Origin of the sequence: Lysinibacillus piscis, assembly GCF_026012395.1 — a bacterium.
In the GTDB taxonomy this organism is placed as follows: Bacteria; Bacillota; Bacilli; order Bacillales_A; family Planococcaceae; genus Lysinibacillus; species Lysinibacillus piscis.
In genome coordinates this window covers 288,358-329,702 of sequence record NZ_BRZA01000003.1, presented here as the reverse complement: position 1 = coordinate 329,702, position 41,345 = coordinate 288,358, and the positions used below count along the sequence as shown (strand labels likewise).

Genomic DNA, 41,345 nt, shown 5'->3' with positions numbered 1-41,345 from the left:
AGATGAGATTTCCCATTACGCAAGTAAGTAAGATCCCTCAAAGACGATGAGGTAGATAGGTTCGAGGTGGAAGTGTGGTGACACATGGAGCTGACGAATACTAATCGATCGAGGACTTAACCAAAAATATGTGACAAAGACAATGAACCGTTTATCCAGTTTTGAAAGAATAATCCTTTCAAAAGGAACGTCTATTAAGGACGCAACATCGTGTTGCAACGTAGACGCCAGCACATCCATGTGCAAGTGAAGTGATGATGGCAAAGAGGTCACACCCGTTCCCATCCCGAACACGGAAGTTAAGCTCTTTAGCGCCGATGGTAGTTGGGGGATTCCCCCTGTGAGAGTAGGACATCGCTTCGCAATTAACCAGTCAACTGTTTACTAGTTGACTGGTTTTTATTTTTGCATTAAAATATTGATTTTCTTTGACTACGGGTTGTTTTTGTATGCAACTCATATAGAAATACAGCCTCTTTTTAAATGCAAGTAAGTATTATGAGAAACATCTCGAAAATGGATTTAAATTTTATATATGTCCATTTTCGAGATGTTTGAGAAAATATCACTTCATTTAATAATGAGTTGCTCGTAACTCTACACGTCGAATTTTACCTGATGTTGTTTTAGGTAGCTCATCAATAAAGGTAATACGACGTGGATATTTATATGGAGCAGTTAAAGATTTGACATGTTCTTGTAGTTCTTTTATTAATTCCTCTTGATCTAAATTTTTGAAACCTTCTCGTAAAACAATGAAAGCTTTCACAATATGCCCTCGAATTTCATCTGGTGCTGCAACTACAGCGCACTCTTGCACAGCTTTGTGTTTATTTAAAGCATCTTCTACTTCAAAAGGTCCGATTGTATAGCCTGATGAAATAATGATATCGTCTCCACGTCCCTCAAACCAAAAATAGCCGTCCTCATCACATTTAGCTTGATCACCTGTTATATACCATTCACCGCGAAATGCAGCTTGTGTACGTTCAGGTTCACGGTAGTATTCTTTAAATAATGCTGGTGATGATTTATGCACAGCAATATCACCTACTTGTCCTACTGGTGCTTGATTGCCTTCGGAATCAACAATGCGTATGATATTGCCAGGTGTAGGAATTCCCATAGATCCAGGACGTACTTCAGTATCTTCCAATGTGCCGATTAATAGTGTATTTTCCGTTTGACCATAACCATCCCTTACCATGAGGTTGAAATATTTCTTGAATGTTTCAATAACTGGTCGATTCAGTGGCTCCCCAGCAGATACAGCACTTCGTAAAGAGGCTAAATTGAGGCTTTCTAAACCATCAGTTTTCGCCATGATACGGTACTCAGTTGGCGTACAGCAAAGCACATTAATTTTTTCCTCTTGGATTAGCTGAAGATAGGTTTTGGCATCGAATCCACCATGGTAAACAAAGGCTGTGGCTCCCAACATAATTGTGGACAAAAAAGGACTCCAAATCCACTTTTGCCAGCCAGGCGCAGCTGTTGCCCATACTAAGTCACCTTCACGAACACAAAGCCATTGTAGAGCAGCTGTTCTAATATGAGCGTATCCCCAACTGTGTGAGTGAACAACACCTTTTGGTTTACCTGTTGTCCCAGAGGTATAAGAGAGAAATGCCATATCATCACGGTGTGTAGCGACTGCTGTAAAGGTGGATGATTGCGTAGCGGCTAGTTCATTTAATGAAATCCAACTACCTGTAGCGGTGCCGATAATTAATTTATTATTCAATGTATCAATAGCTGAGGAAATAAGGTCTACTTCACTAATGCAGGTTTCATGAGCAATAACAGCACTTGCTGAGGAATGCTCCATGCGATATTCTAAATCACTAGCTCGTAGCATTTCTGAACAAGAAATAGGAACGATGCCAGCTTTTAAACAACCAAGAAAAACATAATAAGCCTCTGGAAGACGTGGAATAATGACTAATACTCTGTCCCCTTTTTGAAGGCCTCTATTTGTAAAGGCTTGTGCATATTGATTCATTTTTTGAATGAGCTCTGGATAAGAAATTATTTGACGTTCTTGTTGTGCATTGAGCCATCGGATGGCCTGACGATTACTATCTTGAGAGAATTTCTCCAATTCCTCTGTTATATTGTATAATTCAGGCGCAATTAGGTTAGTTGTAACCATGTAAGTATCCTCCTAATGAAAATTAATAGAATATTCTTGAAACTATATTTATTTTAGCAATTACAATAATATACAGCAAGAATAATAACATATGCATATTATTAAAAAAAACGAACAAAAAGTATTGCATAATTTAGAATGCTTGCTATAATAAGAAATGTGCTTAACAGTTTTGTAACTATATATGAATAGTATCGTTCCGAAGTAGCTCAGTTGGTAGTAGCACCTGACTGTTAATCAGGTTGTCGCAGGTTCGAGTCCTGCCTTCGGAGCCATTTTTTTGCTTATTTTTAAGAATAAATTTTTAAAAGTATTGCATAATATGACTAATAGTGTTATTATAGGTAATGTCTTATTTAAGGCCCGTTGGTCAAGTGGTTAAGACACCGCCCTTTCACGGCGGTAACACGGGTTCGAATCCCGTACGGGTCACCATTTATATTAGAATATTTTGATGAAATAACATCTGTTTTCATGGAGGATTAGCTCAGCTGGGAGAGCATCTGCCTTACAAGCAGAGGGTCGGCGGTTCGAGCCCGTCATCCTCCACCATATCTGTTATTTCGGAGGGGTAGCGAAGTGGCTAAACGCGGCGGACTGTAAATCCGCTCCTTAGGGTTCGGCGGTTCGAATCCGTCCCCCTCCACCAGTTTTATAAATGTTTGGGGTATAGCCAAGCGGTAAGGCAACGGATTTTGATTCCGTCATGCCTAGGTTCGAATCCTAGTACCCCAGCCATTTTTTTCTTTTTTTATGAGCCATTAGCTCAGTTGGTAGAGCATCTGACTTTTAATCAGAGGGTCGAAGGTTCGAGTCCTTCATGGCTCACTTTATACAAATTCCATTAGATACTAATCTCTTACTAAAAATAGTAGGAGATTTTTTTATTGTGTTTTGGCAATACTATTGCATGTAGAAGTATGGAATTTTGGCGTGTATAAAAATTCATAAAAATGTTGAGTTGAGCCAACTAGTATCTAGGCTTTACAATAGTCCTATAACTTGAAGGAGGTATAAAAAAATGAATAAATTAAATATTTCTATTATTGGAGTACCAACTGATTATGGACAAACTCGTCGTGGTGTTGATATGGGACCAAGTGCTATTCGCTATGCGGGTGTTGTAGAACGATTAAAAGCGATTGGTCATACTGTAGAAGACCAAGGTGATATTCGTGTAAGTCAAAAGCATGAAGGCGCTGTTATTGACAAACAATTATTAAATTTAGAAGAAGTAGTGGATGTGAGTACATCTTTAGCAAATAGTGTACATGATGCTTTAGAACAAAAAAAATTCCCACTTGTATTTGGGGGAGATCATAGTATTGCTATTGGTACATTAGCTGGTCTTGGCAGTCACTATCAAAATTTAGGGGTTATTTGGTTTGATGCACATGCAGATTTAAATACGCCTGAAACGACACCATCTGGCAATATTCATGGAATGCCATTAGCTGTTAGTGTTGGTCTAGGTCATGAGCGTCTTGTGCAAATTCGCAACTATGCACCAAAAGTTAAACCTGAAAATGTTATTATCATTGGTGCACGTTCAGTGGATCCAGGTGAGCGCGAATTGATTCGTGAGCAAGGTATTAAAGTATATACAATGCATGAAATCGATAAACTTGGCATGACAACGGTAATGGAAGATGCAATCAATTACTTAAAAGAGCGTAATGTAGACGGTCTGCATTTATCACTTGATTTAGATGGATTAGACCCATTGTATACACCAGGAGTTGGAACGCCTGTGCCAGGTGGTATTTCTTACCGAGAAAGTCATCTAGCAATGGAAATGCTACAAGATTCAGGTTTGTTAACATCTGCTGAATTTGTTGAAGTAAATCCAATTTTAGATGAGAAAAATAAGACAGCCAATGTTGCTGTTGCATTAATGGGCTCTTTATTTGGAGAAACATTAGTATAAGCTACAAATTTAGATAGGTAACCGATTCTTTAGCAAGAAGAATCGGTTTTTTCGTTTCGGATTATCACCATGAACGAAATCTTTTGCTATAATGAAAGGTAAAATGAAACTTTTCTTATTGATGAACCGTATAGTATAAGACAGTTGTAAAGGTGGAGAAGAGGGCACAATGGATGCGTTAATAAATAAAAGAATAAAACAAGTGCTTAAGGGCGATCAAAACGCATTTGCCGATATTGTGAGTCTCTATCAGCACAAGCTGTATCAAGTATGCTATAGGATGCTAGGCAATAAACAGGAATCTGAGGATATTGCACAAGAGGCATTTGTTCGTGCGTATATGAACCTGCATACATTTGATCAAAAAAGAAAATTTTCAACATGGCTTTATCGAATTGCGACCAATCTTTGTATAGATCGTATACGGAAGAAGAAGCCTGATTATTACTTAGATGCAGAGGTGGCTGGTACAGAGGGACTTGATATGTATTCGCAAATTGCAGCGGATGATCGATTACCAGAAGAACAGATAGAGCAAATGGAATTGCAAGATCGTATTCAATATGAAATTGGACGCTTACCAGATAAGTATCGTTCTGTCATTGTTTTGAAATATATTGAAGAGCTTTCATTGCAGGAAATTAGTGAAATTTTGGATATGCCACTAGGAACGGTGAAAACAAGAATTCACCGCGGACGTGAAGCATTACGCAAACAATTAAACAATCTGTAGGAGGGGGAGCGTCATGAATACTTGTCCAGAGCATATTATAGAATATATGCATGATTATTTAGATGGTGACATTAGTCGTGAGCATGAACATGAGCTGAAACAGCATTTGCATACATGCACAGATTGTAAGCACTTGATGCAGGAGTTAAGTGAAACAATTGCCTTTGTGAAGAGTGCTTCCCATATTACAGCACCTCCGCACTTTGAAGCAGCCGTTATGGCACGTTTACCAAAACCAAAAAGTCGTGTAGGCGTGCAAAAGTGGATTCGTCGGCATCCATTTTTTGTGGCAGCCGCTGTATTTTGTTTATTCATGAGTGCCACATTACTGGGTAACTTTATGGATGACCAACATTTTTCTGTGACTAAACAGCCTAATTTAGTGGTAGACGGTCAAACAGTTATTGTTCCTAAAGGTCAAGTTGTGAAGGGCGATATTGTTGTAAAAAATGGCGATTTAATCGTTGAAGGGGAAGTAGATGGCAATATTACAGTGATTAATGGGCAATATATGGCATCTTCAGCTGTTGTTTCAGGGCAAATTGAGGAGATTGATGAGGCTTTTGAATGGTTATGGTACACAATTAAAAACTCAGTGAAATCTGTTATTACCTTTGATGAAAATGGGGAAACTAAATAATACTCTATACGTCCTAAAGATAGTGCACGTGAGAGGCTGAAAAGTCTACTCTTTTTGAGTAGACTTTTTCATTGAGGAAATTAACAACTTCAAAGAATATGCTATACTTAAAATGTGTATGGATTCGCAATGAAAAGTGGGGGATGCCACATGCAAATATTTGAACGATTTACAGATTTAACACCTATAAGTGTTGTTATTAACCTGATAGATGTGTTACTTGTTTGGTACGTTGTCTATAAAATTTTAACGCTTATTAAAGGAACAAAGGCAGTCCAATTATTAAAGGGAATTTTTGTTATCATCATTGCCCGCATTGCTACAGATCTTTTGGGATTAGAGACGTTGGGATGGATGATGCAAAAAGTGATTGATTATGGTTTTTTAGCCATTATTATTATATTCCAACCTGAAATACGACGGGGACTTGAACAAATCGGCAGAGGGAAACTATTCCAACGCTCCACTAGTCAAGTTGAAGAAGAGCAGGCAAGGCTAGTTGAGGCAATGAAAAAATCTGTTAGCTATATGGCCAAGCGTCGTATAGGGGCTTTAATTTCAATTGAAAAAGAAACAGGCCTAAATGAGTATATTGAGACAGGCATTGCGCTGAATTCAGAAGTATCATCGGAGCTATTAATCAATCTCTTTATACCAAATACGCCTTTACATGATGGAGCAGTTATTATGCAAAGAGATAAAATAGCAGCAGCAGCATGTTATTTACCTCTATCTGAAAGTCCGTTTATCTCCAAAGAATTGGGAACACGTCATCGTGCTGCACTTGGTTTAAGTGAAGTGACAGATGCCATTACAATTGTCGTATCTGAAGAGACAGGTGCTATTAGCATTACCGCTAATGGTAACCTACATCGCAACCTTTCTTTAGAAGAATTTGAGACAATATTACGAAAAATGTGGTTTGGTGCCAAGCAAGAAGTGAATGTAGCCTCTAAGCTAACTTGGAGGGGGAAACAAAATGGATAAAATGATGGATAGCCATTGGATTTTACGCATTGTTGCCTTAGCCTTAGCATGTTTGTTGTTTTTCACTGTTCATAATGAATTAGCCTCTAGTAGTAAAACAACTAATAATCAACAAACAGAAGTAATCCGTGATGTACCAGTAGATGTATTTTATGATGATAAAAATTTGATTGTTACTGGCATACCTAAAACGGTTGATGTGACGCTTACAGGTCCTATGGCACTTGTTTTAAATGCAAAATCGATAAGAGATTTCACAATATTTGTGGATTTGAGTAATTTAATATTAGGCGAGCATAATGTTCGTCTAAAGTATGAAAATATTTCAGATAAGATACAGGTTACATTAGACCCTGCTGTTGTTACAGTAAATATTGAAGAGAAAGTGACACAAGAATTTAGGGTTGACCCAGAAATGAATCGTCGTCTAATTGAGGATGGCTATATTTTAAAGGGTATGACAGCAACGCCGACCACTGTGTATGTAACAGGTGCTAAAAGTGCAATTGAAAACATTAGTTATGTAAAAGCAACGGTGACGGGTGAAAAAGGATTGAAAGAGCCGTTTTCACAAGAGGCTACTGTGAAGGTGCTAGACCGAGATTTAAATAAGTTAGATGTGACAATAGAACCTGAATCTGTAAAGGTTTTGACGGATATTGTAGAATACAGCAAGGAATTACCAGTTGTGTTGAACGAAGTAGGAAAAGCTGTGGATGGAGTAACCATTAATCAATTATCATTGAAGGCAACAAAAATAAAAGTGTATGGAAAACCATCGATTATTGATAATTTAAAGGAAATTGTTGTGGATGTTGATTTGTCTAAGCTTACGGAGGCCAAAACATACGAATATGATGTGCCTTTACCAGAAGGTGCGACGAAAATGAGTGAGAAAAAAGTCAAAATAGAGGTTGATTTGACGAAGAAGGAGCAAGAAACGTCAACAGTTCCTAATCCTTCTGAGGAAGAACCAGTGCCTACAGAAGATATTGATTCTTAAGCGATAACTGACTATAATGTTATTTTGATTCAATAAAATAACGATTTGATATTCTTATAAAACGTAAATAAACTTTTCCAAAAGTACGCAAAGAAGCAGCTAGCAAACAATTGCTGCTTTGCATTGAAGGAGCGAAAAATTATAATGGGTAAATATTTTGGTACAGATGGCGTCCGAGGTGTTGCAAACAGTGAGTTAACACCAGAACTTGCATTTAAACTGGGGCGTGCAGGTGGCTATATTTTAACAAAGGATGCAAAAGAGCGTCCGAAAGTGTTAATTGGCCGAGATACACGTATTTCAGGGGAAATGCTAGAGGGAGCGCTAGTAGCAGGCCTTTTATCAATCGGTGTAGAGGTAATGCGTCTTGGTGTCATTTCAACACCAGGAGTAGCTTATTTAACACGTATTATGAGCGCAGATGCAGGTGTGATGATTTCAGCTTCTCATAATCCTGTTGCTGATAATGGCATTAAATTTTTCGGCTCAGATGGCTTTAAGCTAACGGATGCACAAGAGGAAGAAATTGAAGCATTACTGGATGTACAGGCAGATACATTACCACGTCCAATCGGAGCAGATTTAGGGGCTGTAAGTGATTATTTTGAAGGTGGACAAAAGTATCTGCAATATTTAAAGCAAACAGTGGATGAGGAATTTGAAGGTATTCATGTGGCATTAGATTGTGCACATGGCGCTACATCTTCTCTTGCGACACATTTATTTGCTGATTTAGAGGCTGATATTTCAACAATGGGTGCTTCACCAACAGGCTTAAATATTAATGATGGTGTAGGTTCAACACATCCAGAAGGGTTAGCTAAATTTGTCACTGAAAAGGGTGCAGATGTTGGACTAGCTTTTGATGGTGATGGAGACCGTTTAATTGCTATAGATGAAACGGGTACAGTTGTGGATGGAGACCAAATTATGTTTATCGTTGGTAAGTATTTGAATGCTGTTGGTCGTTTAAAGAAACAAACGATTGTGTCGACTGTTATGAGTAATATGGGCTTTTATAAAGCAGTAGAGAGCAATGAAATGAAGAGTATCGCAACAGCAGTTGGAGATCGTTATGTGGTCGAGGAAATGCGTGCGAATGATTATAATTTAGGTGGCGAGCAATCAGGCCATATTGTATTTTTAGATTACAATACAACAGGTGATGGTTTATTAACAGGTATTCAGCTTGTCAACATTATGAAAGTAACAGGCAAGAAATTATCTGAATTGGCATCAGAAATGAAAATTTACCCACAACGTTTGGTGAATGTACGTGTCACTGACAAGCATGCCGTTACAGAAAATGCAAAGGTTGCGGCTGTAATTGCAGAGGTAGAAGCAGAAATGGCTGGCAATGGTCGAATTTTAGTACGCCCTTCTGGTACAGAGCCATTAGTGCGTGTCATGGTGGAAGCGGCAACTGAAGCGGATTGTGAGCGCTATGTTGAGCGTATTGCATCTGTTGTACGTGCAGAAATGGGTTTAGCTGAATAAACATAATGGAACTCGACTTCTTTTTACAGGAAGTCGAGTTTTTTAGAACAAGTATTTGACGAATAGCATATGATTGAGTATGATGGAGAAGTTGATGAAAAGGTCCGACCTTGTCATACAACGAGCGCAAAAGGAGGAAAGATAGCGCAAAATCGGAAAACAATTATAGCGCCTGAGCTGAAGAAATCGGACGACAGTATCTTCAGCAGACGAGGTGGAGGTTTATCGAAAATTCGGCGGATGCCTCCCAATCGACATACCCGATTGTCAGTTTTCATTTTGAAAGCATTTGAGTGATCGAATGTACAGAAAATGAAAAAGGTATTGTATAAACAATAGATAAATAGAGAGCTTCACATATCGAATCATGCTATTCAGAGGGCTGGATAAGCATTATGGCAATGAGTGTATTTTGTATGTCCCTTTTCTTATAAAATGGTCATTACTTTTTACTTTCATTGAAAAATTTCGATAGGCTGAGGTTTAGTTTGTCATTGTACAAAATAGACAATATCGGAGGAATTGAATACTATGTGTGGAATTGTAGGTTATATTGGAGAAGTAGATGCAAAGGAAATTTTATTAAAAGGCTTAGAGAAATTAGAGTATCGTGGTTATGATTCAGCGGGTATTGCTGTTCGCAATGCAGAAGGTGTTACGATTTTTAAGGAAAAAGGACGCATTGCTGATTTACGTGAGGCTGTGGACGAGGAAATCACTGCAAATATTGGCATTGGTCATACACGTTGGGCAACACATGGTGTACCGAATCGTTTAAATGCACACCCACATCAAAGTACGTCAGGCCGTTTTACATTAGTACACAATGGTGTAATTGAAAACTATCATTTATTGCAACAAACGTATTTAAAAGGTATCCAGATGAAGTCTGATACAGATACAGAGGTTATTGTGCAATTAGTAGAGTTGTTTGTGAAGGAAGGTTTAACTACGACAGAAGCCTTCCGTAAAACATTGTCTTTATTGCATGGCTCCTATGCAATTGCTTTATTGGATGCGGAAATGGCAGATACGATTTTCGTTGCTAAAAATAAATCGCCATTATTAGTTGGTGTCGGTGAAGGCTTCAACGTCGTAGCTTCAGATGCAATGGCTATGCTACAAGTAACAGATCAATTTGTTGAATTGCACGATAAAGAAGTCGTTATTGTGCATAAAGAAAGTGTTGAAATTACAGAGTTAGACGGCACTGTAGTAGAGCGTGCACCGTATACAGCTGAGTTGGATATGAGTGATATTGAAAAAGGCACATATCCACACTATATGCTAAAGGAAATGGATGAACAGCCAACAGTTATTCGTAAAATTATCCAAGCATATGAAGGCGATAACGGAGAATTAACAATTGACACTGCTATTTTACAGGCATTGCAAGCGGCTGACCGTTTATATATTATTGCAGCAGGCACAAGCTATCATGCAGGTTTAATTGGTAAGCAATATTTCGAGAAAATGACTGGTATTCCTGTAGAAGTGCATATTTCAAGTGAGTTTGGCTATAATATCCCACTATTATCTGAAAAGCCATTGTTTATCTTTATTACACAATCAGGTGAAACAGCAGACAGCCGTCAAGTGCTTGTGAAAATTAAAGAGCTAGGCTATCCAACGTTAACAGTAACGAATGTTCCAGGTTCAACATTATCACGTGAAGCGGATTACACATTATTGTTACATGCAGGTCCAGAAATTGCAGTAGCTTCTACAAAAGCCTATGTAGCACAAGTAGCAGTACTTGCATTAACAGCTTATGTGACAGCACAGGCAAGTGGCAAAGGCTTAGAATTTGATTTAAAACAAGAGCTAGCAATCGCAGCAAACGGTATCCAAACAATGATTGATTCAAAGGATGTTTTAGAGGATATTGCGGAGGATTACTTAAAAATTGCACGCAATGCTTTCTTCATCGGGCGTAATGTGGACTTTTATGTCAGCTTAGAAGGTGCTTTGAAGCTGAAGGAAATTTCCTATATCCAAGCAGAGGGCTTTGCAGGTGGTGAATTAAAGCATGGTACGATTGCTTTAATCGAGGAAGGCACGCCTGTCTTTGCACTTGTGACACAAGAAGCGGTAGCATTAAATATTCGTGGTAATGTGAAGGAAGTAGTAGCACGTGGAGCATATCCATGTATTATTGCAATGGCTGGCTTAGAGGAAGCAGGAGATCGTTTAGTAATCCCTCATGTGCATGAGCTATTAACGCCGCTTGTATCCGTTGTACCAATGCAATTAATCAGCTATTACGCAGCATTGCACCGTCGTTGTGATGTGGATAAACCACGTAATTTAGCGAAGAGTGTTACGGTGGAGTAGGGTTGAGATGAGTTTTGGGTTAATTGTAGATTTTAAATAAAGTTATACCGTTTTAAAAAAAGATGTACCGTTTTGAAAAAAGTCATACTGTTTTTAAAAAAGTTTCACCGTTTCACCCCTTTGGATTAAACTAATTCAAAGGGGTGTTTTTATGTCTAAAAGAACTAGAACATCTAAAATTGAAAAGTGGATTAAAGAAGGCCGAGGTTCAGGGATTGGTTCGGATTATAAACCATGGTTAAACATTCAAGACGTTTCTTCACTTGGAAGGTCTACTCGCTTGAAAGGGATTAAAACTAATCGACAACATGAATTTTTATCTGATTTAGAACGAAACTATTTTTATTTAACTGAATATTCCGACTTTGTTGTCGATATTCGAGAGCAATTTCCTTTACTACCGTTGGAAGAAACAATTGTCATTGCAGATGAATTGGGTATTAAGCATCCTACAGATCCAAAAACGCATGAGCCAGTTGTGATGACAACGGATTTTTTATTAACTGTAGATAAAGGAGAAGGATTTGTTGAGCTTGCCAGAACAATCAAAATGAAGGACGAGCTGTTAAAAGAGCGCGTTATTGAGAAGTTTGAGATTGAACGTGTTTATTGGGAAAGAAGACAAATTAATTGGGGCATTGTGACGGAGCTAGAGATCCCTAAAGAAATGGCACGGAATATTAGTTATATTCATGACTATTACGATATTCAACAATATGATGCTTTTCAACACTTAAGTTTGCAGCACATTGAAGATTTAGCAATGGCACTGTTGTGGCGAATTTTAGAAAATAGTCATAGTGTAAGAGAAATTACAAATGCATTCGATAAAGACACACATATGCCTTTAGGAAGTGGCATGACGTTATTTTATCATTTACTTGCACAGAAAATTGTTCGCGTAGATATGTTAGAGCCATTAAATATAGAGCAACCAATTATTCTTCAATCGATTGATGAAGGCAAGCTGAAGAATGTGAAATACGGATGATTTATATTAATCAAGTGCTTCAATTTATAAAAGACTCACTCCGTATTCGCATAGTTGAAATTGAGGAGTCGTATGTATATATCGTTAATATTGATGCTAATACGTCTATGCCTAAAAAAGAGCTCTATTCATCGTTAGTAACGGACATAGAGCAAAAAGAATGCCTTATAATTGCCGATCCATTCGCGCGTGCTATCGCTGAAGATGAATTGACTAAGATCCAGATTCAGAAGAGAGATACAGATTGGGAAATCATTCAAACATATTGCCTAAAGCATATGAACAGTTTACTAAAGAAGAATGGTAGAGAAATAAAAATTAAAGAGATAGCTGAAGAATTGAATGTGACCCCTACAAAGGTCAAGAAGTTACTTAGCCGATACTGGCAACGTGGAATGAATAAAAATGCTATGTTGCCAGACTATGCAAACTCAGGTGGTCGTGGGAAAACAAAAAAACTAAGCAATGATAAAGTAGGTCGTCCACGTAAAGTAACTGTAAATGGTGAATACCGAAGCGGCATCAATATAACAGATGAAATTAGAACTCAATTTGAACATGCTATTAATAAATATTATCGGAAAGCCAATAACTATTCGTTAAAAGATGTATATCATTTTGTCTTGCGTGATTTTTATTCAGACCGTTATAAGGAAAACGGGGAAATTCAATATCGAATTTGGGAATCCAGTCGTATTCCATCCTACCAACAGTTTTATTATTGGTTCAAGAAATTAGAAGATCCTAAGAAGGACATTCAGTTCCGAAAAAGTGCTAAAGAATATGAAATAAAACATCGACCATTATTAAGCAATTCAAAAGTAGAAACGAATGGACCGGGCACACGCTTTCAAGTTGACGCAACTATTGCAGATATTTATTTGGTGAGTTCTTTTGATGTAAATCGAATTATTGGTAGACCTGTGATTTACGCTATTGTCGATGTTTACTCACGCATCATTACAGGCATTTACGTGGGTTTAGAAGGACCTTCATGGCTTGGGGCGATGATGGCTTTAGATAATATGGTCGCTGATAAAGTAGAATTTTGTAAGCAGTATAGTATCGACATTACAGAAGAACAATGGCCGATCTATCACCTACCTGAAATCATCATTGCAGACCGAGGGGAATTTGAAGGCTATGCAGTAGAAGGACTTATTAATAATTTAAATATCAAGATTGAAAATACAACAGCGTACCGAGGCGATTTAAAAGGTATCGTCGAGCGCAAATTTCGTACAATTAATGGCAAAGTGAAACAAAAAGCACCTGGAGCTATTCAAAAAGAATATAGAGAACGTGGAGATAGAGACTATCGGCTTGATGCTACACTGAATTTAAAAGAATTTACGACATTAATCATTACATTAATATTACAGCATAATCATAAAATCATTGATAAATATCCTATGGAAAAAGAAATGATAACAGATGGAATTGTGCCAACACCTATTAATTTATGGAATTGGGGTATTCAAAATCGTAAAGGTCGTCTTCGCACAGTAGATAGAGATATTTTACGCCTAAATGTATTACCACGTGGTCGAGCAACTATTTCAAGAGTAGGAATTAAGTTTAAAAATCTATTATATGGTTCAAAGCGAGGAATTGAAGAACAATGGTATACCAAGCTTAAAAATAAAAGCATTAGTATTGTGTATGATCCACGCCATTTAGACAAAATTTATATCCCGAATGATAACGGAATGGATTATGAAACGTGCATTTTATTAGAGCCAAGCTGGCAATATAAACTGGACCTTTTAGAGGATATTGTTTTCCAACAACAACTCAGAAATGAACTAGAGGAAGAAGAACGCTCTAAGCAAGTGCAACTGACCATTAATACAGATACGATGATGGACCAAATTATTAAGGTAGCAGAACAAAAAAAGAGAAAAGCGCAACATCAACCAACCAGTAAAAAGGAGAAACTTGCTACGATTAGAAATAATAAGACTATTGAAAAAGAAGCCAATCGTGCAGAAGAAAAATTTGATTTAACATCTACTGTGATAGAGCAACCAACAGAAATTATAGATTTTGTATCGCGAATTAAATTGGAAGAACAATCCAAGAAGAAATCGCCTTCACGGCTGATGGAAAAATTGAGGAGGAAGCGAGATGAGGAATTTGGCAAGGATGAATAATGTCGTCTTACAGGGCGATGTGAAAAAGGCTAACTATAAGCCACAAATGCTTATCGAATACACTCAAAATCCTTTTATCGAAGCGCTACCACCTATTTTTAGTGAAGATGATGTACTAAATCGATTTATAGTGAAACCACGTATTAGTGAGCGAGATAAGCAAAGTGAAACAAATATTCGTTATCATGTGCTAAAGCGTGTGAAGAACTTTATTCAGCCATTGCCAATTCATTTTGAAGTGGAGCGTCGCTTATCGACATTAATTCGTCGAGGCTATTTAGCTAGGAATCCTTTAGATAAAACATTTTTTGAAAGGATTCGAATGTTACATGAACTGCGAGAGGATGAAGAACAAGCCCATAAGTATATTGATGAACGGTTAAATCATATTCGCTCCACAGCAGATAGTTTATCGATTATAGGTATCTCAGGGATTGGTAAAACAACAGCGATAGAACGTTTGCTATTAATGTACCCTCAAGTAATAGAACATGAGGTATATGAGCGACAGCCATTTAATCGTACGCAAATTGTTTGGCTTAAAATCGATTGTCCTTATGATGGTAGTCTTTCTACGTTATGTAAAAGCTTCTTTAAAGCCATTGATGATTTACTAGGTACACGTTATTTAGAGAAATTCGGCTATTTAAATCGTGTTACATCAACAATGCTTTTGCATATGACTTCATTGGCAAGTATGTACGGTATTGGTGTCCTTGTTATCGATGAAATCCAACATCTATTGCATGCCAAAAATGACCAAGAAGAAATGCTAAACTTTTTTGTTACACTGTCCAATACAGTAGGTATTCCAACTATATTGATTGGTACATCGAAAGCACAGCAATTATTTAAAGGTAACTTTCGACAAGCTCGTCGTGCAGCGAGTGATGGGGCAATTATATGGGATCGCATGGCCGAAGATAGTGAGGAGTGGGAGTTCTTCTTAGAAACATTATGGGAATTACAATGCCTTAAAACTCGTTCAGAGCTTACAGAAGATGTTAAAAGGACTTTTTATGAGGAATGCCAAGGAATAACGTCTGTAGCTGTAAACCTCTTTATACTGGCTCAAGAAAGGGCTTTGTTTGATGAAAATAATGAGCGAGAAATTATTACATCAAAAGTGCTGAAACAAACTGCTAAGAAGGATATGAAAATTATTCAGCCAATGCTAAATGCGATTCGAAATAACGACTTTACGGCAATGTATAAGTATGAAGATATTATGATTAATTTGGATGAATTGATGATGAATCATAAGCAAAATACGGCCTATGAGGGGCGGATTAAGGCTGCGATGAAAGAGAGGCAGAATACTCTAGAATTTAAAAGACAAGATTTGATAGAGAAATTGAGTGTTGAAGTTATGACGATGGGTATATTTGATGAATTAAGTGTGATTGAAGTACAAAAGTTAATAAGAAGAGTAGTTAATAATTATCCATTTGAAATAGATTACAGTGTATTAAAGCTAGAAGTAGTAAAGCAATTAATTTCTCTGAATTCGGAGAAAAAGGAAAATCAAGCAAAGAATATAAAGGTAGAGCCAAAACTATTGCCATTATTAACAATAAGAGAACAGGCACTTAAAAGACAAATGTCACCATATACTCTTTTTGAAGAAAACGGCTATGTGAAAAATGGATTGAACGAATTTTATAGTTTAGGGAGCGAGAACTAAATGGTTATTTTTGAACAAGAATTAAATTGGGACTTACAAGAGTACAACTTTTTAGAAGATTTAAAGGATATCAACCTTTTAGGTGGTAAATATTTTGTTAATTTAAATATTGAAAATGACAAAAAATCTGTATTTATTTCATTGCTAGCACCTATCCGAGGTATCGAAAGATCTATAACATTAGAATTAATATTCAATAATATAGAAGTACAATTAGTAAGGATAACCTCTGTTGAAGAGGATGAAAATTTTAATAAATATGACTTACAAAACTTTTACTTTGAATATATTCAAAATGAACTTTTTAATTTAAGGGCAAAGAAAAAAACTAAATTTACAATTCGAAATTATAGAACTCTATTAAATTCATCTAACATTAATAGTATATATAAAGTTAATGGTGGGAAAAAATTTATATTTGGTCCTTTGCATGAAAATTATTTAGAAGAACCTTTAACAGAACAGATTATATATTTTGATATAGAAGTTGAAGCTAATAGTGTTATTACAGCAAGGTCAATTGCTCATAATGAAGTATCTGATTATGCGTCTTATTTAGCAGTGATATTGGATGTGGGAATTGATGATGTACGCTCAGAATATCTTACATTTGTCGAAAAGAGTAGTGGAGGAGACATTTCTTCTAAACGCCGTAGAACAGGTTTTATAGATGATTATTTTAAATTTGTTGTTAAAGATAATTTAAATGGATTGAGAACGTTGAAAGATGTAAACGATAACAAATTATCGGGTTATTATAATATCAGTGCTTTATCCAGTGCTGGGCCTTTAAGTGTAGTAAGTGGATATATAGGAGATGAAAATTTAGTTAATCAACAATTTATTAAACATAGGCTTATGAAACCGCCAAAAAATAATAGACCAGAGGAGCATGTAGAAAAAGATTTAAAACAAATGCATCTTGCTGGAAATTCAATTAATATTCCTTCATGTATAGGGGAATATTTCAAGGGTATAGAAAATTTGAAAGATATTCACTTTAGAAAATATGAGTTATTTAGAAATGCTTGCCGTTTATATAATTTGGGTTGCATTTTTCATAAATACTCACCAACTGCACATATTGCATATTTAACTTCAGCTGTGGAAACTCTGGCTAAAACAGAAAATAATAAATTTACGCCATTTATTAGGGATAACGTGGATGAGTTCAACAATGATTTATTGAATTTTATATATGGTAATGTTCGATCAGGACATTACCATTCTGGGGAATTCCCGTTTATGGAATATAAAATTAATCTTAATAATGCGATACAAACGGAATTTTTCATTGCACAGTCCGATTTTTTTGAAGCAAGACAATTATTAAGGAGTGCTTTTATAAATTGGATAGAAAAGAATATTATTAAATCTAGTTAAGGAGACAGTTATGCTACCTTTCTTCACAAACCCGTACCCAGATGAATTGCTATATTCAGCTATCGCACGTTACCATTTTTATAGTGGAAATCTTGATTGTAAAGATACATTAGAAGAGTTATTTGGCAGTCGTTCTGTGATACCAAGTGTGGAGATTGGTAGCAATTTTACCATTTTAGCAGAGAAATTAGGTCATCAGTATTCTGTAGAATCATTATTAACTAATCACACTATCTATCCATACTATGCTTCGTTTTTATCAAAGCAACGTCAGCAAGAAATTTTAGAAAATGTAAAAGGCGATGGACAAGGACTCTATACAAGGTTAGGAATAGTTGCAGGGGGTATATGCCGAAAAGACGGCTTATACTATTGTTCGACCTGTGCTAAAGCTGATGCTGAGTGCTACGGTGAGCCATATATTCATCGAGAACATCAACTACAAGGAATAGATTACTGCTCACATCATGAAATACCACTTAGAAAATACCCCAAAACAAACGATAGTCGTATTGAATATATTCGCTTTGAATTAAAACATATGGATTTATCACCATTATACGAAATTGATTCACATAAAGAGCTAGCTATTCACTTAGCCAAGCAAGCATATAAATTATTAAATTTGCCGTTGCATTATCTTTCAAGAGAACAAATTAATTCTAAATATCGAACTTTATTGCGAGAGTATAATCTCATTACATCTTCTAATAGAGTTCGTCAGCAAGAAATGTACCAAGCAATAAAATCAACCCTTCCTAATTCTTTTTTACAACGCTATGAGAGTGCTGTAAATAATAATGATGAATATAACTGGCTTAGAATATTAACTCGTAATTTAAAGCGTCATGTGCATCCTTTTCGCCACTTATTGTTTTTATATTTTTTACAGTACAGTGTAGAGAAGTTAGTAGATATAGATGAGGATGATGGAGCTTTTGGCAGGGGACCATTCTCTTGTTTAAATAAAGCAGCCGCACATTATAAAAAGTTTATTATATCCAATGTTATTGTAACTAGAGATTTTAAAACAAAAAACTTAATTGGTACATTTACATGCTCCTGTGGCTTTATTTATTCAAGAAAGCATACAACAGATATGTTCGAAATAGGGAGAATTAAAGCATTTGGGGATGTGTGGTTGGAAAAATTACATGATCTTCAACAACAAAATTTAAGTATCCGAGCAATAGCGAGAGAATTAGGAGTAGATTTTAAAACAGTTAAGAGGTATTTAATTGGAAATGTCGAAATAAAACAAGTAAAAAGTCATAGGGATAATGACGATATATTAGGTATATATAAACAGGATTTATTAAAGGAAATTAAAAAACATCCAAATTTATCTCGAACAGCCCTGCGAAACAAATATAAAAAGCAGTATATGTATTTATATCGCTATGACAAAGTATGGCTAGATGAGGCCTTGCCTGAACGACGGTATGGACAAAATACAATAAAGAAAGTCAATTGGGCTAAACGGGATCAACAATATGTACAAGAGATTAACAGGCTACATCAAAAATTATTACAGTCAGAAAAGCCGATTCGTATTACAATATCGAAAATTGGTAAGAGCTTAGGCACACTTGCAAATTTAGAACAACATCTAAACAAGCTACCTAAAACGAATAAATTATTAAATGATATTGTAGAGTCTGTAAAAGACTTTCAACTGCGGCGTTGCTATAAAATTATTGATGACTTATTAGAGAATGACCAGGAAATTTTTTTATGGCAGATACAACGAAAAGCAGCGATTAAATCCCATCATTTTCATGCAATACAGCCTATGCTAGAGAGCTATATAGAAATGAAGCAGGAGGTGACAAACAATGAACGAACAACAAGTTAAATTGAAAAACTGGCCATTTAAAAATGGAGAGAAGGCACAATTAATTTGGATAAGCTCTCCTTTTCAATATGAAAAGAAAGTCATGATTCATGCCTATTTTAGAGCGAAAGGTAAGACAGAAAAACTATTAGTTGATTGGGGGACACTTCCTGCATTGGCAATCCAACATTTCTATTTGGATGGTGATATTAGAAAAAGCATTCCTCCAAATGAAACAGAGGGAGTTGAGATTACTATTTATCCAGATATGGTTAGCTTACATGAAAAAGAATGGGAGATCTTTGGAACAGACGATAAAGATATTTCAAGGAGCTTTATTGTTAAGCAAGGAAACCGAACCTATATCCTGCCATTAATTGAAGTTGTTCGTAGCATATTAGCACCCAATCGATTTCTACTATATAGGCTTTTTGAAGCGAATTCATTCCCTCAATATTTTATTGAGAACTATGAGTACAATAAGATTAATTTAAATTTTTCTTCACAATATCATCGAAAATATACACAATCCAGTTTTCTATATCAACTTGTCTGGCTTCTTACAAATCAAGATTTGCGAAATGTATTTGAAAATGTAGCATATATATTTAATAATACTGGCATTTTAAAGTTTGATTGGTCATTTAAACAACCCATTACAATTAAAGCTGTAGTGAAGCCAAATGCAAACGGTGGCACAGTATTAAGAGTTTCCAATGTGAAGAATAAACATATCCCTTATAGCGAGGTCTTCTTTAGTCATCCAGAAATAGTTCGAAGTGAAAAATCAAAAGAAGCTAAGAAATATACATTACATACAAAGAAAAAGAATCTAAATGGTCAACAAGAGGAGCTAATGCTAGATGAAGAAATAGAGGGAACAACAGACAACTTTGACATCATTGAAATGGACAATCAAAAACATGAATATATTGCGATGCCTAAAATAACTAAGGTCAGTAGAGGAACTAACAAAAAGCGAGATTTTGAAGATGAAAATACCAAAAGGCGATTTATTAACGATGAAGGTAAAAGATCGTCAGCAGATACAGGTGGCAATCATCTAACAAGAGGATTAGAGCAACAGTCATTAATGGATATTCAAATTGATGGTGAATTAGGTGAGTTTATAAAAGTGATGAGGGTGTTGCAAGATTTCCCAGAAGTGCAGTCAATAAATATTATTCAAGGGAGTTTGAAGGAGTTTTCTGATACGAAGCGTTTTGTTTATTTGAGTGATGGAGTGACTGAAAGGAAGTATGTGATTGCTGAAATTAAGTTATTGTTTGATAAGGAAGCTAGTGTGATTGAGATTGAGCGGAAGGGTAAAAGAATAGCGACTTTGATATGTTTTTTTAATAGTTATACAAATAGAATATATACTTACACAGAAGTGCTAAGTAGAGTAATTAATAATGCTGGAGTATGGGGAAAACAGCAACTAGAGAACAATAATATTAAATATACAACTTTAAGGCATGGTAAGAAAAACTATGAGCACAGAGCAAACTTATTGTGGAATAAATTCACAAGTACTATGTGAAAAACTGTATAGATACTTATAATCGAATACAGAAGTATATAATATGTTATAAAGTTTATAAGTATCAAAAAAGGAAGGTAGTGTTTATGTGGAGAGTCATATTTCAATAGATTCTAGAATAATCAGTCATCTTGGAGAAATGCTAATTTCAGACGAAAAAGTAGCCTTATTAGAATTGGTGAAAAATTCTTCAGATGCTGATGCTTTAAAATGCGAGATAGTGATTGATACAATTGCAGAAAATGAATACGGTAAAGGTCTAATGATTGTTGAAGACAATGGAAATGGGATGAATCGTCATATTATTGAAAGTGGGTTTTTAAGAATAGCGACATCATTTAAACAACAAAACCAGAAATATTCCTATATATTTAACAGGTTAGCTTTGGGTAGCAAGGGTGTAGGAAGGTTAGCTTTAAATAGATTGGGTTACTTTATAATTGTTGAAACAAAATTAAATTTAGAGATATTGAATAAATTAGATGATACGCTCATTTTAAATAATTTTGGAGTAACGGAAAAACAAAAAATAATTGAAGAAAATGAAAATTATTATTATAGATTTGTTCTTAATTGGAGTGACTTTGAGGTAGACTCATTAACCTTGGATTCAATCCCGATAGTTATTCAAAAAATACAGGATGAAAAAATTAAATTTTGTGGAGAAAGTCATGGAACTAGAATAACTATTATGGGGTTAAAAGGTAATAATTATTGGGAAAAGAAGGAAACTAAAGTAGAGCTTGAAAAAGATGTCTTGGCTTTTATGAACCCTTTCCAAGATAAGAAAGCAAACTTTTCAGTAAAAATTGATTTAAATAAAGAGATTTTTAAAAGCGATTTGTATGATAAAACGAGAATTGAAAATATAGCTAGTTCCAAGACTAAATTTAAATTTAATTTACTGAGTAAATTTGTTGAATTTGAAATTACTAGGAGCCTTCAATATATTGAGGGGTTAGTATCTAATATGAGGAAGAGAATGGAGGATTTAGGGTTCGAATTAAAAGATACAATTAACTTTGAAGAACTTTATAAAAAACACTGTAATGTGAAACCGTTTCGAATTAGTATTTTAGAACAAGATATAAATAAGAGATACTCTAAGGTAAATTTAAAAAGTTTATATCAAGATGATAAAGGAGAATATTTTTTACCAGGCGACTTTGAAGGAGCAATTTATGCTTTTTCTCGATCATCTACTGAAATTAAAAAGTTATTGGAGAGCATTTCAGGAGTGAATTTATATAGAAATAATTTTAGGGTTATGCTTGGTGAACAGAAAGATTGGCTTGGTTTAGGCCACATAGAGCGAACATACTATAGAAACATCTACTCACCGAATAATGTAGTAGGTTATGTATATATAGATGGCGAGGAAAACTTGGAAAAATTAGCTGAATTAACTAATAGGGAGGGTTTAAAGCAAGATGAGTACGGGAAGAATTTCCTAACCTTAATGAGAGATTTTATAGCCATAATAATGACTTATGAAGATGATAAATTTAGAGAGATATTTGAATTACCGAGTTCTATGAGATTAAATAAGTTAAAAAGTAATGAAATAATAAGTTTTGATGATGGGTTAATTAAATTTCAGAAAATAGAAGATTCTTTTGGCAAATTCAAAGAAACAATTGATGAAAAAACAGATTTGTCTGAGAAGAAAATAGCTAATTTAATTCCTTATATTGAAGGTGAGAAAGGGATAGAAGTTTTAAACTTGGTAACTACTGACATAAAAAAGGAAATCACGGAAATAAAGTCACACATACAAAGTTTGGAGAATGATCAACATAAAAAATATAATCAAATTGAATTAGAGAGAGAAAATCTGGAGCAATTTTATCCATTAATTGGTGCAACAATCGTAGCGGAGACCCTAGCTCATGAAATTACAAGATTATCAAATGGTATTAAATTTAGTTCTTTACAATTGAGAAAGTTGTTATTTAATAATGAAGAAGTATGGAGAAAGGCAGAGAGAAATTTATCTTTAATTGATTCAAATACAAAATTTTTAAACCGTTATGCTGCTATGCTCGATATTAATTCATATTCAAAGAGAAGAAGATATGAGGTTATAGATTTAAAAGAGTATTTATTGTCTACTTTTGAAGACTCACCTTTGTTATCATATAAAAATATTAATGTGAATCTTGAAATAAAAGGGGAGGGTTTTAAACAAAAAGTTGTTAAAGAAGGATTAAAAATAATATTTGAAAATTTAATTATTAATTCAGTATATTGGTTGAGTAAAATGCAGATTAATAATCCTACGATTAATATTCAGTTTAGAAATAATAACAAAATTCAATTATGGGATAATGGTTTTGGTATTCACAATGATATTTCAGATAAATTATTTGAGCCTTTTGTAAGTAATAAGCCTTTAAATGAAGGAAGAGGCATGGGTTTGTATATTGTAAAAGAAATGTTGAAAGAAGTTAGTGGAGATATTCAATTATTAAATGAAACTAATTCACATGATAATAGATATAAATTTGAAATTATATTTAGAGGAGAGTTGCAATAATGAATCTAGCTGAGTTTTCAATAGACAAAGTAGTAATAATTGATGATGCATTTATAAGTAGAGACACAGCTTTAAATAATGTAACAGATGAGATTATCAATTATTTGAGAGAGTATGAAGTGGAGTTTGATGATTATAAAAGTAATTATCCAGAAGCAGCGTTGAAAGATTTTTTTGAATCCATAGAAATGGAGGATGCAGAAATAGAATTTATCCTTGAAGCAACAAAAATGAATTACAGTTATTTTACTGAAGTTTTAGATGATGAAAGGAGTGTTGAATGGTATTTACCTAATGAATTTTTAGAAAAAATTAATAGTAGCTATTCATATAGTGATGAAATGTCGATACTTTTTGTAGTGGATAAACGTCTTGAAGGAACTAAAGAGAGATATTATGATAAATTAAAAGAAGTGTTACAGAGTATCTCAAAAATGTTAGAAGGAAAAGATAATAGATATCTTTTTATATATACTTCACAAATAGAAAAGTTTAAAAATTATTCAGATGTGAATACTTATTTAGAAAAACTTAATTTAGACAAGGATACTGCTGATAATCTAGCTCTTCATTTAAATTTCGTTGAAAAGAATGTAGAGCTAGAAGAGGGGAAAATTAATACTGCTGTTTTAAAGTCTCAAAAAGCGAACCTTTTATCAAAATTTAATACAATTCAAAGAAATACAATGCATTCTATTTTGCCCAAGGTTTGGGAAGTTAATAATAATGAATTGTTATTACACTATAATTATTTATCTGAAGGACAACATATCGACGAAATTTTGTATTCAATTTATAAAAATAAATTTGAAAATGTTTATTTGGATGAAATAAAGTCTACTGAGCATAATATAATAGCATCTCTAAGGAAATTTATTCATAAACATATTGAAAATACAGCAGATATAGAAACGTATAATTTACAAGCAAGAATAATTAAGGAATTAAATCATAGTATTAATAAACCAGAAGACTTACACCAAGTATATAGAAGTGATGATATTAGCTATGGGGATTTAATTCAAGTTGGTAGTAAATTATACATGGTATGTTCCCAAAATTGTGATATAACTGTAAGAGCTAATGGAAAAAGAGTAGATTCGGAATTTTTGCTATTGGAAATCAAAGAAACTAATACTCAGATTAATTCGAAAGAGATATCCAGAATTTTAGAAACAATTTTAAACTATTCTTTTAGAAATCATAATAAAAAAACTACTTTTTTAAATGAATTGTTAATTCTGTCTGAATTCAAACAGTTAATTAACAATGAGGCTATACTAGCAGAACTTAATGATTATGTTAATACAAAAAAAGAAAATCAAGAGAATTATAAATTTAGCTGTACTGATTTTTTAGCAGAGAAGAAGGGGTATAGCTATAAATCCAAAACTATCTATAATAAAATACCTACATTTGTATTAGATTCCTTATTGTTAGAATCTGATGATGGAATCAAAGTTGATAAGGATGTTATAAATAATAATCAACATATTCGCTATGCAATGAAAAAGGCTATTAATAATGGTTTTGAAGACTTTAAAAAGAAATTTGATAAATGGAACGTAGATATAGATATAGGGAAATTTTTAGGGGAACTATTATTTGAAGGATTAGAGATAATAGATGCGGTAGATGAAAATAGAGAATTAAAAAGTTTGGAATTTAAAAGAATCAGAAGAATAGGTAGAATAAAGCAAGATGAAGCTCAAGCAATTCATCAAGCATACGTGGAGAATTTAACACGAATAGCAGTTAATAGTTCCCCAATTATCTAATTCTAGCAGTTGTTAGAATAAAAATTCCTTTTGTACTTTAAACTATTATTTAGTAACCCAATTTTTAAAGGTATATACATAATTAATTGGAGTAATGTGGAAAACTGAATTCCTGGATTTTAAATAAGATATGCCGTATAATATAACCAACTAAATAGCATTATATGTTTACCGCATGGCTTTTAATCCATGCGGTTTAGTCCTGGGTTTGATTTTAAATGGAGGTAATCTTTTGATAGTAAAAAATATTAAGCATTATGAAGAATTAGATAATATAAATTTGGATTATCAAGGAGAAAATCGTTCAGCTTCTTTTTTAGAAAGAAATAATAGTGTACTTTCATATCCAGCTAAATTAGTGCCACAATTAGTAGCTGATATTATTAAACATATCGCAAATGAAAGAGAAATAAAAACAATATTAGACCCCTTTGTGGGAAGTGGGACAACGGCACTTGAAGCAAATTATTTAGGATTTGATTTTTATGGAACAGATTTAAATCCATTAGCAATTTTAATTGCTAAAACAAAAGTATTGATATTAGAACGTAATGATGAAATTATAGGTATCATAAGTGACTTTTTAACAGAAATTTCAATAGAGTATAAACCTACACTAAAAGTTGATATTGTAGATTTTAAGAATATAGATTATTGGTTTAAAAAATCTAATATTCATGAAATTTCATATTTAAAAAATAAAATTAATTTATTTATAGAAAAACAAGATGTGAAATTACAAGAAATATATAGTCTAATTTTATTGAGTTCTTTAAGCTCTTGTATAAAGGCAAGTTCCTTAAGTAGGAATAGTGAATTTAAATTATATAGAATGTCTCCAAGTGATATTGAAAAATTTCAAATAAACTCTATTGAAATGTTTGAGAATAAAGTAAATGATTTATTAGATAACATTATAAATATTACAATACAGCGAAAGAGTAAAAACAATGTTGAAATAAGACTAAAAAATGCAAAAAATTTGGATTTTATTAATGAAGAATTTATAGATTTAGTTATCACCTCTCCCCCATACGGAGATTCAAGAAGTACGGTAGCATACGGACAATTCTCTAGATTATCTATACAATGGTTAGGGGATTTATTAAGTAAATTCCTAAGTATCCCCATTAGTAATGATAATTGTGATGAATTGTTATTGGGTGGTAAATATTCAAGTATTGATATTAATGAAGAAGTTATTCTAAATACTTCTGATACACTCCGAAATCTTTTTCAGGAAATAGATTTGATAATTAATGAAGATTTAGTAACTTTTAATGGTATTTTAGAAGAGGTTAATAGAATTATTGAAAATGTAAATAGTAATAAAAAGGTCCAAATTAAAGATTTAAATGAAAAATTTTTTGAATTAATTGATGAAAGAGTTCGGTTAGATTATGTTAGAAGATTTAATAAAGAAGCAATATTATCTAAAAATGAAATTAAGTCAAGAAGTGTCTTAAAAAAAAATGAATATATAAAAATGATTTTTACGGATAATTTTTATATTAAAGATAACAATATTAAAGAAGATTTTATAGGAAAAATAGGTTTAGTGAGAGAAACTGTAAAAAGAAAAATAATATCTACCCCTAAGAGAAAAGATGAGATATTAAAGTTTTTTAAAGACTTGTTCGTAGTGGTATTAGAAACAGATAGGGTCTTAAAAAATGGTGGTATTCAAACATGGGTAGTTGGTCATCGAACTATTTTTGGTAAAATTCAAATTAATATGAAGGAAATATTGCTTGATTGGTTTATAAGCCTAGGATACATAAAAATTAGTGATTTATCTAGGGACTATTCTTTTAAGCGACTCCCTCATCATATTAATTCTACGGTAAATAGGAATGATAGAATTCCTACAATGATGAAAGAGCATATACTCATAGTGCAAAAAAATAAAGAAGTTTAATCAAACTTTTTTATAAAATTTAAAATTAGTCTAAAATAAAACCTGTGCATTTTGATCAATCATTATTCAAAATGTATGGGTGTCTTCTATATATAAAATCAATGTTTACAACATCTTTTTGATCAAACTTTATTTCAAACCAACATTAATTGTGTTTGAATAATAAAGTTGTTTAAAATATAAAAAAGTTGTTTAAATATTTGAATAATTCACATCCGCTCGCTTATAATTAAAATAAGCGAACGGATGTTTTTTTTGTTCTTCAGGGAGGTTAAACATGAGTATTCAATTTAGCAATTACGCTAGTGTAAGCGATTATAAAGATAGAATTACTAGTTCAAGCCAAGTTTTTTATGCCAATAAACTTACATTAATAAGAGGTGCAATTACAGCAGGTTTGGCACCCAAAGCTCATCTCAATATTACTAGGGAAGTATTAGAGTGGAAAATTGCTACTATGCTTGCTTTTATAAATACAAGTTCACCATTTACTATAAAAAACGTATCTGATTTAGAAACAAGTGAAAAAGTAACAGTCGCCTACTTTATAGGGATGGTCTTTGCTCAAATTCAAATGCAAAAAATGTATAATGTAAGACATTTAATGCATTTGAAAAGTGACAATATAACCGTAACATCTTCACCGGGAGATTTGAAAAATCCAGATCTATGGGGATTAGATTATATCACTGGTCAATCGTATTTAGTAGAAGCTAAGGGGTCAACGAAATGTAGTGAATATTTTAGTAACTCTTATGTCAATAAAGCCGAAATACAGCTTAATGCGATACTTCAGATTCACTATAATTTAGGTGGGCACACGACAACATATGACCAAGCTAGTTTTAATTTAAATAAATTAATTGTAGCTACGCATCCAAATATAAATGGTGAAATAATGCAACATGTTATTGATCCTAAAAATGAAGAACAAAAAATTTTAGATATAAATGGAGATGAGATGGTGTATAAACATTATGCTCATCTAGTTAAATTTATAAATAATGAGAAAGCCAAATCAATTGAAATAAACAATATTTCTGGTGTCAAATTTAAAATGATTGATTTAGATTCTTTCAATTGTTCTATAGGTATAATGGAAAATATTTATGAAATATTAAAACCTTATACAAAAGTAGAAAATTTGACAGAAGCAATATTAAGCAATCTACATCAAGAGGTAAATGATAGTTTGGATGAATTAGATAAATTAATAAATAAGATACCTGATAATGATAAGTTTTCAATTGGAATAGATGGAATAATTGTTATTGAGAAAAATTAGGGAGTGATTTAATGCCAAAACGTCAAACCGGTTGGACTGAAGCAAAAATCTCTCGGTATATCAAGGAAGGTAGAGGGCAAGGTGAACTTGCTCTTTACAGGCCTTGGTTAACAATTCAAGATGTACCTTCTAGTGGTCGAGTGCATCGTTTCATTGGATGGAAAACAACGCGTCAACACCATTTACTTTCGGATTTAGAATTTAATTATCATTGCTTTTGCGATTGGGCAGAAAATGTAATTGATATTCGTGAACAGTTTCCCTTAGAACGAGAGCTAACGTTAAAAATAGCTGAGAATCTAGGTATTATGCATCCGACTGATAATAAAACAAACACCCCTATTGTGATGACTACGGATTGCTTCTTAACTATGCGAGAAGGCACTTCAATTGTTTATAAAGCACGGACTCTGAAATTTGAAAAAGACCTTAATGACGAAAGAGTTATCGGAAAATTCGAAATAGAGAAGTATTATTGGGAGCAACAAGGCATTGATTGGGCGATTGTGACTGAGAAAGAATTACCTGCAACTTTCATCAGTAATTTAAAGTTATTACGTGATGCTTATTTTGTTAATGACGCTGAGATAATTGATTTATTAATGGAGGACTGGAATAGTTTTACTGATTCTATCCTTGTAAACTTACAAGCGTTTGATATGAAATATAATTTTGAGATAGGAACAGGTATTAGCTTATATAAGTATGCTTTAGTAAAGAAATTATTAAAAGTGAATATGCATGAAAAAATAAACTTAAATGAAGATGTTTCAAATGTAATAGTCACGACTTTATCTGACTCTAAAAAGAGGTGGGCTTAATGAATTTTTATGTTAATGAAATTTTACAGGCCTGCCAACAAGAAAAAACATATAGAATTCTTTGGATTGATTCAGGCAATGTCATTATGTACATTTTAGAGCTTAATAATGCTAAAGCTTTTCCTGAAAAAAAGTTGGTATCTGAAATAAGCGATTTGATAGTTATTGGTGAAATGAAATCAGCAATTAGTTTAGCAAACCGAAACTAAAAGCATCTAAAGAACGCACGGGTACATTGTTAAAAATCGTAGAACAAGCAAAGAAAAAGAAATAGTCGAATTATGAATTATTGAAGGAAGCAGGATATATCAAATGGCCTTTGGATGAATTTGCAATGTAGGAGGAGCTAGGAGAAATATTAATCCTTTTGAACGAGAACGTCACGAAACACCTTTATTAAGAATATTAGTTCATACAGATTCATTTATAAGTTCAAATAATGCCATTAATTTGGATAAATTAATATTGTTAAGCCAATTTGAATTTTTACAGGTCAATTTTACTCCTACACAAGATGAACGAGTTAATAAAAAGTTTGAAGAAGATAAAATTAAACCAATTCAATTTTTAACGAGGTTTGCAGAAGATAGAAATCAATTTTTAACTTCCATTACTATATTTATGGGGGGCGATTCTTATATTTCAACCCTAATACGTGCACATAAGAAGCAATATGAGTTAGATAGTCCAGTAATTATGAAGAGCAAAATTTTATTGAAAGATTTATATGCAGCAGATTCGGATCAATTTGACTTTTTTATTGTAAGTGAATCTGACGATATTTTGAAAAGTAAATTTAAAAGTGGTAAGGAATTAAACTTTAATGATGCGTTTAAATTGATCAGAATTATATTGGTTAATAATGAATATTGTTATATGGTACCGAGATAAATGAAGGATATTATTATCTCTTTAGGTTTAAAAAAGTATTTATCAATTTTCAAAATGTTTGGACCACAGTATTAAATTTAGAAGAAAATATAGGATATAGTAAGTTAATTAACCAATTTGATAGTCTTTTACAAAGACTAAACTTTATTTGTCGAGCCATTGATAAATTGAGTTTTGAAGCATTAAAAAACGCAAATAATGATACGCAAGATAATATTTTATATCATTTTGGGAAAGTGCATCAGCAATATTTTACGCAGCAGTTCAAACACTACTATGGAGAAGAATTTTTAACATTAATGGATTGCAATTCTGATGAACATTCTGGTACGTCATGGCTAAGAAGCATTGTTAGAAAACACCGTAAGGCATTTCATCCGGTGCAGCATCTATTGTTACTACAGTTTTTGAACGTTTCATTTAAAGATCTAGGGAATTTTATAGGTAAGAAATATGAGCCGTTTGGACAGGCACCTTATTATTGTTTAAACCCAGCGGCGGATCATTATAAACAGCGTATTATATCAAACGTTACTATAACGACTTGTACGGATACTAGAAAACCTGTTGGTACATTTAGTTGCGAATGTAAATTTGTTTATTCAAGATGCGGTCCAGATGAAGATAAAGCAGATTCGTTTAAAGTGGGAAGAATAAAGAATTTTGGTTCAGTGTGGCAGGCTAAGTTAATGCAGTTAGCAACTAGTGAATTAAGCCCGTATTGTATTGTACAAGTTTTAGATTGTGATTATGCAACGGTGCAAAAATATATGTCTAATTTAAAAGGTAAATCTTCAAATAAAGTTGAGCTTCCGATGGATTTACGCATTCAAAAAGAAGCTGAGTGGCTCAAGTTGATAGAAACATATTCTGATTTTACCGTTACGCAATTAAGAGAAATCAATTCAGCTTTATATGCTTGGCATTATCGTAATAACCTTAGTTGGTTAACAGAAAACCCTCCTAGAATGAAAGAAAAAATTACAGTCAATAACTGAGTGGATTGGGGTAAGAGGGACTTAGAAACCCTTCATTCGGTAAAGAACACGATTCAAAAATTATATGCGATTGAAAAGTTCGTATACGTCAATAAAAGTAGAGTGGCAAAGGAAATCGGTCAACTATCACTACTTGAAAAACTATTAGATAAGCTCCCACAAACAAAGACTTATTTCGATAAACATTTAGAAACATGCGAGCAATTTCAAATTCGTCGTATTAAATGGGCTTGTAGAAAGCTTTACATGGAAGATGGAAACAATGTAACAACATGGAAAGTTCGCAGATTAGCAGGGCTAAGAGAGAAAGTAAGCTATGTTGTAGAATTAGCTTTAGAAAATGAAATAAAACTTTATCAGCAAGGGGAAATGCAAAAAGAAATTAAGACCATGGACTTTTGGTAAGGATAAAGAAGTAGTTTTGAAATGGATTGGTAATGTTGAAATTAAAGATAAACAGTGGAGAATTAGGGCCGCTTTTGAAGTAGATAGTCAACTTGAAATGTTAGACTTTCCGATTGCAGCATTATAGTTGTTACGAGTAGGTGCATTTTATAAAGATGGTCAACTAATGGATGCTAAGACTACCGGTATTATTTATGACATTAATATACACCTCAGTTGGATCAATATAAAGTTGTGAGGTCCTTAGATGCTTGTACGGCGTTTGGTTATTACTTGCATAAGATGCCTGAGTTGATGTTTCAAAATGTTTTTGAATTTACGGTGAAAGGTAACAAATATTACCTTCTACAATTTGAATTTATTCGTGCGGTATTTGCAGTTAATAAAGTAGTGAAGAATGCAATGGTGCAACCTAATATATTAGAGTTTTTGGTGAAAAAATCCTGCTTCAATAACTATAAAGCATATTTAGAACTTGCAGATGATATTCCACATGGGATTGTGAACGATGATAACTTTTACGGTATTTTGCATGGCTATATTTTAGTCCAGAGATAAAAGCCTCGTTTAGAATCCATTTATACAAAAATTAAAGCTAAGATGAACAATGGGGAGTTTTTTAAATTAGAAGTTCAGCTCCCTAGCAGTATCGACACTCAAATTCATTTTCGGGGAATCCAAAATGGTAACAAGTTTTTGATTTTGCAATGGTTAGGTTCAAATTTAGAAGGAATTACCTTCAGTGATATAGAAGTTAAACATAAGTCATTTAAGAAAAGGATTGATGCACAAGGTAAGCGGAAATATAGAAAATTACATCAACAAAGTGGTTTTGAGAATATCTTAAATGATAATCCCACTGAACGTTCAAAGCAGGATACCCATCAACCAATAGAAGATATATTAGGTACACAATTTGATTTTGGAAATCCTGCAAATGTATATAGAGTATTTGGCGATATTTAAGATGTAAACAAAGGTGATATTTATATTTCTAATCAAGGTCAAGGTGGTGGCATTCAAAAGCAACAGCAACAAATAGTAGGGCTTGATGAATTGGTTTATGGAGGAACAATCCAACCTATTGATTTAAAATTATTAGATGTCACAAAGGATATTAGAGGACAAGGGTTAGAGGATTTTATAAAAATGATTCGAGCATTCTATATGGATTACAGGCAGTATTTAATTTCATTAAACTTTGTTTATCTACCGAAAGGACGTAAATTTTCTTATATCACATCTAATACAAGACGAGTAGCTGTAATTGCTAAATTTAAAGATAGAAATACGGGATTATCTGCATATCTTATAGAAGTTGCAAAACCAGATAACAAATCATTACTAACGCTAATGATTAAAAAATTACCTGAAGCTAGAGCAGAATTTATTATCCAAGAAATTTTAAAAGGATTGATATATAGTTCGGACACTTGGGATAGTAAAAAGTTAAAAAAATATGATCATGTACGAATTAAGCAGGAAAATAATAGTATCGATTGGGCTAGAAGAATTAAGGTTATCTATAATTAGTTATCTGAAAGGAGATAAAATATGTTAGAAGTTAAATATGATGCTTTATTTAAAGAGGATTTAAAAAGTACAATTAATTTATTTACAGGTGCAGGTTTCTCTATATATGCAGAGAATGAGTTCGGAAAAAAATTACCTTTAGCTGATGAATTAAAAGATTTATTGATTGAAGAATTCAGTAGTTTACCATTAAGCAAAGATATGGATTTACCAATGGTATGCATGTTAATTTCAAGTGAATACCCTGAAGAATATAGAGAGTTTCTTACCAAAACATTTAAAGTGAAAAGTCTAAATCCAATATATTTTAATCTAAATAAACTTAATATTAAACATTTTTACACTACGAATATTGACAATATTGCTTCGGTAGTAGTTAGTGAAAATAGTAAACAATATTTAAATGATATTTATATTAATTCAATAAATAAATCACCTCAGGCAATAAATTATTTTCCGGTGCATGGTAGTGTAGAAAATGCTCAAAGTGAATACATATTTGATACTATTCAGTTAGCTGATACAGGTAATGATTCAAATATTGGGTTTACTGTTTTAACCAGCCAATTATTAGAAGTACCAACGATCTTCATAGGTTATAGTTTTAAAGATTTATTTGCATGGAGATCATTAAAGAAAATTCTTGGTAAAAATGAAAATGGTACAAATATGTGGGTACTTATTAGAAGAGAAGAATTATCTAGTGCCCCATTCTATGAAAAGTTGGGTTTTAAAATTTTGATTGGTGATACTAAAGATTTTTTAGAATATCTAGAAGATGTAGAAGTAGAATCTTCAAGAACTAAATTAGTTAATATCTTGCCTGAGTATTCATTTGAAAAGTTGGTTAATACAACCTCTGTAAGAAAAGTGGAAGATTTTTTTGAAGGGTTTGAACCGACCTGGAATCAAATTACTCAGTCGGATATTAAAATGCTTTCTTTTTTATATGAAATAGAAAATTTATGTTATAAAAATAAACATATTGTAGTAACCGGTATGATTTTTTCAGGAAAAACAACTGTAGGAATGCAGTTATTATACCGATTTATTAATTCTAATAAACCAGCATATTTTTTAAGAAAACCTCCTACCCTTGCGGAAGCTAAATGGATAATTAAATCTGTTAATGAGGTTGAATTAGATTCTAAACCTATCTTAATTATAGATGATTTTTGTAGTTCTTTTGAGGGTGTAGAATTATTGATGCAATCAAAGAAAGTACAAATTATTGCATTCGACAGGTTTTATAATTATGATTCCCTCCACTCAAGATTCGAAAAATATAATATCGAATATTTCGAAATCACAGAGATTTCAAATGCTGATTTGTCATTAGTATGGGATAGTATTCCTTTTTCAATTAAAAATCGTAGAAAGAAGTTTCAAGTATTAGAACAATCTAAAACAATATTTGAAGTAGTAGATGGTTCTTTAAAACACGACGAGCAGGTAGTAACTAGAGTTCGAAAAATGTTACAAAGTTTAAAATCGAACAAAAAATTATTAGAACTTTTAGTATTAGCAGCATATTTTCAAAGAGCTAAGTCTTATTTATCTATGGATGTGTTAATTGCCTACTTTAATACAGGAGATTACAGTGAAATATATTCTTTAATTCAGGCATTGAAAGATCAAATTATTGGCGTATCAAATGAGGAAATTTTACATCAAGATCAGGACTATTATGTTTTGAGATCTACAATATATGCATATAAAATAATTGGTGAAGTTGATAAAGAAACTTTATCAGAAGTAATTATGAAAGTAGCAACAAACGTTCCTAATAGTTATATATATCGATACGATATTTTTAGAAAGTATGCCTATGATAGTGAATTGATAAAGAAAGGATTTTGGAAGTTAGAAGATGGGATTAAGCTATACAATATAGTTTATGATAAGCAACCTAATATGTATCTTTATCAACATGCAGCAATTTATGCTCGAGATAAAAATGATTTTGAGTCAGCATTTAAGTATATTAATAAAGCAATGGGAATGTCTTATAAGAGGGTTTTTTCTATTCATAATGTTTATGCAACTATATTATTTAAATCTAATATTGGAAAGGATATAAGATACCCAGATGTAAGAGAACAGATTAGAGAAAGTATGTCTATTCTAGAGAGCTGCATAGAAGATTCATTAGGAAAGGCCTACCACGCAGTTACTTACGGAAAGCAAAGTATAGAATACTTTAAAAAAGTGAATGATGAAGTTGCTTTTTCTTATTTAGAAAAAGCTAAAAAGATTTTAAATCAACAGCTAGTATCACTTCCTGATGAACAAAAGAAAAATAAAAAGGATGTTGAGAGAACTTTAAAAGAGATTAATAAAATAGTTAAATTACCTATATAAATTAAACGACTTTTTTATTCGTGGGTTCGTAGATAGATTCAGAATAATTATAGTTTTAAACAACTTTAAAATTACCTATCAAATTAATCGATAGGTGATTATTGGATTTTTAAGGCTAAAATTAAACAACTTTATTATCTGTATACAAATTGTAGCTTTGAAATAAAGTTGCGATGAAACACCCCTTAGATTATATTTGTCTAAAGGGGTTTTTTTATGTTGAAAAGAGCAAGAACATCTAAAATTGAAAAGTGAATTAAAGAAGGTCGTGGCTCTGGAATAGGGGTGGACTATAAACCATGGTTAAACATTCAAGATGTTTCTTGACTTGGAAGGTCTACTCACTTGAAAGGGATTAAAACTAATTGGCAACATGAATTTTTATCAGATTTGGAACGAAACAACTTTTATTTAACTGAATATTCAGATTTCATTCTTAATATTCGAGAGCAATTTCCTTTACTATCGTTGGAAGAAACAATTGTCATTGCAGATAAATTAGGTATTAAACATTCTATTAAACCAACAAAAATGGTTGCTGGTGTTACAGATTCAGTTAGAGCTTTAATAATAGTAGATATTCGTGAACAGTACCCCTTTCTGCTACTTGAAGAACCCTCGTTAATCGCTGAAGAATTAGGTATCACTCATCCAAGGAATCCCAAAACGAATGAATCTATCATTATGACAACAGATTTTGTAGTTACTCTTCAAGATAAAGAGATATGGAAGAGTATTATGAAGAAAAGTCTATTTAATGAGTTAAAGGAGATAAATTACGATGAAAATTAATACAAATTTAGTATTAGAAGGGAATGTAATCACGCTTGTTCCTCTTGAGATGAAATATAAGGAACAAGTATATGAAGCTATAAAAAGTCCTGATGTATGGAAATATACTTGGAGGGAAGTTAAAACATTTGATGATATAGAACAAATTTTATCGATAGCTGTACAAAGCAAAAATGATGGCAAGTAATTACCTTTTATAATAAAGGATAAATTGTCAGGTGAAGTAATTGGGACAACTCGTATTGGTGACATAGATATAGCAAATCGAAATGTTGAAATAGGATGGACTTGGCTTTCTCCATCAGTTTGGAGAACGAAGGTGAACACAGAATGTAAATTTTTATTACTTCAATATTGTTTTGAAGAATTGAAGGTACTACGTGTTCAATTTTCGATTAGTAGACAAAATGTACGGTCTCAAAAAGCAGTTGAACGAATAGGTGCAGTAAAAGAAGGTATATTTCGTAAACATAGGATTAAGGCAGATGGGACTATTCACGACAATATATTTTACAGTATTGTTGATACTGAATGGATGGATGTAAAGGAAAAATTGATCAACTTACTGGAGAAGAAATACTGATTTAATTCACAACCAATGGATTGATTTTTAGTTTAATAAATGATTTCTTATTCAACTAACTGGTACGTTAGTTGAATAAGGATTACTGAAATGATCAAACTTTATTTTAAAGCAACATTAATTGTGGATTTGAAATAAAGTCGTACCGTTTATAAAAAAATTGCATCGTTTCACCCCTTTGGATTATTTTAATCTAAAGGGGTGTTTTTTAATGTCTAAAATCGATAAATGGATTAAAGAAGGGTGGGCGTGGCTCTAAGATTGGCTCAGATTATAAACCATGGTTGAATATTCAAGATATCTCTTCATCAATTGTGAAGAATTATACTTAAACCTAACAAGAGATAATTTAAGGAAATAAGTTATAATTAAATGTGAATACAGTAAAATTTCTTTATTACTATAGAGGTGGAATTATATGCCTAAGATTGACAATATGTTAGCAATTTTATGGATGCTTCGTTCAGGTGAAAAAATTACTGCAAAACAAATTTCAGAAAAGTTAGAGATGAATATAAGGACTGTATATCGTTATATGGATACAATTTCAACAAGCGGAGTACCTATAATTTCGGAATCAGGACATAACGGTGGATACACTTTATTGAACAATTTTGTTGAGGCTCCTCTTTTTTTTGATTTGGAAGAGCAAACTTCACTATTTCACGCTGCTGTTTTTGCAGAAGAAGCTGGATATTATGGAGGTGAAGCACTAAATAGGGCCATTTCAAAACTAAGTAAATACTCAAATCAAGAGCAGGAAATAAAGATAAACCAACATTTTACTAGTCTTGAAGTGATAAGTCGATTAAGTGCACTCTCTATGGAACCCTTTTTGAAAGAGTTGGAGCAGGCTGTAGCAGACGAGTATTCAGTAAAAATTCTTTACCATAAAAGTGGCGAAAAACAATTAAATTATAGATTGGTCGATCCGTACAGAATTATCTATTGGAATAATAAGTGGTATGTGATTGGATTTTGTCATCTTAGGAATGATATCCGTAGTTTTAGAGTGGATCGAATTGAAAGTCTAATGCTAACCGAAAATAAGTTTAACCGGCCAGAAAATTTTTCAGCACGTGACTTTTTTATAAAAAATCTTCTTCCAACTATAGAAGATAAGGAAAGGATTATTTCTTTGGTTATTAATGGGGATAAAAGTGTATTGGCTGATATTTGCCAACATTGGTTTTTAGGACATTATTTACATGAACGAAATTCAAATCAAGCCGTTTTCCTTCTTGAAAAAGATATAGTACATACATATATACCTTATTTACTTTTACAGTACGGTAAATCTATTCAAGTTATCGAGCCAATAAGTCTAAAGAAAAGACTTATTGAAGTTCTGTCGGAATTAATAAAATTTCATCAAGTAAAATAACTTCCCTGACGTTAGCTGTCAGGGAAGTTATTTTATAATTGCTATATAAATTGTGATTGGGAGTGTTAGCGGATGCAAACAAAAAAAGTTTATCTATATGTATTTAACTCCATGTCAGACTGGGAATATGGATATTTAATTGCCGAACTAAACACAGGAAGGTATTTCAAAAAAGATATAGCACCTTTAAAAGTAGTTACAGTAGGCGCTAATAAAGAAATTATTACTACGATGGGAGGACTGAGTATAAAACCAGATATTTCCTCTGATGAATGTACACTTGAAAGTAAGGACCTTTTAATTTTACCTGGAGGAACTACTTGGAGAGAAGATATTCATCAACCTATCTTAAAAAAAATTGGCGAAGCTTTAAAGCTTGGTTCTATTGTTGCTGCAATTTGTGGTGCAACTGAGGCACTTGCGAATATGGGATACTTAGATTCTAGAAAACACACAAGCAATGACTTAGAGTATATTAAAATGGTCTGTCCTAATTATAAAGGAGAAAAATTTTATGAGATGAGACCTGCAGTAACTGGTGAGAATTTGATTACTGCATCAGGAGTAGCACCTCTAGAATTTACGATGGAAGTACTGAAAAAATTAGATGTATTTGCACCAGATACATTACATTCATGGTATAACCTAAATAAGACTCATAAACCTGAATACTTCTTCCAGTTAGTGAATTCAATAAATGGATGAGCTATAAAATCAACTTTGTTAAAAATCGGATTTCAGAAAATGATTAAACTTTTTTATAAAAAATGTACAATACTTCACAAATAAAGAATCCATTTTAATCAATCTTTTTTTCAAAACGGGTTCTTTTAATTTCACGTAAAATTTGGGTTTATGAAGTATTTTTGAGCCAACTTTATTTTAAAGCTACAGTTAATTGTGGCTTTGAAATAAAGTCACGATGTTTATAAAAAAGATGTGATGAAATGCCCCTTTAGATTATAGTTGTCTAAAGGGGTGTTTTTATGTCTAAAAGAGCAAGAACATCTAAAATCGAAAAATGGATAAAAGAAGGTCACGGTTCTGGTATGGCTTTAAAATAAAGTTTAAACAGAGTCTAATAATTTAAAATAAAATTTATTAAAAATTATTGTTTTGGAGGAATTTTTTATTTAGCAATCGGGCCAGATTATTGAATAGCATTCCAAACGACGCTTTGGGAAGGTTATCAACTTTCGTAACTTCTACCAATTAATTTCGTTACTCTTATGAGTACAAAATTATCAATATTTGAGTTGATTGTCATTGAACTTATGAATGGGGGATTTATGATTTTAATTTTATTTGGTTTTTTGATTGCTTTCATGTACTAGGATAATAATTTCTTTTATTAAAAAGAAACCTTTTCCTAAAAAATTATTGGTTGCATCGTTGTCTGGGGTTGTTCTGGTATCTTCAATCTATATATGAAGTGTACTTTTTTACATTTAGTGAAATTGATAGGGAATATATCCAAAATGGACCTGGACCTGTAATATCACCGACTGAAGAATACACAGCTAATTTATTGGAAAAGAAAGAAGAGCTTGTGAAGTAAATGGTGGTATGTCTGAGGGAAAAAGAGAATATCTCGTATTGCGTTCGATTCCAGGCGTTGGCGATACAACTGCTTGTCGATTAATTGGTGAACTAGGTGATATTCGACGCTTTAAAAACACCAAACAAATCAACGCATACGTAGGGATTGATATAATGCGCTATCAATCTGGGAATACCCAGTACCGTGACCGTATCAATAAACGAGGAAACAAGAAGCTACGAAAGATTTTATTTTTTATGATCTGTGCAATGATTATAGCAAAAGGAAAACCGAACCATTTTGTTGATTACTATTATAAATTAAAAACGCAACCTCAGAGGAAGCCTCATAAGGTCGCAATTGTGGCGTGTATCAATAAATTTCTGAAAGTGACATTTCAGTTAATGACACACGGTATACTGTACGATTAAGAGTCCGCACTACCAGCTCAGAAATCGAAAATATAAAAGAATTTACCGGGATACACTTGACTAATCGTAAAAAAACTGCGCCTCCAATTGTTAGACGTGTCTAACAATTGGGGTGCAGTTCATAAAAGTAAATAACTTATAAGGTATATTTTATTAATATAAGTCCTAGAGGTTGCGTGGTTACTTATATTTTTTTGCTAAAACTTTATAGGCGTAATACAAAATTAGTACGAAAAAGATTCCGTAAGTAACCTTGTACAATAACGTAAAGGTTTTATGGTCAGCAGTTATAATATTAAGGAAATAACTGCTTAAAAGATAAAGAAAAATAATTGAAATGAGTTTAAATTTATCGTTCACTTCAGATTACCAAATAACATCGAAGTATCCGTTTTTAGGTTTTTTATCTAGTGAATCAAGGTAGTTTGTGATTTTTTCTGCTGGATCTAATACACTAACTACGAAATCAGCAAGTACAGGAAGGCTGATACCTAATGCGATTGCAGCTTTACCTAAGATTTTAGTTTTAATTGAGCTTGTGAACATTCTTCCTAATTCTTTAGCGCCGTATTTCTTTAAGGCAACAGTGATTGTACCTACTCCAAGAGAAATTAAGATTGCATCTAAAATTACATCAATTGAAGCTTTTACATACTTGTTTTGAAGATGAATATCTGGAAGGTTTGGCGTCCAAATATCGCTAAGGTCGAAAAGTGGCATAATTACGTTTTCATCTGAAAGATCAGGCATTTCGATTGTTGCAAGGTTTCCTCTAAGCGCAAGTTCCATATCTTTACGCTCTTCTTCATCGGCAATTGTAGCTAATTTCATTTGTAAAGCTTGCTCAATTGCTCTATCAAGCTCTTCATCTGTTACTGTAATTTTTTCGAAAGTTTGCTCACCCTTAGCGAAAGCATTAGAGCTTAAACTAAATAATAATACTAAGGCAATTAAAGAACTAGCGATTTTTTTGAATACTTTCATAAAATAAATCCTCCTCCGAGAAGCTGTGATTAACTTCTCTCAATTTTTTTGGATTATCTAAGAATTGTATTCTCAGATAATTTAGTGCATAAAACGCTTTGAAAACCTTTGTATTCAGTAAGGACCAAGCAGCCTATACCTCCATTTACTTTTACAACATATTATACCATAAAACTAATTATTGTGTATAATCGTAACATATAGGAAATAAAGGTGGTAATTTCAATGGTATATAATAACGGCT

At 32.8% G+C, this 41,345-nt stretch carries 30 protein-coding genes, 6 tRNA genes, 2 rRNA genes and 3 pseudogenes; 39 read left to right on the top strand and 2 right to left on the bottom strand.

Annotated elements, in window-relative coordinates; all coding sequences use genetic code 11:
• Window positions 1–124, top strand: a 23S ribosomal RNA gene (locus OPF91_RS14400); the annotation flags it as partial.
• A gap of 123 nt (window positions 125–247) precedes the next feature.
• A 5S ribosomal RNA gene (gene rrf / locus OPF91_RS14395) occupies window positions 248–363 on the top strand.
• A 211-nt stretch (window positions 364–574) separates the two neighbouring features.
• Here rrf and mbcS read toward each other — a convergent pair.
• Window positions 575–2,152 carry an acyl-CoA synthetase MbcS gene (gene mbcS / locus OPF91_RS14390; RefSeq protein ID WP_264989557.1) on the bottom strand — a complete coding sequence of 526 codons (1,578 nt, stop codon included), beginning with the start codon at window positions 2,150–2,152 and terminating at the stop codon, window positions 575–577.
• Between the two features lie 198 nt (window positions 2,153–2,350).
• On the opposite strand from mbcS, the gene OPF91_RS14385 reads away from it, so the two are divergent.
• The 37 genes and pseudogenes from OPF91_RS14385 to OPF91_RS14205 form a co-directional block, all read left to right on the top strand.
• Window positions 2,351–2,427, top strand: a tRNA-Asn gene (locus tag OPF91_RS14385).
• An 85-nt stretch (window positions 2,428–2,512) separates the two neighbouring features.
• Window positions 2,513–2,587: transfer RNA gene (locus tag OPF91_RS14380), tRNA-Glu, on the top strand.
• Window positions 2,588–2,628: 41 nt separating this feature from the next.
• A tRNA-Val gene (locus OPF91_RS14375) sits at window positions 2,629–2,704 on the top strand.
• Between the two features lie 13 nt (window positions 2,705–2,717).
• Window positions 2,718–2,801 (top strand) — tRNA-Tyr (locus OPF91_RS14370).
• A gap of 14 nt (window positions 2,802–2,815) precedes the next feature.
• Window positions 2,816–2,890: transfer RNA gene (locus OPF91_RS14365), tRNA-Gln, on the top strand.
• 17 nt (window positions 2,891–2,907) lie between these two features.
• Window positions 2,908–2,980, top strand: a tRNA-Lys gene (locus OPF91_RS14360).
• A gap of 193 nt (window positions 2,981–3,173) precedes the next feature.
• Window positions 3,174–4,079, top strand: coding sequence for an arginase (gene rocF, locus OPF91_RS14355; RefSeq protein WP_264989556.1), 906 nt, complete (start codon window positions 3,174–3,176; stop codon window positions 4,077–4,079).
• A 169-nt stretch (window positions 4,080–4,248) separates the two neighbouring features.
• Window positions 4,249–4,812: an RNA polymerase sigma factor SigW gene (gene sigW, locus OPF91_RS14350; RefSeq protein WP_264989555.1), complete on the top strand. Its 564-nt coding sequence runs from the start codon at window positions 4,249–4,251 to the stop codon at window positions 4,810–4,812.
• A gap of 13 nt (window positions 4,813–4,825) precedes the next feature.
• Window positions 4,826–5,452, top strand: coding sequence for an anti-sigma factor family protein (locus OPF91_RS14345; RefSeq protein ID WP_264989553.1), 627 nt, complete (start codon window positions 4,826–4,828; stop codon window positions 5,450–5,452).
• Between the two features lie 150 nt (window positions 5,453–5,602).
• On the top strand, window positions 5,603–6,439 hold the full coding sequence (cdaA, locus tag OPF91_RS14340; protein WP_264989552.1) for a diadenylate cyclase CdaA: 837 nt from the start codon (window positions 5,603–5,605) through the stop codon (window positions 6,437–6,439).
• A complete protein-coding gene (locus OPF91_RS14335; protein WP_264989551.1) occupies window positions 6,432–7,442 on the top strand; it encodes a CdaR family protein in 1,011 nt (336 codons plus the stop codon). Before cdaA ends, OPF91_RS14335 begins: the two co-directional genes overlap by 8 nt.
• A gap of 144 nt (window positions 7,443–7,586) precedes the next feature.
• The gene (gene glmM, locus OPF91_RS14330; protein WP_264989549.1) at window positions 7,587–8,939 is read left to right on the top strand and encodes a phosphoglucosamine mutase; all 1,353 of its coding nucleotides are present in this window, start codon (window positions 7,587–7,589) and stop codon (window positions 8,937–8,939) included.
• Between the two features lie 531 nt (window positions 8,940–9,470).
• Window positions 9,471–11,273, top strand: coding sequence for a glutamine--fructose-6-phosphate transaminase (isomerizing) (gene glmS, locus OPF91_RS14325; RefSeq protein WP_264989547.1), 1,803 nt, complete (start codon window positions 9,471–9,473; stop codon window positions 11,271–11,273).
• 151 nt (window positions 11,274–11,424) lie between these two features.
• Window positions 11,425–12,264, top strand: a complete 840-nt coding sequence (locus OPF91_RS14320; RefSeq protein WP_264989546.1) for a TnsA endonuclease N-terminal domain-containing protein — start codon at window positions 11,425–11,427, stop codon at window positions 12,262–12,264.
• A complete protein-coding gene (locus OPF91_RS14315) occupies window positions 12,261–14,417 on the top strand; it encodes a TnsB C-terminal domain-containing protein (protein ID WP_264989544.1) in 2,157 nt (718 codons plus the stop codon). The genes OPF91_RS14320 and OPF91_RS14315 overlap by 4 nt, the downstream gene beginning before the upstream one ends.
• Complete coding sequence (locus tag OPF91_RS14310) at window positions 14,392–16,101, top strand: ATP-binding protein (RefSeq protein ID WP_264989543.1); 1,710 nt, start codon at window positions 14,392–14,394, stop codon at window positions 16,099–16,101. The genes OPF91_RS14315 and OPF91_RS14310 overlap by 26 nt, the downstream gene beginning before the upstream one ends.
• Entirely contained in the window at window positions 16,102–17,484 is a 1,383-nt protein-coding gene (locus tag OPF91_RS14305; protein WP_264989542.1) for a hypothetical protein, read from the top strand. It abuts the gene before it with no gap.
• Between the two features lie 10 nt (window positions 17,485–17,494).
• Entirely contained in the window at window positions 17,495–19,339 is a 1,845-nt protein-coding gene (locus OPF91_RS14300; protein ID WP_264989541.1) for a TnsD family Tn7-like transposition protein, read from the top strand.
• On the top strand, window positions 19,320–20,861 hold the full coding sequence (locus OPF91_RS14295; RefSeq protein WP_264989540.1) for a Tn7-like element transposition protein TnsE: 1,542 nt from the start codon (window positions 19,320–19,322) through the stop codon (window positions 20,859–20,861). The genes OPF91_RS14300 and OPF91_RS14295 overlap by 20 nt, the downstream gene beginning before the upstream one ends.
• An 88-nt stretch (window positions 20,862–20,949) precedes the next feature.
• Entirely contained in the window at window positions 20,950–23,397 is a 2,448-nt protein-coding gene (locus OPF91_RS14290) for an ATP-binding protein (protein WP_264989539.1), read from the top strand.
• The gene (locus OPF91_RS14285) at window positions 23,397–25,175 is read left to right on the top strand and encodes a hypothetical protein (protein ID WP_264989538.1); all 1,779 of its coding nucleotides are present in this window, start codon (window positions 23,397–23,399) and stop codon (window positions 25,173–25,175) included. Before OPF91_RS14290 ends, OPF91_RS14285 begins: the two co-directional genes overlap by 1 nt.
• A gap of 232 nt (window positions 25,176–25,407) precedes the next feature.
• Window positions 25,408–27,093 (top strand): DNA methyltransferase, encoded by a 1,686-nt coding sequence (locus tag OPF91_RS14280; RefSeq protein WP_264989537.1) that lies wholly within the window; start codon window positions 25,408–25,410, stop codon window positions 27,091–27,093.
• A 277-nt stretch (window positions 27,094–27,370) separates the two neighbouring features.
• Window positions 27,371–28,378, top strand: a complete 1,008-nt coding sequence (locus tag OPF91_RS14275) for a hypothetical protein (RefSeq protein WP_264989536.1) — start codon at window positions 27,371–27,373, stop codon at window positions 28,376–28,378.
• Window positions 28,379–28,389: 11 nt separating this feature from the next.
• Window positions 28,390–29,199 (top strand): TnsA endonuclease N-terminal domain-containing protein, encoded by an 810-nt coding sequence (locus tag OPF91_RS14270; protein ID WP_264989535.1) that lies wholly within the window; start codon window positions 28,390–28,392, stop codon window positions 29,197–29,199.
• Complete coding sequence (locus OPF91_RS14265) at window positions 29,199–29,408, top strand: hypothetical protein (protein ID WP_264989533.1); 210 nt, start codon at window positions 29,199–29,201, stop codon at window positions 29,406–29,408. Before OPF91_RS14270 ends, OPF91_RS14265 begins: the two co-directional genes overlap by 1 nt.
• A gap of 241 nt (window positions 29,409–29,649) precedes the next feature.
• The gene (locus OPF91_RS14260) at window positions 29,650–30,090 is read left to right on the top strand and encodes a hypothetical protein (RefSeq protein ID WP_264989532.1); all 441 of its coding nucleotides are present in this window, start codon (window positions 29,650–29,652) and stop codon (window positions 30,088–30,090) included.
• A pseudogene (locus tag OPF91_RS14255) lies at window positions 30,069–31,493 on the top strand (TnsD family Tn7-like transposition protein). Before OPF91_RS14260 ends, OPF91_RS14255 begins: the two are co-directional and overlap by 22 nt.
• A 294-nt stretch (window positions 31,494–31,787) precedes the next feature.
• Window positions 31,788–32,051 carry a hypothetical protein gene (locus tag OPF91_RS14250; protein ID WP_264989530.1) on the top strand — a complete coding sequence of 88 codons (264 nt, stop codon included), beginning with the start codon at window positions 31,788–31,790 and terminating at the stop codon, window positions 32,049–32,051.
• Window positions 32,052–32,093: 42 nt separating this feature from the next.
• Complete coding sequence (locus tag OPF91_RS14245; RefSeq protein ID WP_264989529.1) at window positions 32,094–32,459, top strand: hypothetical protein; 366 nt, start codon at window positions 32,094–32,096, stop codon at window positions 32,457–32,459.
• Window positions 32,460–32,549: 90 nt separating this feature from the next.
• Entirely contained in the window at window positions 32,550–33,026 is a 477-nt protein-coding gene (locus OPF91_RS14240) for a Tn7-like element transposition protein TnsE (protein WP_264989527.1), read from the top strand.
• 21 nt (window positions 33,027–33,047) lie between these two features.
• Window positions 33,048–35,387, top strand: coding sequence for a P-loop NTPase (locus OPF91_RS14235; RefSeq protein WP_264989525.1), 2,340 nt, complete (start codon window positions 33,048–33,050; stop codon window positions 35,385–35,387).
• Window positions 35,388–35,642: 255 nt separating this feature from the next.
• A pseudogene (locus OPF91_RS19110) lies at window positions 35,643–35,897 on the top strand (heteromeric transposase endonuclease subunit TnsA); the annotation flags it as partial.
• Between the two features lie 271 nt (window positions 35,898–36,168).
• On the top strand, window positions 36,169–36,366 hold the full coding sequence (locus OPF91_RS14225) for a GNAT family N-acetyltransferase (RefSeq protein ID WP_264989522.1): 198 nt from the start codon (window positions 36,169–36,171) through the stop codon (window positions 36,364–36,366).
• A gap of 9 nt (window positions 36,367–36,375) precedes the next feature.
• Window positions 36,376–36,762: a GNAT family N-acetyltransferase gene (locus OPF91_RS14220; protein WP_309297443.1), complete on the top strand. Its 387-nt coding sequence runs from the start codon at window positions 36,376–36,378 to the stop codon at window positions 36,760–36,762.
• Window positions 36,763–37,180: 418 nt separating this feature from the next.
• Window positions 37,181–38,146: a helix-turn-helix transcriptional regulator gene (locus tag OPF91_RS14215; RefSeq protein ID WP_264989520.1), complete on the top strand. Its 966-nt coding sequence runs from the start codon at window positions 37,181–37,183 to the stop codon at window positions 38,144–38,146.
• A gap of 72 nt (window positions 38,147–38,218) precedes the next feature.
• The gene (locus OPF91_RS14210; RefSeq protein ID WP_264989519.1) at window positions 38,219–38,851 is read left to right on the top strand and encodes a type 1 glutamine amidotransferase family protein; all 633 of its coding nucleotides are present in this window, start codon (window positions 38,219–38,221) and stop codon (window positions 38,849–38,851) included.
• An 891-nt stretch (window positions 38,852–39,742) separates the two neighbouring features.
• Window positions 39,743–40,117, top strand: a pseudogene (locus tag OPF91_RS14205) (transposase); the annotation flags it as partial.
• 366 nt (window positions 40,118–40,483) lie between these two features.
• Here OPF91_RS14205 and OPF91_RS14200 read toward each other — a convergent pair.
• Window positions 40,484–41,101 (bottom strand): hypothetical protein, encoded by a 618-nt coding sequence (locus OPF91_RS14200; protein ID WP_264989517.1) that lies wholly within the window; start codon window positions 41,099–41,101, stop codon window positions 40,484–40,486.
• Between the last annotated feature and the right edge of the window lie 244 nt (window positions 41,102–41,345).

Excerpts from the sequence above, each read along its gene's own strand:
- mbcS (WP_264989557.1), bottom strand. The coding sequence starts at position 2,152 with ATGGTTACAACTAACCTAATTGCGCCTGAATTATACAATATAACAGAG.
- rocF (WP_264989556.1), top strand. The coding sequence starts at position 3,174 with ATGAATAAATTAAATATTTCTATTATTGGAGTACCAACTGATTATGGA.
- sigW (WP_264989555.1), top strand. The coding sequence starts at position 4,249 with ATGGATGCGTTAATAAATAAAAGAATAAAACAAGTGCTTAAGGGCGAT.
- OPF91_RS14345 (WP_264989553.1), top strand. The coding sequence starts at position 4,826 with ATGAATACTTGTCCAGAGCATATTATAGAATATATGCATGATTATTTA.
- cdaA (WP_264989552.1), top strand. The coding sequence starts at position 5,603 with ATGCAAATATTTGAACGATTTACAGATTTAACACCTATAAGTGTTGTT.
- OPF91_RS14335 (WP_264989551.1), top strand. The coding sequence starts at position 6,432 with ATGGATAAAATGATGGATAGCCATTGGATTTTACGCATTGTTGCCTTA.
- glmM (WP_264989549.1), top strand. The coding sequence starts at position 7,587 with ATGGGTAAATATTTTGGTACAGATGGCGTCCGAGGTGTTGCAAACAGT.
- glmS (WP_264989547.1), top strand. The coding sequence starts at position 9,471 with ATGTGTGGAATTGTAGGTTATATTGGAGAAGTAGATGCAAAGGAAATT.
- OPF91_RS14320 (WP_264989546.1), top strand. The coding sequence starts at position 11,425 with ATGTCTAAAAGAACTAGAACATCTAAAATTGAAAAGTGGATTAAAGAA.
- OPF91_RS14315 (WP_264989544.1), top strand. The coding sequence starts at position 12,261 with ATGATTTATATTAATCAAGTGCTTCAATTTATAAAAGACTCACTCCGT.
- OPF91_RS14310 (WP_264989543.1), top strand. The coding sequence starts at position 14,392 with ATGAGGAATTTGGCAAGGATGAATAATGTCGTCTTACAGGGCGATGTG.
- OPF91_RS14305 (WP_264989542.1), top strand. The coding sequence starts at position 16,102 with ATGGTTATTTTTGAACAAGAATTAAATTGGGACTTACAAGAGTACAAC.
- OPF91_RS14300 (WP_264989541.1), top strand. The coding sequence starts at position 17,495 with ATGCTACCTTTCTTCACAAACCCGTACCCAGATGAATTGCTATATTCA.
- OPF91_RS14295 (WP_264989540.1), top strand. The coding sequence starts at position 19,320 with ATGAACGAACAACAAGTTAAATTGAAAAACTGGCCATTTAAAAATGGA.
- OPF91_RS14285 (WP_264989538.1), top strand. The coding sequence starts at position 23,397 with ATGAATCTAGCTGAGTTTTCAATAGACAAAGTAGTAATAATTGATGAT.
- OPF91_RS14275 (WP_264989536.1), top strand. The coding sequence starts at position 27,371 with ATGAGTATTCAATTTAGCAATTACGCTAGTGTAAGCGATTATAAAGAT.
- OPF91_RS14270 (WP_264989535.1), top strand. The coding sequence starts at position 28,390 with ATGCCAAAACGTCAAACCGGTTGGACTGAAGCAAAAATCTCTCGGTAT.
- OPF91_RS14265 (WP_264989533.1), top strand. The coding sequence starts at position 29,199 with ATGAATTTTTATGTTAATGAAATTTTACAGGCCTGCCAACAAGAAAAA.
- OPF91_RS14250 (WP_264989530.1), top strand. The coding sequence starts at position 31,788 with ATGTTTCAAAATGTTTTTGAATTTACGGTGAAAGGTAACAAATATTAC.
- OPF91_RS14245 (WP_264989529.1), top strand. The coding sequence starts at position 32,094 with ATGAACAATGGGGAGTTTTTTAAATTAGAAGTTCAGCTCCCTAGCAGT.
- OPF91_RS14235 (WP_264989525.1), top strand. The coding sequence starts at position 33,048 with ATGTTAGAAGTTAAATATGATGCTTTATTTAAAGAGGATTTAAAAAGT.
- OPF91_RS14225 (WP_264989522.1), top strand. The coding sequence starts at position 36,169 with ATGAAAATTAATACAAATTTAGTATTAGAAGGGAATGTAATCACGCTT.
- OPF91_RS14215 (WP_264989520.1), top strand. The coding sequence starts at position 37,181 with ATGCCTAAGATTGACAATATGTTAGCAATTTTATGGATGCTTCGTTCA.
- OPF91_RS14210 (WP_264989519.1), top strand. The coding sequence starts at position 38,219 with ATGCAAACAAAAAAAGTTTATCTATATGTATTTAACTCCATGTCAGAC.
- OPF91_RS14200 (WP_264989517.1), bottom strand. The coding sequence starts at position 41,101 with ATGAAAGTATTCAAAAAAATCGCTAGTTCTTTAATTGCCTTAGTATTA.